At 47.2% G+C, this 52,601-nt stretch carries 51 protein-coding genes and 1 tRNA gene (1 of these 52 running past the window's edge); 34 read left to right on the top strand and 18 right to left on the bottom strand.

Going from position 1 to position 52,601, the window contains the following annotated elements; translation table 11 throughout:
* Window positions 1-161 precede the first annotated feature (161 nt).
* Together nadC and argS are read left to right on the top strand one after the other, a co-directional pair.
* Entirely contained in the window at window positions 162-1,091 is a 930-nt protein-coding gene (nadC, locus tag H6F52_RS15810; RefSeq protein ID WP_190536030.1) for a carboxylating nicotinate-nucleotide diphosphorylase, read from the top strand.
* Complete coding sequence (gene argS, locus H6F52_RS15805; RefSeq protein WP_190536015.1) at window positions 1,075-2,832, top strand: arginine--tRNA ligase; 1,758 nt, start codon at window positions 1,075-1,077, stop codon at window positions 2,830-2,832. The genes nadC and argS overlap by 17 nt, the downstream gene beginning before the upstream one ends.
* A 67-nt stretch (window positions 2,833-2,899) precedes the next feature.
* Here the strand turns inward: argS and def are convergent, their stop codons facing one another.
* Entirely contained in the window at window positions 2,900-3,436 is a 537-nt protein-coding gene (gene def / locus H6F52_RS15800) for a peptide deformylase (RefSeq protein WP_190536014.1), read from the bottom strand.
* Between the two features lie 80 nt (window positions 3,437-3,516).
* Here def and dnaA point away from each other — a divergent pair, with 80 nt between their 5' ends.
* Window positions 3,517-4,899, top strand: a complete 1,383-nt coding sequence (dnaA, locus tag H6F52_RS15795; protein ID WP_190536013.1) for a chromosomal replication initiator protein DnaA — start codon at window positions 3,517-3,519, stop codon at window positions 4,897-4,899.
* A gap of 417 nt (window positions 4,900-5,316) precedes the next feature.
* Window positions 5,317-6,489 carry a DNA polymerase III subunit beta gene (gene dnaN, locus H6F52_RS15790; protein WP_190536012.1) on the top strand — a complete coding sequence of 391 codons (1,173 nt, stop codon included), beginning with the start codon at window positions 5,317-5,319 and terminating at the stop codon, window positions 6,487-6,489.
* Here dnaN and H6F52_RS15785 read toward each other — a convergent pair.
* The 6 genes from H6F52_RS15785 to H6F52_RS15760 form a co-directional block, all read right to left on the bottom strand.
* Complete coding sequence (locus H6F52_RS15785) at window positions 6,486-7,925, bottom strand: trypsin-like peptidase domain-containing protein (RefSeq protein ID WP_190536011.1); 1,440 nt, start codon at window positions 7,923-7,925, stop codon at window positions 6,486-6,488. The genes dnaN and H6F52_RS15785 overlap by 4 nt on opposite strands.
* Window positions 7,926-8,053: 128 nt before the next feature.
* The gene (locus H6F52_RS15780) at window positions 8,054-8,539 is read right to left on the bottom strand and encodes a PD40 domain-containing protein (RefSeq protein WP_190536029.1); all 486 of its coding nucleotides are present in this window, start codon (window positions 8,537-8,539) and stop codon (window positions 8,054-8,056) included.
* A 215-nt stretch (window positions 8,540-8,754) separates the two neighbouring features.
* Entirely contained in the window at window positions 8,755-9,279 is a 525-nt protein-coding gene (locus H6F52_RS15775; protein WP_190410187.1) for a PD40 domain-containing protein, read from the bottom strand.
* A gap of 2 nt (window positions 9,280-9,281) precedes the next feature.
* Window positions 9,282-9,776, bottom strand: a complete 495-nt coding sequence (locus H6F52_RS15770; protein ID WP_199292210.1) for a PD40 domain-containing protein — start codon at window positions 9,774-9,776, stop codon at window positions 9,282-9,284.
* 163 nt (window positions 9,777-9,939) lie between these two features.
* A complete protein-coding gene (locus tag H6F52_RS15765; RefSeq protein WP_190536010.1) occupies window positions 9,940-10,770 on the bottom strand; it encodes a Ycf66 family protein in 831 nt (276 codons plus the stop codon).
* A gap of 241 nt (window positions 10,771-11,011) precedes the next feature.
* Window positions 11,012-11,131 carry a photosystem II reaction center X protein gene (locus H6F52_RS15760; protein WP_190410189.1) on the bottom strand — a complete coding sequence of 40 codons (120 nt, stop codon included), beginning with the start codon at window positions 11,129-11,131 and terminating at the stop codon, window positions 11,012-11,014.
* Between the two features lie 271 nt (window positions 11,132-11,402).
* Here H6F52_RS15760 and H6F52_RS15755 point away from each other — a divergent pair, with 271 nt between their 5' ends.
* The gene (locus H6F52_RS15755; protein ID WP_190410190.1) at window positions 11,403-11,696 is read left to right on the top strand and encodes a YggT family protein; all 294 of its coding nucleotides are present in this window, start codon (window positions 11,403-11,405) and stop codon (window positions 11,694-11,696) included.
* A 64-nt stretch (window positions 11,697-11,760) separates the two neighbouring features.
* On the opposite strand, the gene accC is transcribed toward H6F52_RS15755, so the two are convergent.
* Window positions 11,761-13,113: an acetyl-CoA carboxylase biotin carboxylase subunit gene (gene accC / locus H6F52_RS15750; protein ID WP_190410191.1), complete on the bottom strand. Its 1,353-nt coding sequence runs from the start codon at window positions 13,111-13,113 to the stop codon at window positions 11,761-11,763.
* A gap of 192 nt (window positions 13,114-13,305) precedes the next feature.
* Here accC and H6F52_RS15745 point away from each other — a divergent pair.
* Window positions 13,306-13,386 (top strand) — tRNA-Leu (locus H6F52_RS15745).
* A 167-nt stretch (window positions 13,387-13,553) separates the two neighbouring features.
* Window positions 13,554-14,177 (top strand): chorismate lyase, encoded by a 624-nt coding sequence (locus H6F52_RS15740; RefSeq protein WP_190536009.1) that lies wholly within the window; start codon window positions 13,554-13,556, stop codon window positions 14,175-14,177.
* Between the two features lie 260 nt (window positions 14,178-14,437).
* On the opposite strand, the gene purF is transcribed toward H6F52_RS15740, so the two are convergent.
* From purF to pdhA, 3 genes are all read right to left on the bottom strand, one after another.
* On the bottom strand, window positions 14,438-15,931 hold the full coding sequence (gene purF, locus H6F52_RS15735) for an amidophosphoribosyltransferase (protein ID WP_190536008.1): 1,494 nt from the start codon (window positions 15,929-15,931) through the stop codon (window positions 14,438-14,440).
* Between the two features lie 164 nt (window positions 15,932-16,095).
* Window positions 16,096-18,453: a phosphoribosylformylglycinamidine synthase subunit PurL gene (gene purL / locus H6F52_RS15730; RefSeq protein WP_190536007.1), complete on the bottom strand. Its 2,358-nt coding sequence runs from the start codon at window positions 18,451-18,453 to the stop codon at window positions 16,096-16,098.
* Window positions 18,454-18,638: 185 nt separating this feature from the next.
* Entirely contained in the window at window positions 18,639-19,673 is a 1,035-nt protein-coding gene (gene pdhA / locus H6F52_RS15725) for a pyruvate dehydrogenase (acetyl-transferring) E1 component subunit alpha (protein WP_190410195.1), read from the bottom strand.
* A gap of 169 nt (window positions 19,674-19,842) precedes the next feature.
* Between pdhA and H6F52_RS15720 the strand changes: the two genes are divergently transcribed.
* The 6 genes from H6F52_RS15720 to H6F52_RS15695 all read left to right on the top strand — a co-directional run bounded on the left by H6F52_RS15720 (window position 19,843) and on the right by H6F52_RS15695 (window position 27,656).
* Window positions 19,843-22,281 (top strand): IMS domain-containing protein, encoded by a 2,439-nt coding sequence (locus tag H6F52_RS15720; RefSeq protein WP_190536005.1) that lies wholly within the window; start codon window positions 19,843-19,845, stop codon window positions 22,279-22,281.
* Between the two features lie 89 nt (window positions 22,282-22,370).
* On the top strand, window positions 22,371-23,333 hold the full coding sequence (locus H6F52_RS15715; protein WP_190536003.1) for an AEC family transporter: 963 nt from the start codon (window positions 22,371-22,373) through the stop codon (window positions 23,331-23,333).
* Window positions 23,334-24,074: 741 nt separating this feature from the next.
* A complete protein-coding gene (locus tag H6F52_RS15710; protein WP_190536001.1) occupies window positions 24,075-25,343 on the top strand; it encodes a DUF4912 domain-containing protein in 1,269 nt (422 codons plus the stop codon).
* Window positions 25,344-25,440: 97 nt separating this feature from the next.
* Window positions 25,441-26,010, top strand: a complete 570-nt coding sequence (locus tag H6F52_RS15705) for a hypothetical protein (RefSeq protein ID WP_190535999.1) — start codon at window positions 25,441-25,443, stop codon at window positions 26,008-26,010.
* 23 nt (window positions 26,011-26,033) lie between these two features.
* Window positions 26,034-26,435 carry a DUF2358 domain-containing protein gene (locus H6F52_RS15700; RefSeq protein ID WP_190524184.1) on the top strand — a complete coding sequence of 134 codons (402 nt, stop codon included), beginning with the start codon at window positions 26,034-26,036 and terminating at the stop codon, window positions 26,433-26,435.
* A 33-nt stretch (window positions 26,436-26,468) separates the two neighbouring features.
* Window positions 26,469-27,656, top strand: a complete 1,188-nt coding sequence (locus H6F52_RS15695) for a TRC40/GET3/ArsA family transport-energizing ATPase (RefSeq protein ID WP_190535997.1) — start codon at window positions 26,469-26,471, stop codon at window positions 27,654-27,656.
* Between the two features lie 149 nt (window positions 27,657-27,805).
* Here H6F52_RS15695 and H6F52_RS15690 read toward each other — a convergent pair whose 3' ends face one another.
* Both H6F52_RS15690 and H6F52_RS15685 read right to left on the bottom strand, forming a co-directional pair.
* The gene (locus H6F52_RS15690) at window positions 27,806-28,006 is read right to left on the bottom strand and encodes a chlorophyll a/b-binding protein (protein WP_190426897.1); all 201 of its coding nucleotides are present in this window, start codon (window positions 28,004-28,006) and stop codon (window positions 27,806-27,808) included.
* Window positions 28,007-28,036: 30 nt separating this feature from the next.
* Window positions 28,037-29,056, bottom strand: a complete 1,020-nt coding sequence (locus H6F52_RS15685; RefSeq protein WP_190535995.1) for a succinate dehydrogenase/fumarate reductase iron-sulfur subunit — start codon at window positions 29,054-29,056, stop codon at window positions 28,037-28,039.
* 453 nt (window positions 29,057-29,509) lie between these two features.
* On the opposite strand from H6F52_RS15685, the gene H6F52_RS15680 reads away from it, so the two are divergent.
* Window positions 29,510-29,935: an AbrB family transcriptional regulator gene (locus tag H6F52_RS15680; protein ID WP_190535993.1), complete on the top strand. Its 426-nt coding sequence runs from the start codon at window positions 29,510-29,512 to the stop codon at window positions 29,933-29,935.
* 229 nt (window positions 29,936-30,164) lie between these two features.
* Window positions 30,165-31,046: a type II CAAX endopeptidase family protein gene (locus tag H6F52_RS15675; RefSeq protein ID WP_190535991.1), complete on the top strand. Its 882-nt coding sequence runs from the start codon at window positions 30,165-30,167 to the stop codon at window positions 31,044-31,046.
* A 17-nt stretch (window positions 31,047-31,063) separates the two neighbouring features.
* Here the strand turns inward: H6F52_RS15675 and cbiE are convergent, their stop codons facing one another.
* The 3 genes from cbiE to H6F52_RS15660 all read right to left on the bottom strand — a co-directional run bounded on the left by cbiE (window position 31,064) and on the right by H6F52_RS15660 (window position 33,891).
* Window positions 31,064-32,341, bottom strand: coding sequence for a precorrin-6y C5,15-methyltransferase (decarboxylating) subunit CbiE (gene cbiE, locus H6F52_RS15670; protein WP_190535989.1), 1,278 nt, complete (start codon window positions 32,339-32,341; stop codon window positions 31,064-31,066).
* A gap of 94 nt (window positions 32,342-32,435) precedes the next feature.
* On the bottom strand, window positions 32,436-33,053 hold the full coding sequence (locus H6F52_RS15665) for a cobalt-precorrin-8X methylmutase (RefSeq protein WP_190535987.1): 618 nt from the start codon (window positions 33,051-33,053) through the stop codon (window positions 32,436-32,438).
* Between the two features lie 52 nt (window positions 33,054-33,105).
* Window positions 33,106-33,891, bottom strand: coding sequence for a DUF1868 domain-containing protein (locus H6F52_RS15660; protein ID WP_190535985.1), 786 nt, complete (start codon window positions 33,889-33,891; stop codon window positions 33,106-33,108).
* 34 nt (window positions 33,892-33,925) lie between these two features.
* Here H6F52_RS15660 and holA point away from each other — a divergent pair, with 34 nt between their 5' ends.
* The 11 genes from holA (at window position 33,926) to H6F52_RS15605 (ending at window position 46,042) form a co-directional block, all read left to right on the top strand.
* The gene (gene holA / locus H6F52_RS15655) at window positions 33,926-34,945 is read left to right on the top strand and encodes a DNA polymerase III subunit delta (RefSeq protein ID WP_190535983.1); all 1,020 of its coding nucleotides are present in this window, start codon (window positions 33,926-33,928) and stop codon (window positions 34,943-34,945) included.
* A 339-nt stretch (window positions 34,946-35,284) separates the two neighbouring features.
* Window positions 35,285-35,764 (top strand): DUF4168 domain-containing protein, encoded by a 480-nt coding sequence (locus H6F52_RS15650; protein ID WP_190440255.1) that lies wholly within the window; start codon window positions 35,285-35,287, stop codon window positions 35,762-35,764.
* A 98-nt stretch (window positions 35,765-35,862) separates the two neighbouring features.
* Window positions 35,863-36,306, top strand: a complete 444-nt coding sequence (gene ureE / locus H6F52_RS15645; RefSeq protein WP_190410211.1) for an urease accessory protein UreE — start codon at window positions 35,863-35,865, stop codon at window positions 36,304-36,306.
* 139 nt (window positions 36,307-36,445) lie between these two features.
* Complete coding sequence (locus H6F52_RS15640) at window positions 36,446-37,147, top strand: urease accessory protein UreF (RefSeq protein ID WP_190535981.1); 702 nt, start codon at window positions 36,446-36,448, stop codon at window positions 37,145-37,147.
* A 199-nt stretch (window positions 37,148-37,346) separates the two neighbouring features.
* The gene (ureG, locus tag H6F52_RS15635; RefSeq protein WP_190535979.1) at window positions 37,347-37,964 is read left to right on the top strand and encodes an urease accessory protein UreG; all 618 of its coding nucleotides are present in this window, start codon (window positions 37,347-37,349) and stop codon (window positions 37,962-37,964) included.
* A 140-nt stretch (window positions 37,965-38,104) separates the two neighbouring features.
* Window positions 38,105-39,439 (top strand): urea ABC transporter substrate-binding protein, encoded by a 1,335-nt coding sequence (gene urtA, locus H6F52_RS15630; RefSeq protein ID WP_190410214.1) that lies wholly within the window; start codon window positions 38,105-38,107, stop codon window positions 39,437-39,439.
* 295 nt (window positions 39,440-39,734) lie between these two features.
* Window positions 39,735-40,895 carry an urea ABC transporter permease subunit UrtB gene (gene urtB, locus H6F52_RS15625; protein ID WP_190535977.1) on the top strand — a complete coding sequence of 387 codons (1,161 nt, stop codon included), beginning with the start codon at window positions 39,735-39,737 and terminating at the stop codon, window positions 40,893-40,895.
* A 63-nt stretch (window positions 40,896-40,958) separates the two neighbouring features.
* Window positions 40,959-42,089: an urea ABC transporter permease subunit UrtC gene (gene urtC / locus H6F52_RS15620; protein ID WP_190440316.1), complete on the top strand. Its 1,131-nt coding sequence runs from the start codon at window positions 40,959-40,961 to the stop codon at window positions 42,087-42,089.
* Window positions 42,064-42,819 carry an urea ABC transporter ATP-binding protein UrtD gene (gene urtD / locus H6F52_RS15615; RefSeq protein WP_190535975.1) on the top strand — a complete coding sequence of 252 codons (756 nt, stop codon included), beginning with the start codon at window positions 42,064-42,066 and terminating at the stop codon, window positions 42,817-42,819. The genes urtC and urtD overlap by 26 nt, the downstream gene beginning before the upstream one ends.
* A 225-nt stretch (window positions 42,820-43,044) precedes the next feature.
* A complete protein-coding gene (urtE, locus tag H6F52_RS15610) occupies window positions 43,045-43,746 on the top strand; it encodes an urea ABC transporter ATP-binding subunit UrtE (RefSeq protein ID WP_190535973.1) in 702 nt (233 codons plus the stop codon).
* A gap of 175 nt (window positions 43,747-43,921) precedes the next feature.
* Window positions 43,922-46,042, top strand: a complete 2,121-nt coding sequence (locus tag H6F52_RS15605) for an ATP-binding protein (protein ID WP_190535971.1) — start codon at window positions 43,922-43,924, stop codon at window positions 46,040-46,042.
* A 123-nt stretch (window positions 46,043-46,165) separates the two neighbouring features.
* Here H6F52_RS15605 and H6F52_RS15600 read toward each other — a convergent pair whose 3' ends face one another.
* Window positions 46,166-46,987: a hypothetical protein gene (locus H6F52_RS15600; RefSeq protein WP_190535968.1), complete on the bottom strand. Its 822-nt coding sequence runs from the start codon at window positions 46,985-46,987 to the stop codon at window positions 46,166-46,168.
* Window positions 46,988-47,099: 112 nt separating this feature from the next.
* Here H6F52_RS15600 and H6F52_RS15595 point away from each other — a divergent pair, with 112 nt between their 5' ends.
* From H6F52_RS15595 to ureC, 8 genes are all read left to right on the top strand, one after another.
* Window positions 47,100-47,987: an urease accessory protein UreD gene (locus H6F52_RS15595; RefSeq protein ID WP_190535966.1), complete on the top strand. Its 888-nt coding sequence runs from the start codon at window positions 47,100-47,102 to the stop codon at window positions 47,985-47,987.
* Window positions 47,988-48,036: 49 nt separating this feature from the next.
* The gene (gene ureA, locus H6F52_RS15590; RefSeq protein WP_190535964.1) at window positions 48,037-48,339 is read left to right on the top strand and encodes an urease subunit gamma; all 303 of its coding nucleotides are present in this window, start codon (window positions 48,037-48,039) and stop codon (window positions 48,337-48,339) included.
* 27 nt (window positions 48,340-48,366) lie between these two features.
* Window positions 48,367-48,606 (top strand): hypothetical protein, encoded by a 240-nt coding sequence (locus H6F52_RS25275; protein ID WP_199300572.1) that lies wholly within the window; start codon window positions 48,367-48,369, stop codon window positions 48,604-48,606.
* Complete coding sequence (locus H6F52_RS26465) at window positions 48,588-48,923, top strand: DJ-1/PfpI family protein (protein ID WP_347276220.1); 336 nt, start codon at window positions 48,588-48,590, stop codon at window positions 48,921-48,923. Before H6F52_RS25275 ends, H6F52_RS26465 begins: the two co-directional genes overlap by 19 nt.
* Before the next feature lie 137 nt (window positions 48,924-49,060).
* A complete protein-coding gene (locus H6F52_RS15580; protein ID WP_190535962.1) occupies window positions 49,061-49,366 on the top strand; it encodes an urease subunit beta in 306 nt (101 codons plus the stop codon).
* A 20-nt stretch (window positions 49,367-49,386) separates the two neighbouring features.
* Window positions 49,387-49,851, top strand: coding sequence for a cupin domain-containing protein (locus tag H6F52_RS15575; RefSeq protein WP_190535960.1), 465 nt, complete (start codon window positions 49,387-49,389; stop codon window positions 49,849-49,851).
* Between the two features lie 12 nt (window positions 49,852-49,863).
* On the top strand, window positions 49,864-50,400 hold the full coding sequence (locus H6F52_RS15570; RefSeq protein WP_190535958.1) for a DUF1349 domain-containing protein: 537 nt from the start codon (window positions 49,864-49,866) through the stop codon (window positions 50,398-50,400).
* A gap of 98 nt (window positions 50,401-50,498) precedes the next feature.
* Window positions 50,499-52,223: an urease subunit alpha gene (gene ureC, locus H6F52_RS15565; protein WP_190535956.1), complete on the top strand. Its 1,725-nt coding sequence runs from the start codon at window positions 50,499-50,501 to the stop codon at window positions 52,221-52,223.
* A gap of 59 nt (window positions 52,224-52,282) precedes the next feature.
* On the opposite strand, the gene H6F52_RS15560 is transcribed toward ureC, so the two are convergent.
* A protein-coding gene (locus H6F52_RS15560; RefSeq protein WP_190426776.1) for a hypothetical protein crosses the window boundary here: on the bottom strand, window positions 52,283-52,601 show its 3' portion. The gene runs 116 nt beyond the window's last position; only the last 319 of its 435 coding nucleotides appear in the window; its start codon lies beyond the right edge, outside the window; it ends in the stop codon at window positions 52,283-52,285.

Below are 52,601 nucleotides of genomic sequence, written 5' to 3'. Positions count from 1 at the left end.
GCTTGCTCTCCCGACCGCTTTATTAATGTAGCAACCACGAACCGCTTCTGTCAACTGTTTTGAAAAACTTTTTTGGAAAACTCTCAAAATCCCCAAGGGCGCAGCTTTTGGGCTAAGTTGGTTGGGCAAGCTTTTAGAAAAATTAGGGGAAAACTGAAGTGGTGAGTCCCAGGGCTGTTCTACCTCCCTCGATCCTATTAGACCCGATGTTACGCAGCTGGTTGTTGGAGGATGTCGGTCGCGGCGATCGCTCGAGTCAAGGTTTGTTAGGCAACAAGGTACGTGTGGGGCAAGCTGAGTGGACTGCTAAGGAGGCAGGAGTCATTACCGGATTGCCGATAGCTAGTCGGATATTCCAACTGTTGAACGATAGAGTCAGTTTTGTTGCTGTTGTCGCTGAGGGGGAACAGTGCCAGCGAGGACAGTTGGTTGCTCGCGTTGATGGCTCGCTAGAGGCGCTGCTGCTCGGAGAACGAGTTGCTTTAAACCTAGCTATGCGTTTGAGTGGGATTGCTACACTCACCCGTAAGTATGTTGAGCAAATTGCGGATTTGCCAGCTCAATTGGTGGATACTCGCAAAACGACTCCGGGGCTGAGAATTTTAGAAAAGTACGCGACACAGGTGGGGGGAGCGATGAACCACCGAATGGGGTTAGATGATGCTGTGATGATCAAGGATAATCACATTGCTGTGGCTGGAGGGATTGCCAAGGCGATCGCTCGTATCCGCTCCCAAATGCCCTATCCATTGACTATAGAAGTAGAAACCGAAACCCTGGCTCAAGTGAAAGAAGCCTTACAGCACGGTGCTGATATCATCATGCTGGACAATATGCCGCTGGAGATGATGCGGCAGGCAGTGCAGATAATTCGCCATAGCAATAACCGGATCAAAATTGAAGCATCGGGCAACGTTACTCTAGAAACTATTCGTGCTGTGGCTGAAACTGGCGTAGACTTCATCTCCAGTAGCGCCCCGATTACTCGCTCAACATGGCTCGATTTGAGTATGAACATAGACGTTAGTACGATGGAGGAGAGAAGTACGCTGCCTGAGGTTTCGGCAAAACCCAATGAACTCTACCCTTGAACAACTTAAAAATAGATTTGAGCAGGCTTTAGTTGCCGCTTTCGGCAGTGACTATGCTGGGGTAGACCCAATGCTAGTGCCTGCTAGCAATCCTAAATTTGGTGATTATCAATCCAATGGGGCAATGTCCTTAACTAAAAAGTTGGGTCAGCCGCCACGAGCGATCGCCCAAAAAATCGTTGAGTATATAGATGTCACCGATTTCTGTCGTCCGCCAGAAATTGCGGGTCCTGGTTTTATCAATTTCACCCTGAAACCAGAATATTTGGAAGCGCAGCTAAGTGCTATTCAGGCAGACTCCCGATTGGGTGTCAGCAAGGCAAAACATCCCCAGCGGGTAGTGGTGGATTTTTCTAGCCCTAATATTGCTAAAGAGATGCACGTTGGGCACTTGCGTTCAACGATCATTGGAGATTGCATTGCCCGAACTTTGGAATTTCAAAATCACGATGTTTTGCGTCTGAATCATGTAGGCGACTGGGGAACCCAGTTTGGAATGCTAATTGCCTACTTGAGAGAAGTTTGTCCAGAAGCTTTGACAACTGCTAATGCGATAGATTTGGGCGACTTAGTGGCTTTCTACCGCAAAGCAAAACAGCGGTTTGATGAGGATGAGAAGTTTCAAGAAACTGCCCGACAAAAAGTCGTCAAGTTACAAGCGGGTGACGAAGAATCCCGCCGGGCATGGCAGCTGCTGTGCGAACAGTCTCGGCAGGAGTTCCAGATTATCTACGATCGGCTTGATGTCCATCTGACAGAACGAGGGGAATCTTTCTATAACCCCTTGCTAGCCGGAGTAGTGGAAGACCTCGCTCAGTTGGGCTTGCTCGTGGAAGACAATGGGGCTAAATGCGTATTTCTGGAAGGGTTTACCAACAAAGAAGGTGAACCTTTGCCCATGATTGTCCAAAAGTCTGATGGAGGCTATAACTACGCCACTACTGATTTGGCAGCCTTACGCTACCGGATTGAACAAGATCGAGCCGATCGGATTATCTACGTTACGGATGCTGGACAAGCCAATCACTTTACTCAAGTGTTTCAGGTAGCGCAACGGGCTGGCTGGATTCCAGATAATTTAGAGTTGGTACATATCCCCTTTGGTTTGGTGCTGGGGGAAGATGGAAAGAAGCTGAAAACTCGCTCTGGAGAAACGGTGCGGTTAAGAGATTTGCTGGATGAAGCGATCGCGCGTGCCCGTGCTGATTTAGAAACCAGACTGAAAGAAGAAGGTCGAGAGGAAACAGAAGAGTTCATCACCCATGTTGCTAAAGTGATTGGCATGAGTGCGGTTAAGTACGCCGACCTCAGCCAAAACCGCACTAGCAACTACGTCTTTAGCTATGACAAGATGTTGTCTCTCCAAGGCAATACCGCACCTTACCTGCTTTATGCCTATGTACGAGTACAGGGAATTAGCCGTAAAGGCAATATTGACTTTGAACAGTTGGGAATGAATGCCAAAATTCTGTTGCAGGAAGAAACAGAATTAGTGTTAGCGAAGCATTTACTACAACTGAGCGAAGTTCTCAGTGACGTTGAGCAAGATTTACTGCCCAATCGCCTTTGTCAATATCTATTTGAACTGAGCCAAAAGTTTAATCAGTTCTATGACCAGTGTCAGGTGCTTAAAGCGGAGGAACCCGTGCGGACATCTCGGTTGGTTTTGTGCAATCTAACAGCGCGAACTTTGAAGTTAGGATTATCTCTACTTGGCATTTCTGTGCTAGAGCGTATGTAGGCAGGGTGGAAGCGATCGCTCACGCTTCTAATCAGTCAAACCAAACAATCGTCAACAATCTAGGATATCAGTGCTGCTGTTGAACAATTCGTTGCTGATATTCCTGTTCGGTCATCATCTCTTGCGTGCTTTGTAAACGATCTACAAACACGATGCCATCCAGGTGATCGGATTCGTGTTGAAAAATTCGGGCGACAAAATCTGTGAACTGTTGACGATGCAATTTACCATCCCGACTGGTGTATTCCACATCAATCGCCTGATATCTGGGAACCAACCCTCGAATTCCTGGAATGCTGAGGCACCCTTCCCAGCCTTTCACCACCTCATCAGAGTGAGCAATGATGCGAGGATTTATTATGGCGGTTGGTTCCATCTCAGGAGCGGCGGGATACCGAGGATTCGGACGAGATGCGACGATGAACAAGCGATAAGATTGAGCTACCTGGGGTGCTGCAATGCCAACACCGCTTGCTTGAACAACGGTTGTAATTAGGTCATCAATCAGCTTTTGGATCTGTCCAGAGTGGACATTTTCAATAATTTGAGCTTGTTGGCGCAGGATGGGATTTCCCAGTTGAGTAATTGGCAGGATTTCAGCCATAGTTGAGACTGGTTTAAAAGAGCGATCGCTCTTCACAAGAATGGATAATACTATTCTGCACAAAGCCGTAGAGGTGAGGCGTGGATATTTCTCTTGAACAGCTCTGGAGCCAAGTGCTAGAGCGTCTACAGCTACAACTGAGCCGTCCTACCTTTGAAACGTGGATCAAAACTGCCAGCGCTCAAGAGCTGGAAAATAACTGCTTGGTGATTTGCACACCTAATCCGTTTGCCCGGAATTGGTTGCAGAAATATTACATTAAAACAATTGCTGATGTCGTACAAGATATTCTGGGACAGCCGGTGGAAATTCACATCACGGTTGCCAAAGGAAATGAAATCTCTAGCGCTGATGATACCGAAATTTCTTGGTCGATGCCTAGAGAAACCAGTGTCCCCGAAATTTCCCCTAACCAGCGACCCAGACCGACCGAATTAAATCCTAAATACGTTTTTTCACGCTTTGTTGTTGGCTCTAATAATCGGATGGCTCATGCAGCTTCTTTAGCTGTGGCAGAATCTCCAGGGCGTGAGTTTAATCCATTATTTTTGTGTGGAGGTGTTGGACTAGGAAAAACTCACTTAATGCAAGCAATTGGGCATTACCGTTTGGAAATTCACCCAGATTCTAAAATATTTTATGTTTCTACTGAGCAGTTTACAAATGACTTGATTGCAGCAATTCGTAAAGACAGTATGCAACGGTTTCGAGAACATTATCGAGCTGCCGATGTACTGTTGGTGGATGATATTCAATTTTTAGAAGGAAAGGAATATACTCAAGAAGAATTTTTTCATACTTTTAATACTTTACATGAAGCTGGAAAGCAAGTAGTAATCGCTTCTGACCGCCCTCCTAATCAGATTCCTCGCCTGCAAGAACGCCTTTGTTCCCGCTTTTCTATGGGATTAATTGCCGATATCCAGCGCCCAGACTTAGAAACACGGATGGCAATTTTACAAAAAAAGGCAGAATATGAAAATATGCGATTACCGAGAGATGTTATTGAATATATAGCGACTAACTATACTTCAAATATTCGAGAATTGGAGGGCGCTTTAATTCGGGCTGTGGCTTATATTTCAATTTCCGGTTTGTCTATGACTGTCGAAAACATTGCCCCAGTTTTAAATCCGCCTGCTGAAAAGGTAGCGGTTTCTCCAGAGGCGGTAATCATAGCGATCGCAGAAACTTTTGATCTTCGCATTGAAGATTTAAAAAGTAATTCTCGCCGTCGAGAAATTAGCTGGGCGCGACAAATTGGTATGTATTTAATGCGTCAGCACACAGATTTGAGTTTACCCAGGATTGGTGAGGAATTTGGGGGTAAAGATCACACCACAGTAATGTATAGCTGCGAGAAAATTACTCAATTAAAGGATAGCGATCCTGATGTAGCTAGAACGCTACGCCAACTTAGCGATCGCATCAATTTTGCTAGCAGAAGCCAAAATAAATCCTGATACTCCTCTCACAGCTAGTCAGCAGCCGTTGATTTAAGTTTTTGGAAACTACTTATAAAGAATGATTCACCTCCAGAAGGGTTGTGGAAAACTCCTAGTTTTCTGTGGAAAAGCTTGTGGTAAAGCCGTGAAAAACTTTGTGTCATTAGTGAAAAACAATGACAAGTATAAATACCTTGTGGAAAAAAGAGTCGCTTTTCCACAAGGTTCCCACAATTCATTAGAGCTGCTAAAACATTCACGGGAAATTCATTTGACAACATTTTCCACATTTTCCACAGCTTCAGCAGTTTTGCCTAAAGCAGGTAAGCAGGGTAATCTGGATTGCTGAGGACAAGGGTGCTACGATCTCCTTCTGTGCCAAAAGTACCGCGCTATGAGCGTCGTTTGGCTGAACAACTCCAAGGTTGAACATCTATGAAACTGGTTTGCACCCAAAACGATCTCAGTACCAACCTTTCTCTCGTCAGCCGAGCAGTGCCATCGCGCCCGACACATCCTGTCCTCGCAAATGTCAAGCTGGAAGCTAACAAAAAAACTCAGCTCGTCAGTTTGACGGCATTCGATCTCAGCCTTGGCATTCAGACCAGCTTTCCCGCACAAGTGGAAGAGGAAGGTTATCTCACTTTACCCGCTAAGCTGTTAAACGATATTGTTTCCCGTCTAGCAGAGGGAGAAATTACTTTAGAGGATAAAGGGGAGGAAGGGACAAGTGAAGGGATTATTGCCACACTGACTTCTGCCTCTGGGCGTTATAAAGTCCGGGGTATGACCGCAGAAGAATTTCCAGAACTGCCAGTAATAGAAAATGGCGAAGCTGCTCAATTGCCTGCCGCTGCATTAATTGATGGCTTGCGGGGTTCCTTATTTGCCACCAGTCCAGACGAAACGAAGCAGGTTCTCACGGGCATCCATTTAACAGTCAAACCAGAGTATCTTGAATTTGCCGCGACAGATGGTCATCGTTTATCGGTTGTCGAAACGACTAACCAAGGTCAAACGGATGAAGAACCCTCTGAGGCGATTAGTCAGGCAGCTCCGTTAGAAGTCACGATTCCAGCACGGGCACTGCGAGAACTAGAACGAATCTTAGGAATGCGCCAGTCGGCGGAAGCGATCGCTCTCCATCTTGACCAAGGACAGGTTGTATTTGAGTTAGCCGATCAACGTTTGACTAGCCGCACCCTAGAAGGTCAATATCCCGCCTATCGTCAGTTGATTCCCCAACAATTTGAGCGGCAGGTGACAATCGATCGGCGTCAGTTGCTCAATGCATTAGAACGAATTGCTGTACTAGCTGACCAAAAAAATAATATTGTCAAATTCACGATAGACACCACCAACCAGCAGATTGCTTTATCAGTGGAAGCACAAGATGTTGGTAGCGGGCGCGAATCTCTGCCTGCACAGATATCCGGAAAGGATCTAGAGATTGCCTTCAATATTACCTATCTCAGAGATGGACTGAAGGCGCTGCAATCCTCCGAGATTCAAATGCAAATGAATACAGGGAATAGCCCGGTGATTTTGACACCGCTAGGAGGTCTCAAAATGACTTACTTAGTGATGCCGGTGCAGATTCGCGCTTAACGAATTGTTAAGAGATAGCGACCTCGACCGCGCGGATTTGAGGCGGTAGCGATCGCTCGATAAACGCCTGTTCGGGGTAAAGTCACACTCATCTGAGAATTGGGATTGCTGCGGCTGATGTTATCATTCTCAGCAATCTTCCGACCATTTTGATCGACCAAAATCAGATAGGTATCAAAATCAGGACTGGCGAGTGCGATCGTCAGAGGCTGACCGGCACGACCTTGAAAGGAATATTCCTGAAACAAACTGCCATCAGAAAGCACCTTGGCACCCCGACCCAAAACGCCCGCTTGCCGCATCAGCAAGCGATTTTGGGAAGTTTGATAGCGATCGCCTCCGGCAGCCGCCATTGCTCGAAGACGGTAAGCACCTACTTGTCTTCCCTCAGAGGAATTGGCAATGATTAGATAAGTGCCACTTGCAGGCAGTGTCGCCACAAGGCTAGCGTTTCCCCTACCGCCCCTATCATCGTCTTGTGCAACTTCATTGCCATTGGGGCCAAGCAGAATTAAGTAGGAATCAATCTGCTGACTCGCCATATCAATTCTGACTTGCTGACCAGCTCTCCCCTGAAAGGTGTAAAGGTCAAAATAGCTATTATCCGCTCGGAGAACATTATCACCACTGCCAAGAGTGGCGTTAATCACCGTACCATTCAAAGCAATGGGCTGAGGCGGTTGTCTTCCAGAAGCGGGTTGTTGCCGTTGAGCAGTGGTAGGGGCGCGTCCTTGGCGCACAGCGGTCAAGAACGGCTGTACCCGATCTACAGAAATCGCAAATCCAATGCCAATGTTTCCCGCAGTCTGACCGCTGGTAAAAATAGCAGTATTGACGCCAATCAATTCTCCTTGGCTATTGAGAAGAGGACCACCGGAATTGCCTGGGTTGATCGCTGCATCGGTTTGGATTAAACCGCGCTGTTGGTCAATCCGGCTAACAATACCAACGGTGAAGGTTCCTTGAAATCGACCAAAAGGATTCCCAATCGCAAATGCCCGCTGACCGACTTGTACAGAGTTTGGAGGAGCGATCGCTACGGTGGGCAAATTGTTCTGTCCGCGAATTTTCAGAACGGCTAAGTCTAGACTGCTGTTAGCAAAAGCAATGATATCGGCTGGAAGTTTTCTACCATCTGAGAGAATAACGGTGACAGTTTGGCGACCATTTGCCACAACGTGAGCATTGGTCAATACCAGGCCGTCTCGGCTAATGATGCTACCGCTGCCGCTACCGTCACCAGCCTGGATGGATACCACTCCTGGACTAGCGCGTCTATAAACCTGAATATTTGTTTGTTCTTCAGCGTCTTGGGCAACAGCGATATTTGACTGTTGCCAGTTAAAGGGAACGATTGCGTCGATTGCATTAGCACCAATGGCAGCGGCGGCTGCGATGATGCCCGAAGTGGCAATACGCAGAACTTTGGTACTCATTATGTTAATTTTTTAAGCTTTTTTGACTGTTCTAGCATATTTAGTAGCGATCGCTCTCAAGCAAAGCTCCTTCTATAGAAGAAGCATCTGATCCGCTCGTGCAGGATCTCGCCAATTTCATCGAGCTTCTACTGTTGTAAAGAGCCAGAATTTGTTGCTGAAGTTCCTCTTTCTACAGTTGCAATATGCCATTGCCCTAGCTGGCTAGTTTCAAACGCGACGTAGCGACCATCACCGGAAATAGTGGGATGGCGTACCGAGCCTCGGATGCGGCTAGTGAGCAATTCGGAGCGTTGAGTTTGACGGTCGTAGACAAAGATATCCGTCTTGCCTCGTTCGCTAGAAACATAAGCAATAAATCGACCATCAGCATTCAAAGCGGGTTGATCCTGTCTGGAGTCGCGACGATTGATATTGGGAAGATCAACGAGACGGCGTTGCTGCAAGTCGTAAAGGAAAATGTCTCGATTATTATTGCGGTCAGAAGCAAAGGCGAGATAGCGACCGTCACTGCTGTAGGCGGGATATTCGTCAGGGGTCTGGCTGTTGATACCGCCAGTCAGTATTTGCGGCGGGTTGAAGAGCTGGGTATCAAGACAACCAGTTAGCCCCATTGTGAATAAAATCGTTAGCCAGCGCCAGTTAATTAGCCATTTCATATCACTTGCGCCTAAATACCTGATGACTGTAGCTGTGAAGTGCGACTACACGAATCAAGCCTGCCTTTATAGGCTAAAAAAATCCCCTGATTCGCCAAAGCTGTGTATTCAGATAAGCGGGTATTGACTTTTTCCAACCATTCCTTCCCAAATACTCAGCACTTTTATCCTCAAGGAGGTGCTGGAAGATTCAGCGTTTGTCCAGAGCGATCGCTAACTACAATATCCCACTGACCATTTTCACTAGATTCAAAGGCAATAGTACTGCCATCAGCGCTAATCGTTGGATTTCGCACTTCTGCTTGCACGTTTTCCGCGAGATTCCTTAACTGGCGAGTTTCCCGGTCATAGAGGTAGATTCCCGACCGACCCTGACGACTTGCAGCAAAGACAATGTAACGACCATCAGCGGAAACAGCAGGGTTAGATGCGATCGCATCCAGGGAATTTAATCCAGGCAAATCAATCAAACGCCGATCCACCGTGTCGAAAAGGTAAACATCCTGACTGCTGCGCCGGTCAGAAATTAGCACAATGTACCGACTGGCGATTTGAGGATTAATGTCAGAAGCTGGGCTATTTAAACTTCGCCCTGCTGAATCAAAGGGAAAACTCATAAGACGACCTGAGCCAGTACAACTACTCAATAAACTGGCTAAGGTAACAAATACTGATAGAAAAAGGTTACGTTTCACGCTCAGGGAGAGGCAGATGGACTGCCATCGGGGATATCTAACTCAATATTAGGCCCCCGGTCTAGCACCTCTACATCCCACTGACCGCGACTGCTGCTTTCAAAGGCAATATAGCGACCATCTGGACTAATGCTAGGATTTCGCACCCAACCGCGATAGCCCATTGTAAGAATTTGTGAGGATTTGGTGCTGCGATCGTAAAGTTCAACTTCCGGGCGTCCTTGGTCGCTGGCAATGTAGACAATGTAACGACCGTTCTGACTGAGACTGGGATTTTCTGCGATCGCGTCTTGCCGGTTCAAGCGCGGTACATCTACAAACTGTCGCTGTTGCAAGTCATACAGCCAAATCTGTCGGCTGCCATTGCGGTTAGAAACAAAGGCAAGCAACCGACCATTGCCGCTCAAAGCCGGTTGCTCATCTGTATAACGACTGTTGAGGGCAACTGGTCCTGTTGAGCGATTGACTGGGGTACAGGCAACGACTAACCCAGCCATGCTAAACCAGATTCCCCATTTGACCCAGGTATGGATTCCCAGACCGCACGTCAATCTTTTCACGTCAAAGTTGCATTGTTGCTTGCAAAAGTAACCCGACCCAATGAACCAGATGCGTCTCATGAAACGCGGGGCAGACACGAAGACACCGCCCTTACTAGACTCATTCTTGGTCAAAATTGCTGGAGTTGCCGCCTTCGTCTTCCGGGTAGTCTATGGGTTTGTAGTCTACATAGTCGGTTGGGGTTGCTTCTACATCTTCCCTGCTCTCTCGATTAGGCGATCGCTCCGATGATTCTCCCCTAGGTGGACGACTTCTTCTTGGCTTGGCAGCAGTCTCTGGATCTCGGCTGGGTGGACGAGTCGAGCTAGGACGGCTACTGCGAGACGGTTTTTCCTCCCATGTGTCTGAGACTTCCCAATCGTCCGGTTGTTCGGTTGGGCGAGTTTCTGTTGGACGGGGACGACGCTTGCGAGGACGGTCTCCTTGTCCCAGCCTTTCAGGATTACTATTACTAGGATTACTGTTACTCCGACTGGATGGACGGCGACGCGGTTCATCGTCGTAAGCCTCTACCGTTCGGCTATTGCGAGATTCTTGCGTTCCCCGAATCCGGCGTCTCGGTGGTTCCTCATCCATCGGTTCGAGTTGATCCAACTCGGCTCGATACACGCGGCTTACGGGACGATCGTCATCGACAATTTGCGTATTTCGCTTTGCAACCTCCGTCGCCACTCCACGCATCCGAATACTTTCAAATGCAAAAAAGATAGCAGAGCCGGTCAACAGAAATTGACCGAATTGCAAAATCGGATCGAGTCGCCATCCTTGAAATAAAAGAATGAAGCCGCACAAGAGACCGACCGCTGCAAAAAAGATATCGTGATCTCGCGCTAGCTCTGGACGCACGGTACGCAGAAAGTACAGTGCTGCCCCTGCCACTGCCAGAAAAATACCCAGAAGACTGGCTGAGTTAAGCCCGAAGTTTACCATTGCTGTTTTCCCAAGACAAATCTATGTTAACGAGTTAACCGCAGAAATTGGTACGCAGGTTGGGAATTTTAATTCTAAGTATCCTGGGTCAGCAGGAGATACGAGCGGGCAGAAACTGGCTTGCTGCAATTCGCATCAGCTCTTCTCCCTTTAACATATAAAACCTCAGTTTTTTTAGAGCGAGCAACTAACTTAATAATTACTCTCTCGATAAACTGAGGTTTCCGGCTGTTCCGACAATCTAGGAACGTTGGATTTTATCCTTCTGACTAATAAAAATCAGTGCCACGGTGGCTGGGATGACAACAATTACAGCACCCCAGAGCAGACTATAGAGAAAATTCGCTAATGAAGGCGTCATTTTTTTTCGCTCGCTTTGACAACGATTTCTTTTGATCAATTTTAACGATATGTTATGAACTTGAGAAGCCTATTTGTCGCTTCATTTTGTTTTTACGTCTCTTATACCCCTGTAGCAGTCTGACTGAATAGGATTCAGCGCCACACTGCGTTAGAATAATGAGAGATTTGGTTACAAAACTTTAACTATAATGCCTTGCCGCGTCAGTTGCATGACAAATACGCGACACGGCTAAAGTTTTGACGCCTGGAAATTTCTTGATTAAGAACCAATGGACGCTGTTTCGCTTGCTAGCTGGATTCTTGGCCCGCTTGTGGGCTTGATGACTTTGTTGTTTATCTTTCGGATCGTCCTTACCTGGTATCCCCAGATAGACCTAAATCGACTTCCCTTTAACTTAATTGCTTGGCCTACAGAACCTTTTTTAGTGCCATTGCGGAAAATTGTGCCGCCTATCGGTGGTGTAGACATTACCCCAATCGTTTGGGTGGGGATCTTTAGCCTAGTGCGAGAGATTCTCTTGGGTCAGCAAGGGCTACTGACGATGTTTGCTCATACTCATTGAGGTGCTTCCGACGAGGTTAGTAAGAGTGGGTAACGGAAAAAATTACCGATTACCCACTCCTTACTTACTGCTGGGACTGCATTAACTGCTCAACAAAATTGGTATAAACCTCGCCTTGTAAAAACTCCGGTGTCTCCATAATTTTTTGATGGAAGCCAATGGTTGTGGGCAAACCCGTGATGGCACACTCCCGCAATGCCCGTTTCATCCGCTTAATTGCAGTAGGGCGATCGCTACCCCAAACAATTAACTTACCAATCAGGGAGTCATAGTAAGCAGGGATTTCGTAGTCCGTGTAGACATGAGAATCCATCCGAACACCAAAGCCGCCAGGAGGCAGATAGCCGCTGATCCGCCCCGGATGAGGACGGAAGTTGTGGTCGGGGTCTTCCGCATTGATTCGACATTCAATGGCATGGCCTCGGAGAACGATTCGATCTTGAGTCAGCGACAATTTCTCCCCTTGAGCAATGCGGATTTGCTCGGCAATCAAGTCTAACCCAGTGATCATTTCTGTCACCGGGTGTTCGACTTGAATCCGAGTATTCATTTCCATGAAATAAAATTCCCCAGAGGGTGCAAGCAGAAACTCAACAGTCCCGGCACCCGTGTAGTTGATAGACTTAGCAGCCATGACAGCGGCAGTGCCCATTTTTTGGCGCAGTTCTGAACTGAGAACTGGACTAGGGGCTTCTTCTAGTAACTTTTGATGACGCCGTTGGATAGAGCAATCGCGTTCACCCAGGTGAATTACGTTGCCGTAGCTATCGGCTAGGATTTGAAATTCGATGTGGCGGGGACGTTCAATAAATTTTTCCAGATAGACGCCTGGATTGCCAAATGCAGCTTCTGCTTCTCCCTGTGCAGCTTGGAAGAGCTTGACGAGTTCGCTTTCTTCCCGCACCAAACGCATTCCTCGCCCTCCACCTCCGGCGGTGGCTTTGATCATGACAGGATAGCCGATTTCATCCGCGATCGCTAATGCTTCCCGATCGGACATTAATATCCCATCACTTCCCGGCACTGTAGGCACACCCGCCCGTTGCATCGTTTCTTTCGCAGTGGATTTGTCGCCCATTGCCCGAATCGCTTCCGGCGTTGGGCCAATGAAAGAAATCTGGTGATCCGCGCAGATTTCCGCAAATCGGGCATTTTCTGCTAAAAAACCATAGCCCGGATGAATAGCGATCGCATTGCGCGTCAAAGCTGCCGCAATAATATTGGGAATATTCAGATAACTTTTGATACTCGGGGGTTCACCAATGCAAACGGCTTCGTCAGCCAGTTGCACATGAAGGGCGTGTCGATCGATCGTCGAGTGAACTGCAACAGTCGCAATCCCCATTTCTTCGCAGGTACGGAGAATGCGGAGAGCAATTTCCCCTCGGTTAGCAATTAAAATCTTTGAAAAACGCATCTTCTAGTTTTTAGAGAAATGGGGTAGCGCAAGGAACAATCATTATTATTTCAGGATGTTGCCTTCAGCATCAGTACAATATATAGATCGCATCACCTCGCATTAGAACAGTTATTGATACTGATTGAAAGTCTTGTTTCTTCCAAAGAGAACGAAATTGCCTCAAAGATGATACAATTGGTATATATGCAAGCGGATGTGGCGGAATTGGTATACGCGCACGTTTGAGGGGCGTGTGGCTTTGCCTTGCGAGTTCGAGTCTCGCCATCCGCATTACTTTTTCAGTTCTCAGTGCTGCAAGCGCATCAACGCATAGTATGCACTGAGAACTGAAATTGCAAAAGAACTAAACTCACCACTCAATTTTTTTTGCGGGAATAGGTTTCCGGCAAGAAATTGTTTATGATTTTATATAAGAAAATGAAGTTTTGTAAAGAGCTTTGACTTCAACTGTTATACCTACAAACAGCATTAGCCTACCAAGAAATTGGTATGCTCTCAGCCCGCTTTGGCAGGGAGGCGAAGAAGTGGTGCAGCAAGGACTGCCTCACACACAGCTAGCACCAGCATGGCAGATGCTTTTACTGGGAGATGGCTCCCCGACGCGCCACCTGCAACTTTTGACGGGTGAACCAACAGAAGTAGATGTCATTGATATGTCGCCTGTTGGCATGGATGCTGATGCAGCACCCAATCAAATCCAGGCTGTACCAGGACCTAGGTTGCGACGACAGGTATGGCTGCGTACTACCTCCGGTCAGCGGCTGGCTTACGCGACTTCCTGGTGGGAAGCCAGTCATGTAGATGAGTATTTACAAAACCGTTCCTTGCCAATTTGGGCAAGTTTGGCTCGCCTGCGTACCGAGTTATATCGGGATGTCCAGGGAATTTACTACGGTCAGTCCGATGCTTTAGAATCTGCCTTTGGACAAACAGGACCATTCTGGGGGCGTCACTACCTATTTTGGCATCATGGGCGTCCGCTGACGCTGATTTATGAAGTTTTTTCACCCTATTTGACAAACTACTTGGGGCCAATGCAGCCGGTGAAGCCAGGGGATTAATTAGAGAGACTTCATTAATTTGTAGGATGGGTAGAGCAGGAGCGAAACTATCGAACCTTTGTCAATGTTGGTTTGACAATGTTGGGTGGACAATCGCCCAAACTTCAAAATGACGGAGTTTTATTCAGTTCTCCCATCTTCTTGACACTCTCCGGCATAAATACGCGAAACAAACATAAAGTGAAAAACTTACACGGGAATGAAGTTTTGACCTCTTTCCTGTGTAAGTTTTTCAAACTTATTTAACCACTGACAAAAAGCTAACAGCTAGCTGCTTTTTCCAACATCAGCTTAGAACGCTTAACTTGCTCTGGAATTGAAATGGGATAGTCACCCGTAAAACAAGCAGAACAAAAATTGTTGGGATCTTCGCCGGTAGTTTTTAACATTCCCTCGCGGCTGAGATACGCTAGCGAGTCTACACCTATTTGTTCGGCAATTTCTTCGACTGACTTTGTTGCCGCAATCAACTGATCTTGGCTATCCGTGTCAATGCCATAAAAGCAGGGATGAGTTACGGGTGGAGAGGAAATTCGCATATGAACCTCGGTGGCACCAGCATCTCTGAGGGCTTTGACAAGTTTGCGGCTAGTCGTTCCTCGCACGATAGAGTCGTCAACAATAACGACTCGTTTCCCACTCAGCACATCTTTAAGAGGATTGAGTTTCATCTTGATGCCACACTCTCGCATTGCCTGAGTCGGCTGGATGAAAGTGCGACCAACATAGCGATTTTTAATCAATCCCTCGGCGTAAGGAATACCGGATGCTTGGGAAAACCCAATCGCGGCGGGAATGCCGGAATCGGGTACGCCAATAATGATATCGGTATCCGCTGGAGATTCCTGAGCGAGTTGCCGTCCTAAGCGCAGCCGGTAGCTATAGAGACTCTCGTCATGCATGACGCTATCCGGACGAGCAAAGTAAATCATTTCAAAGATGCATAGTTTCCGCTTGGGTTGTTCTGCCCAGAAGAAGGAAGCCATACCTTCTTCGGTAATCCAAACTAACTCGCCCGGTTCAACATCCCGCAGGTACTCAGCCCCAATAATATCTAAGCCACAAGTTTCTGATGCGAGGACATAGCGCTGAGGATTCGTGTTTAAAATGCCAATCACTAAGGGACGAATACCGTTAGAGTCGCGGGCACCTATTAAGCCGTCTGGCGTTCCGATTGCCAGACTAAAGGCTCCTTCGCATTGCTGAAAAGCTCGAATCGATCCTTCTAACCAGTCTTTGCCTGCGTTAACTTCTTCCGCGATCGCAAAGGCAATCATCTCAGAATCCGTCGTCGTGACTAAGTTACAGTCGCGTCGCAACAACTCTTCCCGCAGTTTCCCCGTATTGACTAAATTTCCATTGTGTGTAAGCGCAAGGGTTCCTAACCGAGTCTCTACAACTGCTGGCTGAGCATTAACAACGCGGCTGGAACCCGTCGTGGAGTAACGGGTATGACCAACTGCCAAGTTCCCTGGTAGCTGGTTCAAGATGGATTCGTTGAAGACTTGGGAAACCAAGCCCATCTCTTTGTGTAAATGAACCTGCTTGCCGTCAAAAGCGGCAATACCAGCAGATTCCTGACCCCGGTGCTGTAACGCATACAAACCAAAATAGGTCAGTTTGGCGACATCTTCACCTGGTGCATAAACCCCAAAAACGCCACAGGCTTCCTCTGGCTTATCAGGTCGCTGATCGTTCAAGTGGTTAGACTCAGCTGGAGACTCATCGCTTGCAAAGGGATGGTTGGGAATCATGTGAGAACTTGGCTCCTACTTGTTGAGGCAGAGAAAAACTAACCAGGCTTAGTAATTCTTAATAATCTCATAACAAAGCGTTAATGTCGCTAGCCGAAGACATAGACCAGGAATTTAGCTCTGTCTGGGTCAGCGATTTCTGGAAGTAAATTGGGGAAGGTTGGCTAAACGGTTAAACGGCGTTGGATAGCATTGTGATAAGCATCGCCCATTTTCTTAATGCTAACGTCTATCAAAGTTTGGCTTTGAGTCGTAAAAACCCGTAACTCGCTGTCCGGTTTTCCGACACGACCCATTTGTTCCCAGCAATCTTCCAGTTGCTCCTTTAAATAGGATTCCCAAATTTCTTGGTGTTCTTGCACGACAGAAACTAAAATTCGCGCTCCCCCTTCACCAAAAAGGATAGAATCCCAGCGTACAGAGGGTTCTGGAGGAAGTTTCCAGTGAATTTCGGCTCCCAAATGGCTAGCGATGCAAGCTTCCGAGAGAGCGATCGCAACTCCTCCCTCAGCACAATCGTGAGCTGAGCGAATCCAACCTTGACGAATTCCCTCCCGGCAAGCAGCTTGTACCCGACGTTCCAAATCAAAATCTACGGTGGGCGGTTTACCGGCGACAATGTCATGAATGGCTGACAAATACTCGGAAGCACCTAACGTGACTCCCTCTGGTGAATCCAACCGTCGTCCCAGTAAATAAATTAAATCTCCCTCGGCTTGCCAAGCTTGGCTGCAAACTCGTGTAATGTCAGGAATTAACCCCACCATCCCCACTACGGGCGTTGGATAAATTGGCTGGGGATTTCCGTTAGCGTCTAGGGTTTCATTGTAGAGAGACACGTTGCCGCCAGTCACCGGCGTTCCCAATTCCCGACAAGCTTCCGCGATTCCCCGACAAGCATTTGCCAGTTGCCAATAACCTATCGGCTTTTCTGGACTCCCAAAATTTAGGTTATCCGTGACCGCTAAAGGTTCGGCTCCCACACAACTAAGATTACGAGCCGCTTCTGCAACGACTGCCTTGGCTCCTTCATAAGGGTCAAGATAGACGTAACGAGCATTGCAATCGACAGTGGCAGCCACCCCTTTATTGTTCTCCTGATTAATAGAGTAATTTGGAGAGGGTTCCAGCGGACGCACCCGCACCACGGCTGCATCTGCCCCACCTGGAACAATCACAGTATTGTTTTGCACCTGATGGTCGTACTGACGATAAACCCAACGCTTAGAGGCAATTGTCGGAGTATCTAACAAAGTCAAGAGAATCTCATTCCAGGTGAGAGAACGACCTTGAATTTCAATGCCAGCGCTGGTACAAGTCGGAAGGCGATCGCTTGTCCACTCCCAAGCTAGACGAGCATACTCAGGAGGTTCTGCTAACAATTCTCGGTGATAGATTGGCGTATTATCTGCTAGAGCCGTTGCTGGAATTTCTGCCGCTACGCCGCCTTGAAACAGAATCCGCACAATCGGCTGTTCAATCACCGTGCCTGCTACAACTGCTTGCAGACCCCAGCGATGGAAAATATCAATCAACTCCTGTTCGCGCCCCTTGTAGGCAACAAACAACATCCGTTCCTGAGATTCGGATAGTAAATATTCATAAGGCACCATCCCCGTTTCCCGCACTGGAATTTTGTCTAAATCCAGTTCAATTCCGACACCACCTTTAGCCGCCATTTCTGACGTGGAACAGGTAATACCCGCTGCACCCATATCCTGCGCGGAAGCAACAGCACCCGTTTTAAATGCTTCTAGGCAAGCTTCAATGAGGGATTTTTCTAGAAAAGGGTCCCCCACTTGTACCGCTGGACGGTCATCCATCGACTCATCACTAAGTTCCGCACTGGCAAAACTTGCCCCGCCCATACCATCTCGCCCAGTTGTAGAACCTACATACAGGACTGGATTTCCAATCCCTACGGCTCCAGATGTGACAATTTCCGGAGTTTCCATCAATCCCAGTGCCATGACATTTACCAGGGGATTGCCCGAATAAGCTGGATCAAAATAAACTTCACCGCCCACAGTCGGGACTCCCACACAATTGCCATAATGGGAGATTCCCGATACCACACCATTGAACAGTCGCCGCGTCTTGGCATCTTCCAGAGAACCAAAGCGAAGAGAGTTTAACAAGGCGATGGGACGCGCACCCATTGTAAAAATATCCCGGAGAATCCCGCCGACTCCCGTCGCCGCCCCTTGAAACGGTTCAACTGCTGAGGGGTGATTGTGAGATTCGATTTTAAATGCGAGTTGCAGTCCGTCGCCCAAGTCTACAACACCAGCATTTTCTCCTGGCCCGACGAGAATGCGATCGCCTTCTGTCGGAAACTGCTTGAGTAATGGTCGTGAGTTCTTGTAGCAGCAATGCTCCGACCACATGACGCCGAACATCCCTAACTCAGCTTTATTCGGATGACGCCCTAGCCGTTGGACAATGTCTTCGTATTCTTCTGGTTTTATACCTTCTGCGGCAATTTCTTCGGGGGTAAACGGAGCGGATGAGATTGTAGACATGGAACCCTTGCACGAACGGCACAGGGTTATTGTATCGATATTTCCCCGCTACTTATGCGGTAAATGTGCTTGTAACTTTAACGGATATAAAATTGTGTCAATTTTAAGGAGTTTTAAAGCGCATCTAAAAAAATAGAGTAGGCATTGCCTACCCTATATTTGACTACCGTTATTAACGCTAACTGTTAATCATCACCGGCAAAAATATAACGGTACAGTTCGCTAGGATCGGGTTCTGGGCTTTCCTCGGCAAACTTCACCGCATCGTCGATGACGGCTTGGATTTTCCGGTCAATTTCCTTGAGTTCTTCTTGGTCTACCAGATTGTGTTCTACAAGATGAGCAGCCAACTTTTTGATTGGATCGCGGGCGAACCAATATTCCTTCTCATTTTTAGAACGAAGTTCGTCAGGGTCAGCGAGAGAGTGACCTCGGAAGCGATAGGTTAGGGCTTCAATCAAGGTTGGCCCTTCACCCGCACGGGCACGCGCGATCGCTTCCTGGGCGACTGCACGAACTGCTAACACGTCCATCCCATCGACCTCAACACCTGCCATACCAAAGGCATGGGCTTTCTTGAAAATTTCTGGTACAGAAGTTGCCCGTTCGTGCGCCATACCAATTGCCCACTTGTTGTTTTCCACAACATACAAAATTGGCAGTTTCCACAGCGCCGCCATGTTCAAACATTCAAAAAATTGACCGTTATTCGCTGCACCGTCGCCAAAAAAGCAGGCGGTTACTTGATCGGAACCGGCATCTCCCAAGGCTTCGCGGCGGTACTTACTGGCAAAAGCCGCACCCGTAGCAACAGGAATCCCTTCAGCCACAAAAGCATAACCTCCCAGCAGTTTATGCTCCGAGGAAAACATATGCATCGAGCCGCCGCGCCCTTTACTACAGCCGGTTGCCTTACCAAACAACTCAGCCATTACCTCTTTTGCAGGCACCCCAGCACTCAGAGCATGAACGTGGTCGCGGTAGGTGCTGGAAACATAATCCTCATCTTGGCGCATTGCCTTGATGACGCCAGTTGACACAGCCTCTTGACCGTTATATAGGTGGACAAAACCAAACATTTTGCCCCGGTAGTACATCTCGGCGCACTTATCTTCAAAAAACCGCCCCAAGACCATGTCCTCGTAAAGGATCAATCCTTCTTCTTTGGTGATTTGGGTTTGATCGGCGTGAAAGACGGGTAAAATGCGTTCCTGAACCATTGATTTAAGGGATAAACTTGACGTGATTGGTTGAACGGCGGTTTTTATCTACCAAGATAAGCTTCTACTATAGAAGCTAGGGGGTATAATTATCGCACCTATTCTATCGTTTATGTTCGCTCGTACAGATACAGATTAATTTAGTTGCCTGGGGCTGAGGAAGTAGACTGTGAGAATTCCGCTCGATTACTACCGGATTCTGGGCCTGCCGATTCAGGCTACGGCTGAGCAGTTGCAGCAAGCGTATCGCGATCGCGCTCTGCAACTTCCTCGACGAGAGTATTCAGAAATCACGATCGCCGCCCGAAAACAACTGCTAGACGAAGCTTACGCGATTCTGTGCGATCCAGAACAGCGTTCCGCTTACGACGCTACATTTCTGACAAAAACATACGACCTGGATTCAGAATCAGGAACAGCAACTCGTCAGGAAGGAAATGGTACAGCAGACACCGACCTTGACCCTTATACGCCCAGCATCGAAATTCAAGATGAGCAATTCGTTGGGGCATTGCTGATCTTACAGGAGCTAGGAGAATACGAACTGGTGCTGAAGCTGGGACGTCCCTTCCTCAGCCGTGCTAGCACCAGTATCGAAAAGGGTCGTTTGGGCAACCCTCAGCTAGTGCAACCAGATATTGTGTTGACGCTGGCATTGGCATGTCTGGAACTAGGCCGAGAGCAATGGCAGCAAGGTCAATATGAAAACGCCGCCACCTCCCTAGAGACGGGTCAAGAATTACTATTGAGAGAAGGTATCTTTGCCAGCCTGCGGGGTGAAATTCAGGCGGATCTTTACAAGCTTCGCCCGTACCGAATTTTGGAATTACTCGCGAGTAGTGAAGACAAAGTAACCGAACGCCGTAAAGGATTGCAGCATTTGCAAGAAATGTTGCAAGAACGCGGCGGCATTGATGGCACCGGAGACGATCAATCGGGACTGAACATTGATGACTTTCTCCGCTTCATTCAGCAGCTGCGGAGCTACTTGACCTCCGCCGAACAGCAGAATCTATTTGAAGCAGAAGCGCGTCGTCCCTCGGCAGTGGCTACCTATTTAGCGGTTTATGCTTTACTAGGTCGCGGGTTTGCCCAACGACAGCCGGGTCTAATTAGACAAGCTAAGCAGATGCTGATGCGCTTAGGCAAGCGTCAGGATGTGCATTTGGAACAGGCGGTGTGCGCTCTCCTTCTCGGTCAGACGGAAGAAGCCAGTCGCGCCTTGGAACTCAGCCAAGAGTACGAACCCCTCGCCTTCATTCGAGAACATTCTCAGGGTGCCCCAGACTTGTTACCTGGGTTGTGTTTGTACGGGGAGCGTTGGTTGCAAGCAGAAGTGTTTCCCCACTTCCGAGATTTGGCATCGGTGCGAGCTTCTTTAAAAGATTACTTTGCCGATGACCAGGTTCAGGCTTACTTAGAAGAATTGCCAGTAGAGGAAGATACAACCAATGAGTGGGCGGTATTGCCGACTCAGCAAGTATCTTATGCTGCGACTCCCGTCTCGCGAGGGACAAGTGACTCCCCGGGATTTCGCAGGCCGGAGAGTGTGGTATCTCGCTCCAGTGGGCGGAACGGCAGTGGAGAGAATGGGGGCAGGATGAGCGATGCGGCATCAAGCAACGCGCCCTTGCGTCCCAATGCTGAAGAAAGTTCCTCGCGCGATCGCCTTCAACAATTGGTGGAACAGCAATCTGGTGCGGCTCATCGAACGGCGACAATGACCGCTACAATCGATCGCCCGCAAACAGGGGGAGGATCGAATTTACCGGCGGCAGAACGAGTTTCTCGGTCTCCAGAACCAGAAGGCAACGATCCGGGCTTGGCTGGGGATTCTGCCTCGAAGCGTCAGCGCCGCCGAGGGAATTCACCGGAACAAAATGAACAACCACGGGCAACAATCGCGAGTCGGTTGCGGAGACCAGATTCTGTGTCCAAGGCATCCCCCACAGGAGGAGATGTATCAGCTCGTCGTTCAGGCGGTCGTCTTCAACGTTCTACAGCTTCCTTGCGCTCGGCAAAAACCGGACGGCTTCTTTTACTGGGACTTGCCGGGCTTCTCAGTTTGGGAGTCTTGCTAATGCTAGCGATCGCTGCTTTCGGTTGGCTCCAGAGAAGTTTGTCTGGCCCGCTCTTAGAAGGAGAGCAACCAATGGTACAGCTAGCTGCGCCTCCAGTACCTATTCCCGAACCAGGCAGTAAACTACTGAGTCCATCTGGCCCTCTAACCCAGGAGACGGCTCGACAATTGGTTCAGATTTGGCTTGCTAGTAAAGCCGATGCCTTGGGTGAAGAGCATAGCGTCGAAAAATTACAGCAAATCCTTGCCGATCCCGCTTTATCTCGTTGGCAAAAACGTTCTCAAAGCACAAAGAACAGTAACTCGTACTGGAAGTACAGGCACAAGGTCGAGGTGAAATCTGTTGAAATGAGCGATCGCAATCCCGATCGCGCCAAAGTGGATGCACAGGTGAATGAAGCCGCAGACTTCTATAAAGCAGGTAAGCTCAATCAAGCTTCTTCCTATGATGAAAGCCTGCGCGTGCGCTATGACCTGGTACGCAAGGATAGTCAGTGGCTGATCCAGGACATGAAGGTTCTGAGGTAGTCATTGGGGATTAGTCATTAATCGGCTCGTCATCAGGCGACCGATTGTTAACGCTTGACCCGTGGCTGATGACCAGTGGCTAATAACGAATGACTGAAACCTTATTTCATGCCTATACGCCCATCATCCTGTGGACGGCACTCGGTTTCATACTTTTTAGATTTATCCCCAATTCCTTACCCAGGTTGCTGGGTCGCGGTCTTTATTGGGTTGGGGTGCCGCTACAAATTCTGACGCTAGCTCGTCAGGCAAACTTATCGGAAAATGCTGGAGTGGTTCCGCTGCTTGCCATAGGAGCTTTGGTGGTCGGTTTTATCTTTGCATGGCTAAGTTTACAAGTCTGGAAACGGTTCAGCCGTGAAAATGGCGAAAGCAACAAGTCTTCTCCCCTACCTTTATTAGACCGCTCTCACTACGGGAGTTTTATTCTGTCCGCCATGCTGGGCAATACAGGTTTTGTGGGGTTAGCGATCGCTCCTTCTTTAATTAGCGCTCAAGCTGTCGGTCTAGCCGTCTTCTACAGCGTCACGAATAACATCATTGGTACCTATGGAATTGGTGTTTTTATCGCCAGCTACTTTGGGCGACCCGCAAAGCGAAATCATTGGTGGATTCAACTTCGAGATATCTTGACCGTTCCTGCCCTGTGGACATTTAGTTTCGGATACCTCACTCGCTCGGTTCAACTGCCGACTCTCCTGGAATCAGGACTGCAAGCTTCTGTAGGGTTTGTCATTGCTAGCTCCTTTGTGCTAATGGGGATACGGCTCGCTCAGCTGCAAGGATGGAAGAGTTTTCGGCTTGCCTTGCTTCCTGCCCTGGTGAAAGTTGTGGTGATGCCAGGACTGGTGGGCATTGCAGCCACCCTAATCGGTTTATCGGGCGACGCCCGCTTGGCAATGGTTCTCATGGCAGGTGTGCCCACTGCTTTTGCGAGTTTAATCCTGGCAGAAGAGTACGATCTCGACCCAGATTTAGCCGCCAGCAGTATTGTCGTGAGTATCGGACTACTGCTGTTGATGATTCCGGTTTGGCTACTTGTATATGGTTAATCCGAAAACGCCAATCCAGGATTTCTCATTTCTGTCTTATTCATCTAGCTTTCTTGCCGATTAGGAAAGATTGAGCCTCCGAAGAAAGCCTTCCTAGGGCAAGAGAGCTTAAGAATAAGACCAATCTCTCTTTGCCTCTAACGATCGGGGCACGGAGAGATTTCAACGACTACCTTAAAAACAGATTGCCCCAAAAAAGTGAATGGGGTTCGCTTCTTTTGTCATGATTCTCTGACATTTTAAATTTGCATGGGAATGCTTCCAACAAATTGACAAATTACGGCGATCCCAATCCGTTGGTAAATGTCAAAATTTCATGACAATTCGATCCCCAAGTCCCTTATAACTTCGTAGATATACCTATAATCGGCTGAAACACCCCTTGACCTAACCCGGTATTTTTCTGCAACATGAAAATAACAAAGCGATCCCGCGATCCCAAAGAAATGCTGTAATCAGCACATTTCTAAAATCGTGGGCGCTCAGTTAGATTCTCAATCCAGCCAGGAAAGCCAGTCAGTCTTCTCGGCGGCGCAAAAGCAGCCCCTATTAGAGAGTGATACAGGCTCGTTCAAGACCAGAGCTAACTATTGAGACTTTCTTTACGGATTTCAGGAAGGGAATCACATGGCACAGCTTTCCGAAGTTAAAAAGATGCGAAATCGCATTTTGTGCTGCTTTGCTAGTCAGTCTCTAGAGAAGTAACCTAACTGCCGCCCAAACTATCGGAGACTATTTGTTATGGCAAAAGAACGCCCACCCTTAGAAGAGATGACATTAAGGCAACTCCGTAAAGTTGCTAGCGAATGCAGCATCTCTCGATACAGCAGAATGCGTAAAGAGCAACTGCTAACAGCAATTAAAGAAGTCCAACGCACCAAGATTTCTCTCGGTTCAACTCGCATAGTGGAGGCGCAAGAAGAAGTGGAAGCAGCAAAATTTGAACTGGGTCAGGAAGATCGCACAGGTGGAACCCTTGCCTCCGTAGACGAAGGTCTAGGGGATCTTCCGGGTGGCTACGGTGAAAGCCGGGTTGTCCTAATGCCTCGCGATCCGCAATGGGCATATACCTACTGGGATATCCCCAACGATCATAAAGAAGATTTGCGCCGTCAGGGAGGACAACAACTAGCGCTGCGACTCTATGATGTCACCGATGTGAATCTAGAATATCAAAGCCCTCACAGCATTCAGGAATATCCTTGCGATGAGCTAGCGCGGGAATGGTATTTGCCGATGCCCGTGAGCGATCGCGACTATGCTGTAGACATCGGCTACCGCTGTGCTGATGGTCGCTGGCTCGTCTTAGCTCGCTCCGCTCCTGTCCGCGTTCCTCCCGTCTATCCTTCAGATTGGATTGAAGACCAATTCATCACCGTTGCTTGGGAAGAAGACTTGCGCGGCAAGACTTTCCTCGAACTGGTCCCCCCTGCCAAGAAAATGGCAATGGCTGGCTACGGTAGTGTAGCAACAGGCGGCAACCCCATTTACGATGAAATCTTCGGTATGGCTCAGACCGTTGAAGCTCAACGGGTAGCCGGTTCGTTGTTTGGCTCCATGCAGCACGTACCCGGTTCTATGCAGTCAGTATCCCTTGCCGATCAAGCTCTGAGTTCCTACGTCTTCCCCTCTGGCGTTGGAATGTGGGCAGTTCCTACCGTATCTGGTCTTACCATGTCTGGTGTAGGAATGTCCGGCGCTGGCTTCTCAGGGTCCGGTATCCCGACGCGTCCTCGCCAGTTCTGGTTGGTTGCCGATGCTGAACTCATTGTTTACGGTGCTACCGAGCCAGATGCTACAGTCACAATTGGCGGTCGTCCCATCAAGCTGAATCCAGATGGCACCTTCCGCTTCCAGATGTCCTTCCAGGATGGTTTGATTGACTACCCAATTATGGCAGTGGCGTCTGATGGCGAGCAAACTCGCTCGATTCACATGAAGTTTAATCGCGAAACGCCATCGCGCAATACTAACACCAAAGAAGATGCCGTTGAGGAATGGCTCTCTTGATAAAGATGAAGGTTGAGGAATGAATTCCTCTTGTCCTCAATATTCTGTCTTTTGAAGTTTCCCCCAGCCTTAGCTGGGGGTTTATTATTTGGAAATTATGAAACCTGAAGACATTACCAAAACCCTTACAGAACTATTTGATGCCGCAGCGATTGAAGCAACTGCCCCCGGCTTGTGGCAAGTAGAAACGACTCAGATGCGTCTGTTGGTGCTGCTTTCCGATGACGGTTCTTGGCTGCGAGTTCTCTTACCGATTGCACCCGCTCAAGAAGCACAACCGTTTGTAGAACAGCTGCTAGAAGCCAATTTTGATGACACTCAGGAGACTCGTTACGCCCTGAATCAGGGAGTGCTATGGGGTGTATTTCAGCACAATCTTGAGACTCTAAATGTAGAGGATTTTTCAGGAGCGATCGCGCGACTCATTTCTCTGCATCAGACAGGTTTATCTGACTGCTTTAATCAGCTCGTTGAAAGTCGAATTAGTCAAATTATCCTGGCTGCCAAGCAGCAAGGACAATCCCTCGAAGCCACACTCCAAACCCTCGATCGATTCTACGAAGAAGGTCTCATGGGCGATTTGGATCTGCCTCCAGAGGCTCGTGAAGAAGTGCTGGCAGCATGGCGGCGTCAGCTAGAACGCCTCTGGACTGAAATCGAACCGTAGCTTCTTGTCACCCTCTAAGTCTTATGGACATCATTCAAATCCTCAAAGACGACTACCAAAGATTTCCAGAAAACCAAACCTACAGCATCTATGCAGAAGACGTTTTTTTCAAAGATCCGCTGAACAAATTTAATGGTCTTGAGCGTTACAAACTCATGATTGGTTTTATCAAAACCTGGTTTATGAACGTCAAGATGGATTTACATGACATTCGCAAATCCGGAGATACAATCCAACTTGAGTGGACTTTGAGCTGGAATACCCCTCTGCCGTGGAAACCTCGTATCGCCATCCCAGGCTGGAGCGAGTTAAAACTCAACACTGATGGAATGATTGCTTCCCATATCGACTACTGGAAATGTTCGCGTTTTGATGTGTTGAAACAACATTTGTTACCCTTAAAACAGGGAAAAAATAATAAGTAACGTAAACAATTCTCAGATAGGAAAAAAGCATTCATGCGCGTAATTTTGATGACCGGCAAGGGTGGCGTTGGCAAAACTTCTGTAGCCGCCGCTACTGGCTTGCGTTGTGCCGAACTCGGTTACAAAACCCTTGTTTTAAGTACCGATCCCGCTCACTCTCTCGCCGACAGTTTTGATTTGGAACTAGGGCACGATCCGCGACAGGTTCGCCCGAACTTGTGGGGTGCTGAATTAGACGCTCTGATGGAATTAGAAGGCAACTGGGGCGCAGTTAAGCGTTATATTACCCAAGTTTTGCAGGCAAGAGGCTTGGAAGGCGTACAAGCGGAAGAATTAGCAATTCTACCCGGCATGGATGAAATTTTCGGTTTGGTACGCATGAAGCGCCACTACGATGAAGGCGAGTTTGACGTTTTAATTATTGACTCAGCTCCTACGGGGACGGCTCTAAGATTGCTCAGCTTGCCGGAAGTCGGCGGTTGGTATATGAGACGTTTTTACAAGCCGTTACAGGGCTTATCAGTAGCGCTCAGACCTCTAGTTGAACCGATCTTCAGACCAATTGCCGGTTTTTCCTTGCCCGATAAAGAGGTAATGGACGCTCCCTTTGAATTCTACGAGCAGATTGAAGCTTTAGAAAAAGTATTGAGTGACAATACTCAAACTTCGGTGCGCCTCGTCACCAATCCCGAAAAAATGGTGATTAAAGAGTCTCTCCGCGCCCATGCTTATTTGAGTTTATACAATGTTGCTACGGATTTAGTGGTGGCAAATCGGATTATCCCCGATCAAGTGACCGACCCTTTCTTTCAACGTTGGAAAGAAAGCCAGCAGCAATATCGGCAGGAAATTCACGAAAACTTCCATCCCTTACCAGTCAAGGAAGTTCCGCTTTACTCAGAAGAAATGTGTGGGTTAGAGGCTTTAGAACGGTTAAAGGAAACGCTCTATAAAGATGAAGATCCCACTCAGGTGTATTACAAGGAAACCACTCTGAGGGTTGTGCAAGACCAAAATAACTACAGCTTAGAACTTTACTTGCCCGGTATTGCCAAAGATAATATCCAACTAAGTAAAACCGGCGATGAATTAAACATTACGATAGGCAATCACCGCCGCAATTTGGTGTTACCGCAAGCCTTGGCAGCCCTGCAACCGGCTGGAGCAAAGATGGAGGATGATTATCTTAAAATCCGGTTTAGCACTCCGGTTCAGGTGTAGCCAGTTAATTTGGGTAGATATTAAGGCAGAATCTAGATGCGTAGGGGCGTGTTTATACCATGCCCCTACGGATGGAATTAGCAACTCACAAATCCACGCCCCTACGAATGGAATTGGCGGTTAACCAATCCATGTCTTTAAAGTGCGGATTAGCGCAAACCCAGCCAGGTAAAAAAATCCTGATGGGTGAAAAATTCTAGCACCAATAAAGCAACAAACCCTACCATTGCGAATCGTCCGTTGATTTGCTCGGAGTAGAGCGTCCAGCCGAAAGCAGGCTCTGGTTGGTTGTAATTTTCTGCGGGTGTTTCTATGGGTGATTGTTCTGGGGAAGTTGTTTCAGGATTCATTGTTTTTACTTCAATCGTGATTCAATATGATTAAGACTCAAGGCTTTGGACAGATTCAATGAGCGATCGCACTACCTCAGCCCCAGCAGACGGCTCAAACCCCAAAGGAAACTTACCGCGAGCCAGCATTCTTAATCCGAGTGGTCCCAGGCTAATCATCCCCTTGATGTCTCTAAAAGAATTTCCCACGACTTGTAAACCAAACCGACGTTCATCAATCCAACCACCTTCCTTCACTAGATCAATTAATACTTTCCGGTGACGGATTGAACGACTGGCTTGATCGTCCTTGCGGTCGAGAATTTGCTGTTTAATTTTGCCGATTTGATCCATTGGTGCCACATCCATCGGACAAACCGTATTACACATAAAACAGCGGGTACAACCCCAGACGCCTTTGGTGCCTTCGTTATAATTTTCCAAACGGGATTCTATTTCGGCGTCACGAGAATCCCCTACCATTCGATAAGCCTTTGCAAGGGCGTGAGGTCCTACAAAATCCGAATTGACCTCACGGGCGTTGCATTCAGAATAGCAGGCACCACACAATATACAATTGCCTGTTTGATTAAGGCGATCGCGTTCTTCGGGTGTCTGTAAAAACTCTCGTTCCGGTATAGGATTTGCCCCCGTACTCACATAGGGTTCAACTACTTCAAGATGATCCCAAAAACTACGCATATCCACCACCAAATCTTTAATGACCGGCATATTGCCCATTGGTGCAATAGTAATTTCTGGGATGGCATCTAAAGGTTTTTGCGGGGCATCTGAAAGGGTAGCACTCGCTGCTATCTGTTGCAGCCTTTGCACTTCACTGCCAATATTTTCCTTACACGCCAAAGCGGAACGACCGTTGATTCGCATTCCACAACTGCCGCAAATTGTGTTGCGACAATTCTTGCGAAAAGCTAAACTTCCATCCTGCTCCCACTTAATAAGATTTAGGCAGTCCAGAATTGTGTTACCAGGATCGACATCCAACGTATAAGTCTGTACTACAGGAGAGGAATTTTGCTCCTGCCGGATGACCTTAAAAAGGACTTGCATGCTTCAAAGCTCTTCATTGCTCTTAACTTCTAGTCTAAAGCTGAATTTACGATCTGTAGACAAATAGGAGCTTTGTTTGGCATGACTAGACTAAGGGGTGTAGCTGATTTTTAGATGCTGAAGGCTTGAAGGATAAAACAGACAGCTCTCCTGTCTTCCCTTCCAAAGGATAGATTTTCAGAAGTAAATACTTTACACTTTATACTTTAAACTTTACAAAATCTCTAGTCTCTAGTCTCTAGTCTGTCCTTTAACCATCTGCTATCTGGTAGTAAGAACCTCAACTTTTACCCAATTACGCAATTTTGCTGCAATCTAAGAATTTGGAGGATGCTCTTGTAAATATCCTTGTGAAAGTTGAGTGATTTAACGATATATTTTTTTAGTCAGCCAAATATTGGCATTAGACACTCTTTACTATACTGTAGATTGAAGTGTATTTTGCATATAGCGATGAGTGAAACCGCAACAGCTCCATTGACAGGGAAAGCACTGCTTCAAAAAGTAAAAGAGCTTTCACACTTACCACGGCGAGAAACAGCAAAACGCTGTGGCTATTACACCGTAACAAAGAACAACCAGACTCGCGTCAACTTAACAGACTTTTATGACGCAGTTTTAGGCGCGAAAGGTGTTCCCCTCGATCCAGAAGGAACAAAAGATGGTCGGGGTCGCGAACCAACCTATCGTGTAAGCGTACACAAAAATGGTCAAATTGTTATTGGTGCAACTTACACTGAGGCAATGGGATTAAAGCCTGGTGATGAGTTTGAAATTAAGCTGGGTTACAAGCATATTCACCTAATTCAGGTGGATGGCGGCAGTAAGACTGGAGACGATGCCAGTGATGAAAGCGAAAGTGAGGAGGCGACTGCATGATAAGCGGTAATGCTTTCTGATATGGCGTTGCTTCTAACAAATTTATCGGGAAATTTGAAAGAACCAACTGCCTCTCCTTTCAAGGGAGCATCCTAGGGAAAGCAAATACATCTTTTGTGGACTAGACATAAAAGCTGCGGGGGTTCATGCTTACCCCCAGCGGTAAATAAGGCAGTTTTTTCCCAAACTTGAGGTGTTACGCTTGAGCCAATGAAAGCTGTCTTTAACAATGCCTATTTTTGAACGAGCCGATTGGTGGCTGGTATCACTTCCACAAACTCCTGCTGTGTTGAAGGCGATCGCTTTCTTCATTGTCTGGCTAGTTCTTTGGTTGCCAGTTGCGATTCCTTTGGCAGCAGTGCTGAAATGGCGACCCTTTCACCCCTTGGCTGTAGAGCAAAAGCTTCCTTTATTAGCTTCGCTCTATTTAATTGCCCCTGCGATCATCTGGGGTGCCGCTTGGGTGGAGGGGACTTTTTTTTCAGATTATGGGTTGGGCTGGAAAGCTTCAATATTCATTTCACTAGGACAAGGCTTCGCTTTAGGGGTGCTAAGTCTGCTAGTGGTATTTGGCATCCAAAAAGCGTTGGGCTGGATCGAGTGGCGATCTCAAGAGAATCCCCTCCCTGAAGATACACAGAACCCACCGCAAAATCTGTGGTCGGTAGTCGGATCTGTCTTACTCCCAACATTGTTATTGGGATTATTGATTAGTGGAATTGAAGAGTTAATTTTTCGGGGATTTCTGCTTACGGAACTCCAGCAAGATTATTCAACTTGGGTAGCGGCGGCAGTTTCTAGCTTAATTTTTGCGCTGCTTCATTTGGTTTGGGAACAGCAGGAAACATTGCCTCAGCTACCGGGATTATGGCTGATGGGGATGGTATTAGTGCTGGCTCGTGTCTGTGATGATGGGAATCTAGGCTTGGCATGGGGACTTCATGCAGGATGGATTTGGGCGATCGCAAGTTTGGATACGACGAGAGTGATTCAATACACTGGCATGGTTCCGGCTTGGGTAACTGGTTTGGGAGAAAAGCCTCTGGCGGGTGCGGCGGGAATTTTTTGTCTGCTGGGAACTGGGATTTTAATCTGGCAAATTTATCTTTAAAATGAGCATCTTTAAAATCAGCGATTTGCTGCCAGAATCGTGACGGGATTCAGCGGGGAAAACCGAGTCAGCGATCCCACCGGCACAGAACGCGATAACTGCACTTGCAACAACTGATAATCCCATTGCTGACGCGATAACCAGCCCAAAGTCTCATTCAGGTGTTCCAGCGTGGCGAGTGCCAGTACCAAGCGCCCTGAAGCCGTTAAATGCGAATTGCAGGTATCGAGAATTTCAGTCAAATTGCCGCCGCTACCGCCAATAAAGATGCGGTTAGGTGCCGGGAGGCTGTACAAAGCTTCTGGGGCGCTGCCATGAATAGAAATCACATTTTCTACTTGGAAGCGATCGCAGTTCTGCTGAATTAACATCGTGCCAGCAGCCGTTTTCTCAATCGCATAGACGCGAGAAGTGGGGAATAAACGGGCAATCTCAATCGAAACTGAGCCAGTACCTGCCCCAATATCCCAAATAATTTGTCCCGGCTGTAGCGCCAGTTCTCCCAGTACAAGAACCCGCACTTCCCGCTTCGTCATCAAGCCAGGGCGATCGCTAAAACTCAAGAAACTCCCATCCGGGACTCCCAGCATCGGCAGGGCATCCAGATTCGGTAGGAATGCGTCCCCACTCCTGCTCGCTGAATCAGACGGACGTAGCAAGACAACGACATTCAAAGAAGCAAAATCTTGCTCTTGTAGAGCCGTAATTAATTGTCTCCCGGCACAGGGAAAAGACCGAACTCGCTCATCAGCACCACCTAAATTTTCACAAACCCAGAACTGATAAGTGTTGGGTAAATCTAAAGCGAGTAACAGACGAGCGATCGCTTCCGGCGTATTTTGAGTATCGGTTAATACAGCAATCTTCTCAATGCCCTGTTGCAGCGCTTGGGTTAACTCATCCAGCGATCGCCCGTGGGCGCTGATGACACGCGCATCCTGCCAGGGAACCTTAATCCGGTTAAACGCCAGTTGAACCGAACTCAGATGCGGATGAAACGTTAATTCTGCTGAGGGTAGTTGTGCCACCAACAGCCGTCCTAGTCCAAAAAAGAGGGGATCGCCACTCACCAATACGACAATGCCGCCAGAACCCGCAGACAGGCGATCGCGAATTTCCTCAACTACCTTTGTCAAGTCACCCAGAATCAGACGTTGGGCTGAGGAATTGGGAAAGTAAGAGAGATGGCGATCGCTCCCAATTAACAGCGTCGCTTGCTCTACAATCTCCCGCACACTATGACTCAGCCCATCTGCACCATCCAAGCCAATTCCAACAACGTGTACAAGTGTCATGAATAGCGGCTGAATGCACCCGATGGCGGGAAGTCGCTGCGATACCGACTCAACGCAAATCGATTTTTCGTGACCCTAAATAGGCAGCGAATCCCTAACATTTCTCTGCCTCCCAAGCCAATAGGAGTAAAGCATTCACAATCGCAGCGGTAATCGGTGAACCGCCCTTGCGCCCCTCAATCCGAATTTGGGGTACGGGCGTCTTTTCTAGTACCGCTTTAGACTCTACGACGGAGATAAATCCAACGGGTGCGCCAATCACTAAAGCCGGTTGAATGGGTGCCGAGGGTAACTCTGCACACAAAGCCAGCAGAGCAGTGGGAGCATTACCAATCGCATAAATTGCCTCTGGAAATTCTTGCCAACATTTTAGTAAGCCGGTTTCCGTGCGCGTCTTGCCAGGAAGAGCAACGCTTGCTTGTTCCACAGCGGCAACCAGGGGATTGTTAAAGGTTTGCGCCACCATTCCCGCCACTCCCTGTTTGACCATGCCAACGTCTGTAACAATCGGCACGCGACGCCGCAAGGCAGCGATCGCGCTTTCAATCGCCCCCTCACTAAATCGAATTAATTGGGCAAATTCAAAATCAGCGGTGCTGTGGATGGCTCGACGTACAATTGCGTACTCGGAGGGGCTAAAGCGGTGTTCGCCAATTTCTCGATCGATGAGAGCAAAACTTTGCTGGAGGATGGGATGAATGGGTAAGCTCATAAATCAGGAGTCAGCTAATAGCGACTTACAAATCGCTATTAGCCAATTGTTTTTAAAAAGTTAAAACGGGCCAATCAGGTTCCCGATAATACCGGGTCATATCGTCAAATTTTCGCAATTGCGCTTGGTGTGTCCAAATTTCTGGAGAATTTTCCAACCATTGGTCGTTGATTTGAGAAAGTTTTTCACACAAGCGAGCGCGATTCAAATCCGGTGAAATATCGCCAAAATAGCCCAGCGTCACATGGGCAGTAAAACGATATTGCTGTTCAATCCCCAACTCTATCAAACTCCGACTTTGATAGATAAACCGGCGAAACTTCAACATTCGCTCGTAAGTGCCTTCGTCCTTGGGGACTAAACAAACCGCGACTGCACGGGGCATTACCATCAACCCCAGCAACTGCCAAAGCATCGGATTGCCGCCACTGAGGGATGGCTGGGACTGCTCGAAAATTTGAGCAATGCGATCGCGCAGTTGTTCTTCAAACTCCGGATTCTCACTCGTGGTGTGCCGATAAGCACTGTCCCAAATCAAATCTGCTAAGGTCACATGAAAACTCTCAGCAGGGACTGGCACAATAAAACCAGGATCTAGCTGCTGTAGGAGTTGCTCTTGGCACGCTTTCAAGCTTTCGTAAAACGTCGCATTCTCGGATTCTTCTCCCGCAGGTGGCGTGATCGCCGAATAGCCAGGGAAAGGCACGGCTTGTCTTGTCCCTGACGGGGAGGGCTTAAACTTCGGAGACTCCTGTATATGCTGTACTTGGGACTCGTAGGTTGCAGGTAGTGTTAGCCGTGCTACCCGATTTAAATAAGTGTGATAAGTCTCGTCCAATCTTAATAGCCTCGTACTTTTCAGAGATGCTTTAATGCCAATTTACCTCTACTGGGGTGAGGATGATTTTGCCCTGGAAAAAGCTGTTGACTCCCTGCGCGATCGCATTCTCGACCCCCAATGGGCTAACTTTAACTATGACAAAATTTCTCAAGCGCTACCCGATGCGGTCATCACTGCTTTAAATCAAGCAATGACACCACCCTTTGGCAGCGCCTACCGTTTGGTATGGTTGGTTGATACTACTATATGCCTGCACTGTTCGGAAGATCTGCTGGCTGAACTGGAGCGTACGATACCGGCGATTCCTGAGTCTTCAGTATTTTTGCTAACGACTCGCTCTAAACCCGATGGGCGTCTCCGGTCTACAAAGCTGCTGCAAAACCATGCTGATATTCGAGAATTTTCGCTCATCCCGCCCTGGAAAACTGAAGAACTGCTAAAAAAGGTGCGTCAGGTTGCCCAGCAAGTCGGTGTAAAACTAACCCCCGCAGCTGCCGAACTGTTAGCCCAATCTGTGGGAAATGATACCAGACAACTTTGGAACGAACTGGAAAAGTTGCAGGTTTACGCCGGTATCCCGAAGCCTCTTCCCACCGCTTCTGACCAAGCAGGCGTATCCCAAGACGCGATCACCCTTGAAGTCGTTGCTGCCCTAGTAACCTCTAACACCCAAAACAGCTTGCAGCTCGCATCGGCAATCGCCAAGGGGAATACCGCCCACGCCTGTTCGCTGGTTGCCGACTTAATCGGTCATAACGAACCCGCTTTGCGGATTGTCGCCACCCTCATCGGTCAATTTCGTACCTGGTTGTGGGTGAAACTGATGGTAGAGAGCGGTGAGCGAGATGAACGGGCGATCGCCACTGCGGCAGAAATCGGCAACCCCAAACGAATTTACTTTCTGCGCCAAGAAGTCAAAGACTTCTCTGTGCGTCAACTCACCTTAACCTTACCCTTACTCCTGGAATTGGAAGTCGCCCTCAAGCGAGGAGCTGACCCCATTTCAACGTTACAAATGAAAGTTATCGAACTGTGTCAATTGTATCAATGAAGGCATAAACACGTAGGAAGACTTCTTTCCTCCCTGCCTTTACACCTAGAGGTAGGGAGGAAAGCGCTACCTATACCACCCAATCGTTACAGCTTTGGTAACACCCCGCTTTTTATGCGAAAGTGTGGTAAAATCCTCACACTCATAATATCCGTAGTTACTTGTAGATTACTACTCGATCCTTACTCCGTAGGGAGAAGGCTTCTGTTTTCTGAGGTACCAACACGAGATGTAAATCTACGAATGCCCATCTCTAGCTGGAACTTCTCACCCTTAAAACAGTTCAGAAAAAGTAATCCGTGTGTGTTTTGATTTTCTATTTGTTGGTCGCACTAGATCATGATGACTTTATACAGTTCACGTCGCTCTCTGAATCGAGTCTTATCTCAATGCCTGAGTGTTGGTACTCTCACTGCTCTAAGTCTGTTGTTAGGTTTTGCACCCGGTCTATCCGAGCGCTCTCATAGCATTGACTTTAGTTCTCAGGCATACGCTCAATCACCCTTCAGCTCTAAGGACTTAAGCAACTTCGCCAGGGCTGTTTTGGCAATGGAACCGGGTCGCCAAGCTGCCTATAACGAGATCAAAAGAATCGTGGGCAGTCCTCCAAATATTGCTTGCAGCCAGCCGAATAGCCTGCGATCGCTTCCAGGAAATGCACAGGCCATTGCCATCAATTACTGCAAACAGTCTCAAAAGATTGTTGAGAGCAACGGTTTGTCCATTGGATTATTTAATCAAATTACGGTGGAGGCGCAAAAAAATTCGGAGGTAGCAGCACAGATAAAAAATGAAATGATCCGTCTGCAAGCTCAGTAAAAAATAAACTTTTGCTGACCCTGCTTGACTCGGATTTTGATGTCATCTGTGCTGATGTTAGTAGCATCACCATAACTTGCTGACTAAAGATTCCAGTGATGCTAACGATAACGCAACGCTTTCCCGCCAATTTGGATGCATCGGTCAACTTTACTCTTTTTCTGACTGCCGAGGAGCGCACGCGCAGCCGCTATCGCTTTGAAACTGCTGAGGGACAAGCTTTGTATCTGCGCTTACCTAGAGGAACCGTGTTGCGCGATCGCGATCTCCTTCAATCTGAAATCGGTGATATCGTCGTGAGAATCGTGGCTAAACCGGAACCCGTTCTCACTGCGACTGCCCAGAAACCCCTCGATTTGCTGCGGGCGGCTTATCATCTAGGCAATCGCCATGTACCGATAGAAATCGCTGCCACTCATTTGCGGTTGTCTCCCGACCCCGTTTTAAAGTCAATGCTAGAACATCTGGGGATGGAGGTACGAGAGGAAATCTCGCCTTTTTATCCAGAAATGGGTGCCTATGGACACCATCATCACGCTTAGTTAATTGGGTAATCGGTAATGGGGGAGTTTTGAGTTTTGATTTGTAGAAACGCGATAATCGCGTCTGAGTTTTAACGAGAACCGATACAAAACTCTAGGCTTCATCCTAAAACTCTTCCCCACTCCCTACGTACCAACAATGACCAACGAGCAATTACCGATTCCCCATTCTCCAGTTAACCTGCTGTGTCTTATGCAACTGGTGAGTCCCGCGTTGCCGGTAGGTGCTTATAGCTATTCCGAAGGGCTGGAAACCCTCGTCGATGCTGGTGTAATTGAGAACCTGCAACATCTGGGACACTGGCTCAAGCAGGAACTGGGTTATGGAGCAATTCGGTTGGAAGCGGCGGTGATGATTCGGGGATATCGGGGGGCAATTGCTGGGGATTTGGAGGCTTTAAGTTATTGGAATGTCTGGTTATCTGCTGCTAAGGAAACACAGGAGTTGCAAGCACAAAGTTGGCAGATGGGGCGATCGCTAATCCGATTGCTTTTGGAATTACAGCCGCAGGTTCGGTCAATGGTGGATGCAATTGGGAGTCCTTGTAATTATGCGATCGCTTTCGGCATTGCCACCGCCCATTGGCAAATCGACGCTGCATCTGCCCTCTTGGGCTACTTACACAGCTGGGCAACCAATTTGATCGCAGCCGGGGTCAAATTGATTCCCCTCGGACAAACGGCTGGGCAACAGCTACTTCTAGAACTACAACCTACCCTGATTCAGGCTGCCAAGGAAATTTTAGGGTTAGAAGATGACGCCCTGAGTAGTTGCGGCTGGGGATTAGCATTGGCGAGTATCGCTCACGAAACACAGTACACGCGCTTATTTCGGAGTTAAAAGAAATCGGCACAAAAACATATCGCTGGTAAAACCTGGGAATAGCTTATCGTTAATTGCCTTGCTACGATGAGCAATTAGCCATTCGCGATTCGCAAATTTTAGGCACAAAAACACATCGCTAGTAAAAGCTGGGAATAGCTTATCGTTAATTGCCTTGCTACGATGAGCAATTAGCCATTCGCAATTCGCAAATTTTATGAATGCTTTTCGGGTTGGAGTTGCTGGCCCAGTGGGTTCGGGAAAAACTGCCTTAGTCGAAGCCTTGTGTAAGACGATGCGGCAAAAATATCAAATTGCTGTAGTCACGAATGATATTTATACCCAGGAAGATGCCCAGTTTCTCGTGCGGAGTCACGCCTTGGAAAGCGATCGCATCCTGGGTGTCGAAACTGGCGGCTGTCCCCATACCGCCATCCGCGAAGACGCTTCCATGAACATCGCCGCCATTGAACAAATGGAACAGCGATTTCCCGATTTAGACTTAGTGTTTTTAGAAAGTGGCGGCGATAACTTAGCGGCTACCTTCAGCCCAGAACTGGTAGACTTAACAATTTACGTCATTGATGTTGCAGCCGGTGACAAAATTCCGCGCAAAGGTGGTCCCGGAATTACTAAATCCGATCTTTTAGCAATCAACAAAATTGATCTTGCTCCTCAAGTGGGAGCAGATTTAGGGGTCATGGAACGTGATGCGCGGAGGATGCGGGGAGAAAAACCCTTTATCTTTACGAATTTGAAGACTCAGCAAGGATTAACGGCTGTGGTGGACTTTATCCGCCTAAATCTGGGCGAAATTTCAGAAACCGCAAGCTGACCTTTCCGAAAGCTGTTCCAAAAATTCGATTCTTTGTATCATTGATAACAATTTCTTGCCAGAACATCGCTCTAATATCACTGCTTAACTGTGTATGTTCTCTACCATTAGGCTGATTCAGCCAGGAGTACGGTGACGGTATGGCAAGGCGATTAGGGCGACGTAAATTTCTTCTATACGGTTCTGCTACTCTGGGAACCAGTATTCTTCTCAAAGCTTGTAGCAGCACTCCCACTTCTACCTCTGAGACTGCCAGCCCAACGGCTGCGTCTCCCTCTCCCAGCGCGACATCCGTTGCGGCTGCCGGTGCAGGAAACACCATCAAAGTTGGGATTCTGCACTCTCGCAGCGGCACGATGGCGATTAGCGAAAACAGCGTTGTAGATGCCGAACTGTTGGCAATTGAGGAGATTAATAAAGCCGGTGGCGTCCTCGGCAAGCAAATTCAAGCAATTGAAGAAGATGGTCAATCCGACTGGCCTACTTTTGCAGAGAAGGCGAGAAAGCTAATCGATCAGGATAAAGTTGTCACCGTTTTCGGCTGTTGGACTTCCGCCAGCCGCAAAGCAGTGCTGCCAGTATTTGAAGAAAAAGGTCATATGCTCTGGTATCCCGTGCAATACGAGGGTCAAGAGTGTTCCAAAAATATTTTCTATACGGGTGCTGCTCCCAACCAACAAATCGAGCCAGCAGTCGATTGGCTCTTGCAGAATAAGGGCAAAAAATTCTTCCTAGTTGGCTCTGATTACGTTTTTCCGCGTACCGCGAATACGATTATTAAAGAGCAGTTAAAGGCAAAAGGCGGCGAAACCGTCGGTGAAGATTATTTACCCCTAGGCAATACAGAAGTTACGCCCATCATCACTAAAATTAAAGCAGCTCTGCCTGATGGCGGCGTCATTTTTAATACCCTAAATGGGGATAGTAATGTGGCTTTCTTCAAGCAGATGCAAGGTGCAGGGTTGGGACCAGATAAATATCCCGTAATGTCTGTCAGTATTGCCGAAGAAGAAGTCAAAGCAATTGGCACAGAATATCTCAAAGGCCAATATGCCGCATGGAATTACTTCCAAACGGTAGATACCCCGGCGAATAAAAAATTTGTCGAAGCTTTTAAGGCAAAATACGGTCCAGATCGGGTAACAAATGACCCGATGGAAGCAGCTTACATTGCTGTTTATCTGTGGAAACAAGCTGTCGAGAAAGCAAAAACCGCTGACGATTTAGAGGCAGTGCGAAAGGCTGCGGTTGGTCAGAAGTTTGAGGCTCCAGAAGGCACTGTAACGATGGAAAGTAACCATCACATTTCTAAGTTTGTACGGCTAGGTGAAGTCGCAGATGATGGTCTCTTTAAGATTGTCTATGAGACGAAATCAGCAGTGAAGCCAGTTCCTTGGAACCAATTCGTTGCTGCAACTAAGGGTTTGGGATGCGACTGGTCAGATTCCAAAAAAGGTGGTCAGTACAAAATTTAAGCGGTTAAAAATTAGTCCTTAGTTATTAGTCGTCAATCTTGAGAAGATTGGTTGGGTTTTGTTACCTGATGGTGTTGGCTAATTAAGAACCTAACCCCCCATCCCCCTTCCCTATGAGGGAAGGGGGAGTCTGGAAGCCTCTTCCCTACAAGGGTAGAGTTTGGGGTGGGGAGAGGTCAAAAATTAATGCCAACAGCATCCGTTACCTCAACCCAACCTAGGGGATTTGAAAGCTAATAACTAATGACTCACGATCCATGACTAATGACCCATGATTAATGGCTGAGGAAGCGGTGTGATAGCAGGATTGCTGGATGGGATTTTTAATGGAATTAGCATCGGCGCGGTTTTGTTAATTTCAGCGCTGGGACTAGCCATTGTCTTTGGACTCATGGGCGTCATTAACTTAGCTCACGGTGAGTTGATGATGCTAGGAGCCTACACAACGTTTGTTGTACAAAATGGCTTCAAAATATTGGGTAAGCCTTGGTCTGAAACCTATATTGTTTTTGCGCTAATTTTGGCTTTCCTGGTGACAGCAGGTGTGGGATTAGTTTTAGAGCGAGGGGTAATTCGTTATCTTTACGGACGCCCGCTAGAAACCCTGTTAGCAACTTGGGGCGTTAGTCTGATTTTGCAGCAATTCGCTCGCAGTGTTAGCTGGGTGTTAGTCATTGGCATTGGGATATTTTGCGTTTTGTTTTTTGGCGCTTTTTGGATTCTGTCCCGCCGCTCAGATTTTGAGCGTATTCGTAACTGGGTAATTGCAATAATGTTGCCGATATCTCTAGGCGTTGCGAGTGCCACAAGTGCAGTTTTGGGACAAACTTATAAACTGGCTGTCACCAAGCCTTGGTTTGGCGCTCAAAATGTGGACGTAACGGCACCGAGCTGGTTACGAGGAGGGCTGCGGCTGGGCACATTGCAGATGCCTTATACGCGGCTATTTATTATTGCGCTAACCATTGTTTGTGTAGCCGGAATTTATGTATTTTTGCAACGGTCTCCGTGGGGATTAAGAATTCGCTCAGTCATGCAGAATCGCAGTATGAGTGCTTGTTTAGGAATTCCGACTGCTAAAGTTGATGCCATTACATTTGCTTTGGGTTCTGGATTGGCTGGAATTGCCGGTTGTGCGATTAGTTTGCTGGGTTCTGTGGGACCCAATACAGGCCAGAACTACATCGTCGATACATTTATGGTGGTTGTTGTCGGTGGCGTCGGTAAGCTGGTGGGCAGTATTGTGGCAGCGATGGGAATTGGCACGATTAACTACTTAATCAGTTCTAAAGTCTTAGTGCCGATGGTGGCACCGATAAAGCCTTTAGTGGATTTCTTTGAGTTTTTCGGCACAACCAGTATGGCGAAGGTGATGGTATTCGCCTTAATTATTGCGTTCCTTCAGGTGCGTCCAGGGGGGATTTTTCCACAGAAGGGACGTAGCGTTGATGCTTAAACAAAGACAATCGAGTAGAGGCTCAAGGCGATGATTTTGGATGCGGTTCTTGAAGTTAAGGGCATGAAGCAGCAACGCAGACGAGCGGTGCTGATGGAAGTGGGGATAACGATTGCGATCGCTTTGCTGCTCATTTTCGTAATGCCAGCAGTTCTCACAGGCTTTCGTCTCAACTTGCTAGCGCGATTCTTGGCATTAGCGATCGCTGCCCTCGGCATTGATTTAATTTGGGGCTACACGGGTATGCTCAGTTTGGGGCATGGTGTATTTTTTGCACTTGGTGGCTATGCCTTGGCAATGCACTTGCAATTAGCTCCTCTCAAGAACGGTTTACCAGAATTTATGAGCCTCTTCGGCATAACAGAATTGCCTTGGTTCTGGCAGCCGTTTTATTCGTTTGGTTTTGCCGCCGCAGCCGTTGTGATAATTCCGGCTGTATTAGCCGCAATATTGGGTTATTTAGTATTTCGCAACCGGATTCGGGGCGTTTACTTCTCAATTTTGACTCAAGCAGCGACGATTGTATTTTTTAATTTCTTTAACGGGCAACAGGGATTTTTTAACGGCACCAATGGTTTAACCAATTTCAAAACATTATTAGGCGCAACAGTCAGTAATAGTCAGACGCAATTTGTTTTCTACGCGCTAACAGTCTTATTTTTAGCAGGTGCTTATGCTTTGTGCCGATGGCTGACAAGCGATCGCTTTGGACGAGTTCTGGTTGCGATTCGGGATGATGAGAGCCGGATGCGCTTTTCTGGCTATAATCCCACTGGATTTAAAGTTGTGGTGTTTGCGATTTCCGCCGCTTTGGCTGGAATTGGGGGTGCTTTATTCACCCTTCAATCGGGTTTGATTTCACCAAAAGCAATGGATATTGCTTTTTCTATTGAAATGGTAATTTGGGTAGCAGTGGGAGGTCGTGCTAGCTTAATCGGAGCTATATTCGGAGCGCTATTAGTCAACTTTGCCAAAAGTCTTTTGAGCGAGCAATTTCCGGGTATTTGGGTATTTTTCCAGGGAGCATTATTCCTAATTGTGGTAACAGTTCTTCCCGATGGTGTAGTCGGCTGGCTGCGCTATCAAGGTTTCCAGCACCTGCTGACTCTTCTAGGGCGAAAGCAGGTAGCAACCTATCCCAGCCTTGAAGAAGACCCAGAGGTACAGCATGAACGCGAAAATATTAGAAACTGAGAATTTAACAGTTAATTTCGATGGTTTTAAAGCACTGAACCATCTGAATTTCAGCATGGATGTCGGAGAATTACGGGTCGTAATTGGTCCAAACGGTGCCGGGAAAACAACCTTTTTGGATGTCATTACCGGCAAAGTACAACCGACTGAGGGACGGGTATTATTTAAGGGGAGAAACGTGAAAGCACTCTCCGAACATCAAATTGCCCGTCTGGGAATTGGTCGTAAATTTCAAACCCCTCGCATTTACCTGAACTTGACGCCCCGCGAAAACCTAGAACTTAGCTGCAATCGCAATAAAAATGTCTTGTCAACCCTGTTTGGGCGTCCCGCTACTGGCGAACGCAGCAAAGTAATGAGTTTGCTCGAAACGATTGGTTTAAGCGCGAAAGCAGATATCCGTGCTGGTTTACTTTCTCACGGAGAAAAGCAACGCTTAGAAATTGGGATGTTAGTTGCCCAGTCGCCCGATTTATTGTTAGTTGATGAACCTGTTGCGGGGCTAACTGATGAAGAAACTGACAATATTGGGGAACTTCTTATCGCATTAGCGCACAGTCATTCTATTTTAGTGATTGAGCATGACATGGAGTTTGTGCGTCAAATTGCTCGTAAAGTAACGGTGTTACATGAGGGTTCAGTTCTGTGTGAAGGAACGATTGAGGAAGTGCAGAACGATCCTCGTGTCATTGAAGTTTATCTAGGAGAGCAGTTAGAAACTCAACAATAAGTGCTTAAAGAAATTGAGGAGTAAAGAGAAGCGGTGCAAGATATCAATGACTTTATAGGTAACAAATAATAAAGCATCTTTGCAATAAAATTTGTTTTCATGCCTTAGTTTGTAGAAGTTAAAATTCTTGCTGACTAAAGCTTAAGCAATAAAGATTCAAGTAACCAACTTTAGAAGCGATCGAGTCTTATTCAACTAAGTACATATTCAACCAAGCACAATAAAATGCTAAAAATTTCTAATTTAAATGTCTATTACGGTGAAAGCCATATCCTCCGCAATGTAGATTTGAGCGTCCCCTTAGGGCAAATGGTGTGTCTAATTGGACGTAATGGTGTTGGCAAAACTACTCTACTTAAAACAATTATGGGGCTACTTAAACCCCGTAGCGGCACGATTACTTTTGCCGATGAGATGATAATAGACAAATCTCCAGATCGACGGGCGCGGCTAGGAATTGGTTATGTTCCTCAAGGACGGGAAATTATTCCGCGCTTGACGGTGAAAGAAAATTTGTTGCTGGGTTTGGAGGCGCGACGTGAGGGCAGAAGTGGTAAGGAAGAAATCCCTGAAGAAATATTTTCCCTCTTTCCCGTTTTAAAAACGATGCTGTCTCGGATGGGTGGCGATTTAAGTGGAGGACAACAACAACAACTCGCGATCGCTCGCGCTTTGATGGGGAAACCCCAGTTACTTGTACTGGATGAACCCACAGAAGGCATTCAACCCTCGATTATTTTAGAAATAGAAGCAGCAGTGCGCCGCATTATTGAATCTACGGGCATTTCGGTTTTATTGGTCGAGCAACACCTGCATTTTGTACGGCAAGCAGATCGGTACTACGCGATGCAAAAAGGCGGTATTGTCGCGTCTGGCTCGACTAGCGAACTCAGTCAGGATGTAATTCAACGGTTTCTGGCTGTCTGACGTAGATCGCTAAAAATCTTTGCGAGTAACCCGCAGAACTTGCACCCAAGGTAGGCACTTTTACGCCTCCGAAAATAGAGCGACCACATTACCGTCACAGCCGCTAAACTGTGGAGAGCCTTGTGACAGATTATCTGTCTGGAGGACGAAACACCGCATCTATATTAACTCAGAGATGTTCAAGCGGCTGCAACAGCTTCAACCCAAGCTGCTAATTTTTACCTTTGGGGCATCTTTGCTACCCGTGATGTTCCTGAGTGCTGTAGCGTGGCGGTTTGTGCAGCAGCCGCTCATCGACTTAGAAAAGACTCGTCTCGACGATCAAGTTTTAGCCTTTCGAGGATACACTGCGGCTACTGAGAAAGGATTGCAAAATTTATCCTCTAGCTATGCAATCTGGACAGATTTATATAACGCAATTGGGAAGCGAGATGAGGCTTGGATCAAAAAGGAAGTCTCCGAGCAACTTGTTCTTTCTACCGATGTCGATCATGTGAAAGTGGTGGATCGTAGGGGAGAGATTTTGGGAGAGCGGGGTGACGCTTTGCGAAATCCGAATGTAGCTAAGCGGTTAACGGCTGCGATCGCTACCAACAAGCCAACGACGATGTTGATTGATAGCGGCTTGCCTCAGATATTGCTCTTTTCAACAGCGCCTGTTTACAACAGCGATGGTACGGGGAAGTCACCCGGAACTTTGATTTTAGGGCAAAATTTAGATGAAACTTGGTTGCGTAACTTTCTTAATTTCTCTCAACCTACCACTAAACTGCAAGTTATTTCTCTAGATGGCAAATCAATCATTTCTAGCAATGCCAAATCCAGCATTGAGCCTTGGGAACAAGTAAATTTAAAGTCGCAGGTGTTACGCAAGATTCAAAAAGGTAAAACAGTTTATCGGATCGAACCAAAATCTGGTTTGAATACGATATATGCTCCGATTACTTCCCGCAATCAGCCTATTGCCATTGCCAAAATTCAAATTGTCTCAAAGTATTTTAATCAAGCTTCCATCAACCTAAACCGTGTGATTTGGCTAGGACTGGGATTGGCTACCTTGTTATCGATTGCGATCGCACATTTGCTAGCCAAACAAATCGGCAACCCGATTATCCAGCTCTCCGAACGCAGTAAAACCTTAGCCGCAGGCGATTTGACTACCCCCATTCCCGGTATCGGCGCGGGTGGTGAAATCGGTCAACTTGCTCATGCTTATCAAGAAATGGCTCAGGCGCTAAAAGCCCTCATCGGAAACCTAGAGCAACGAGTTGCAAAGCGTACTGAGGAACTAGAACAGGCGCGTCAGACTCTTGAAGAACGGGTGCAACAGCGTACTGAAGAGCTTTCGCAAAAAAACCAGCAATTACAGCAAGCCCACGACCAACTACAGCAACTGAATACTGAATTAACTACCAACGCTCAACAGCTCAGTCAAGCATTACGCAATTTGGGAAGGGCGCAGGCGCAACTCATTCAAACTGAAAAAATGTCTAGTTTGGGTCAACTTGTTGCTGGCATTGCCCACGAAATTAACAATCCGATTAATTTTATTTATGGTAATCTTCCCCATATCAGTGACTACACAAAAAATCTACTGAACCTCGTACAACGCTATCAAAAAAGTTATCCTGATGCTGAAATACAGCAATATATTGAGGACATCGATCTCGATTTTTTGACGGGCGATCTACCTAAAATTATTACTTCAATGAGGGCTGGCAGCGATCGCATTCGTCAAATTATTCTATTACTGCGAAACTTTTCCCGACTCGATGAAGCTGAAAGGAAGCGCGTCAACATTCATGAAGGAATTGATAGCAGTTTGCTAATTGTGCAGCATCGCTTGCAATCAGGCGGAGACTGGAAGGCGGAGGGAAATCCAGAGATTCAGGTAGTTAAGCAGTACGGCGTTCTGCCACCCGTTGAATGCTATCCGGCGCAGCTTAACCAGGCATTTATGAATATTTTCAGCAATGCAATTGATGCTCTGGAAACTTTCAAAGAGCAACCCGAAAAACGGATTTACATTAAAACTGAATTTAGTGCAGCTAAGCAAATAATTATCAAAATTAAAGATAATGGTTCCGGGATTCCAACAGCGATTAAATCAAAAATATTTGACCCTTTCTTTACAACCAAACCTGTCGGAAAAGGCATAGGTTTAGGACTAACTGTATGTTATCAAATACTAGAACATCATCAAGGACGTATTGCTATTATCTCCGAACCGGGGCAGGGAACAGAAGTTATCATTAAATTACCCATTAAGTTAAACAATCCAATTGGTAATCCCTAAAAGGTGCTGGTTGCCTTTTTCTTAGCAATCAACAAGCTAGTAAGTTTTAATTTATCTGATTTTTTGCACTTGATAAGCAATACTTACCAATTAGAAAATTACTATTTTATTTGCTATTTAAAATTAATTTTGATTTCTAGGATCTCCAAAGAGATAGTAACCAGTAACTTTTTTAAAAGCCTCGGAAGTTTTATCACCAAGGCAACCATCTACACTTAAATAAATTCCTGAAAATTGATTTAAAAACTGTTGCAGTTCTTTGCCGTTATCAATCTTAGAATCTGGTGAATAATATACCAAAGGTTGCTTTTCGCTAGGTTGGATATCTACATCTTTTTCTCCAACTTCACTGGTTTCTGGATTATCCCAAGTAATTGTTCCTCGATCGATCATTCGGCGCAGAAGTACGGCGGCACCGTATTGCTGCGATACGGCTGTATTTGACCAGGTGCCATCGTCAACGTATTTTCCTTTAGTATAGTGGTTTGAAGCACTCCACAAATAAGGTGAAAGAACATCAGAATGGTAGAGGCGATAACCCCAACCGTTGTAGCCTTCTAACTTAAAAAGAATGCTCGGAAGACTCCACTCTTTCCATTGGTCAAATTTATCAAAAGTTAAAGCATCAATAGCACTTTCTTCCCATGTAAAGGGAGGATTGCCATTAGAGGGGCGATCTTTTGGTTCGCGTATAGTTTTTCTTGCCAGCGGATCTCCATTATGCAGGTGAGTATTGAAATTTAAGGAAGATTCCATGTTGTGAATAATGGCTATCACATACCAGGGAATCGCCAGTCTTTTCCCTACCGCATCATACCTAGCCCGATTTGTATCAATGGTATCTAAAATATTATCTACTTGCTCAATTTTATTTTTAGTGATTTTGCAGCTATCAAAGAGTTGCTGGTATTCGTTTTTTAAGCTTTCAAAGCTGATAGCCGCCATAAGAATCTCCAGTATAAAGACTTAAGAATATTCGGTTGAATCGAGTTTAATGGTATTTTTGTTTAAGATGATTTTCCGGAGTAAAAAATTAACAATTTATACACCAAATTTAATGAAATACCTCGATCCGGCAGTAGCAAATCCCTCATCCTCTGGATGGCACGGCATTCTTAACTTGGAGTTTTCTAAAACCCAAGGCACAACCCAGGTGATTAGCGATCGCGTAAAAGCACCGCTGAAGGTACAGCGCCCATTTTATCCAGAAGGGTCGGAGATTTGTCATAGTGTAATTTTGCATACAGCGGGGGGTGTTGTGGGGGGCGATCGCTTATCGCTTAATTTCCACCTCCAACCCAACGCCCAAGCCTTAATCACTACCGCTGCCGCCGGTAAGGTTTATCGCAGCAATGGATTGCCAGCGAGTCAAACGATTGAAATCGAGGTGAACGCGGGTGCTACTTTGGAGTGGCTACCGCAGGAAACAATTATTTTTGACGGTGCGATGTATCGACAAGACTTGCGGGTAGAATTAGCTCCAGAAGCAAGTTGGCTGGGTTGGGAAATTACACGCTTTGGACGCAGTGCCAGAGGGGAGAGATTCTTACACGGAGAGTGGCGATCGCATACTGAAATCTGGCAGCAAGGACGCCCTCTGTGGATTGACAGGCAATGGTTACCCGGCGGGACAGAAATCCTCGACAGTCCTCACGGTTTAGCTGGGCAATCCGTTGTAGCGAGTTTAGTCTGGATTGGGCAAGCGGTGTCACCAGAGATTGTAGAAAAAGCACGAAATCTAGGGAATCATTCACCCTTTTTTAAGAAAGGGACAGGGGAAAATCTTCACCAAGCAGGCATTACTCGTCTTCCTGCTGGGCTATTGTGTCGCTATCGCGGTTCTTCTACTTCCCAGGTGCGAAACTGGTTTATAGATATTTGGAATTTGCTGCGATTGCACTTTTTAGAACGCCCTGCTTGTCCACCGAGAGTTTGGCAAATTTGAGCGAATCGTAGTAGACATAGAGAACACGAAAGAATGTAAGAGGTTATCAATGCAACTGACGCCACAGGAAAAAGATAAGCTGTTGATTTTTACGGCGGCACTATTAGCGGAACGCCGCAAGGGAAGAGGTTTAAAACTGAATTACCCAGAAGCGATCGCTTATATTTCTGCTGGCATTCTGGAAGGCGCTAGAGATGGACGCACCGTTGCCGATTTAATGAGTTATGGGACAACCCTACTGTCCCGGGAAGAAGTAATGGAAGGTGTGCCAGAGATGGTGCATGAAGTGCAGATAGAAGCTACTTTTCCCGATGGTACAAAATTGGTTACAGTTCACAACCCAATTCGTTAAATAATCCCGTAGCTGGAAGGATTGTGTATGAAAGTTGCATTTATCATTTACACGGGAATGACCGCCTTAGATTTTATTGGAGTTTACGACCCAGTCACTCGTCTCAAGACAATGGATTTTATGTCCGATTTGGAATGGGATATTTGTGCCCATTCTCAAGAAGTCAGCGATAACGCTGGACTTCGTTTTACTCCGAACAAAGTAGGGGAATCTCTCCAACCCTATGACATGATTATCGTGCCGGGGGAATTGGTACCCGAAACTTAGTTGACGATCCTGAATTAATTGCATGGCTTAAAACCTCAGCGTCTTGCCAGTTCAAAGTTTCTGTATGTACAGGTTCTTTACTACTCGGAGCAGCGGGATTTTTAGAAGAAAAAACAGCAACAACCCATCCCAATGCTTTCCACGACCTTCAGAAATATTGTAAGTCGGTTCTAGACAAAAGAGTGGTTGATGAAGGTGACGTAATTACCGCCAGAGGCGTTACTTCGGCAATCGATTTAGGTTTATATCTTTGTGAAAAGTTCGCTGGATACGAGATTAAAGAAAAAATCCGTAAACAAATGGATTATCAGACATAGTTTAACCACAATAAGGTAGATATGAGAAATTTACGGAGCGAATTATATTCAGCTTTTTACAATACCAATCCGGTTCCTATGGTTGAATTTATACAGTAGTTAGCCATTTTTATAAAAAACTAAAAGAGGAAGTTGAAATGATTCCTGGAGAAATGATTGTACAAGCAGGGGAAATAGAACTCAATGTGGGTCGCCCTAGTATAAAAGTGCAAGTAGCAAATACAGGCGATCGCCCGATTCAAGTGGGTTCTCATTTCCACTTCTATGAAGTGAACGAAGCTTTAGATTTTGATAGAGAACAAGCAAAGGGAATGCGCCTGAATATTCCAGCAGGCACGGCGGTACGCTTTGAACCTGGAGATGAAAAAGAAGTAGAATTAGTGCCATTTGTTGGTAGCCGTCAAGTATATGGCTTCAATGGCAAGATAAAGGGTTCGCTATAGCGATCAATGAGGATAATTAAATGACTTTACCGATACAAGAAATTGTACTAGCGCCTGGAGAAGGCAGGCACCTTACTATTGGTAACAGCGAAGCTACATTTAAAGCAGTTGGTGCCGATACTCACGGAAACTTAGGGCTGTTTGAGTTTAGCCTAGAACCAGATGGAACGGGGGCGCAACCACATATCCATCGTCAGATGGAGGAGATGTTTTATGTCCTAGAAGGAGAAGTGGAAATCCTCGTCGGGGATAGAACAGTACAAGGACAACCGGGGGCATTTGTACTTGTCCCTCGCGGTACACCTCACGGGTTCGCTAACCGCAGCACAAAGCCAGCAAAGCTGTTAATAATGTTTTGTCCGGGAGGGGAACGCGAAAAGTATTTTGAGGGACTGGCTGAACTGATGAAAGACGGGCAAAAACTAGATCGGGAAGCTTTGCTTGAGTTAATGCGGAGATTCGACCAAGAACCAGTGGAAATTTAGAAAAAAATGGCGATGGAATGGTATAACGAACCGCCGATTTGGAACGTCCAAGGCAATACAATTACTATCACATCCGCTGGAAAAACTGATTTTTGGCGAGAGACTCACTACGGCTTCATTCGAGATAACGGTCACTTTTTTTATCAACCAGCGAACAGAGACTTCATGGTTGAGGTGAAAGTTAGCGGTGAGTATCGAGATTTGTACGATCAAGCTGGATTGATGCTGCGTTTAGATGAGGCGAATTGGTTAAAGTGTGGCATTGAATTTGTCGAAGGTGTACAACAAGTCAGCGCTGTGGTAACAAGAGATTACTCAGATTGGTCTGTTGTCCCGCTGCCAGATAACCCGGCTTCACTATGGATGCGCGTACATCGACGCGGCACCGCTGTAGAGGTGCAATACTCTCTGGATGGCACTCAGTACACAATGCTTCGCCTTGGCTATCTCACTCCGGCTGAGACGGTGAATGTGGGGGTGATGTGCGCTTCTCCAGAGGGAAATGGCTTCTCAATGAAATTTGAGGGATTCAAAATTAATCGCTTGTAGCCCAAAAAACGCCAAGAATAACCCAAAACTCTGCGTACCTTTGCGCTAACCTTTGCGTACCTTTGCGTTAAAAATATACCACTCTAGAGGAGTCAAGGATGAGTTACAGAATGGATCGCCGCGCTTACGCCGAAACCTATGGCCCGACAGTCGGCGATCGCGTTCGTCTTGCTGACACCGAATTATTCATCGAAGTCGAACAAGACTTCACTACCTACGGCGATGAAGTGAAATTCGGTGGTGGCAAAGTCATCCGGGATGGTATGGGACAATCCCCCATTTCTAATGCCGACGGTGCCGTCGATCTGGTGATTACCAACGCCTTAATCCTCGACTGGTGGGGGATTGTCAAAGCCGATATTGGCATTAAAGATGGCAAAATTTTCAAAATTGGTAAAGCGGGAAATCCCTACATTCAAGACAAGGTAGAGATTATTATTGGCCCTGGAACCGAGGTCGTTGCCGGGGAAGGGATGATTCTCACCGCTGGCGGGATTGACAGCCACATTCACTTTATTTGTCCGCAACAGATTGAAGTCGCGATCGCATCCGGCATCACCACCATGATCGGCGGTGGTACTGGCCCTGCTACGGGTACAAATGCGACCACTTGCACTCCTGGCCCGTGGAATATGTACCGGATGCTGCAAGCCGCTGACGCCTTCCCGGTAAATCTAGGCTTCTTGGGGAAAGGGAATAGCAGCCAACCCCAAGGACTAATCGAACAAGTCTTAGCCGGGGCGATAGGTTTAAAACTGCACGAAGACTGGGGCACCACACCCGCGACGATTGATACTTGCTTGAACGTTGCGGATAATTATGATGTGCAGGTAGCCATTCATACCGATACCTTGAACGAAGCCGGTTTTGTAGAAACTACCATCGCCGCCTTTAAGAATCGCGTTATTCACACTTACCACACCGAGGGAGCCGGTGGAGGTCACGCGCCGGACATTATCAAAGTATGCGGCGAAGCGAACGTCCTGCCCTCTTCCACCAACCCGACGCGCCCTTATACCGTCAATACCCTAGACGAACACCTGGATATGCTAATGGTGTGTCATCACCTTGACCCCAGCATTCCCGAAGATGTCGCCTTTGCCGAGTCCCGGATTCGCCGGGAAACCATTGCCGCTGAAGATATCCTGCACGATTTGGGCGCATTCAGCATGATTTCCTCTGATTCTCAGGCGATGGGGCGGGTAGGCGAGGTAATCATTCGCACCTGGCAAACGGCACACAAAATGAAAGTGCAGCGGGGAAACCTTTCCCCATTGCTACCAGGAGAGGGGCAAGAGAGGGCAGATAATTTCCGGGCAAAGCGCTACGTTGCAAAATATACAATCAATCCAGCCATTACCCACGGGATTTCGCAGTATGTTGGTTCCGTAGAAGCGGGGAAATTGGCGGATTTGTGCCTCTGGCGTCCGGCATTTTTTGGCGTCAAGCCAGAGATAGTCATCAAAGGGGGTGCGATCGCTTACGCTCAAATGGGCGATGCCAACGCTAGTATCCCCACACCGCAACCCGTGCATATGCGCCCGATGTTCGGCTGTTTTGGAGGAGCGATCGCTGCCACTTCTCTAACTTTTATTTCCCAAGCGGCACTCGAACAAGAGATTCCCAGCCAGCTTAAGCTACAAAAGCCAGCCGTTGCCGTCAGCGGTACGCGGCAGCTCAGTAAGCGAGACATGAAATTAAACGATGCCCTGCCTCACATGGAAGTAAATCCGGAAACCTACGAAGTGCGAGCCGATGGGGAATTGCTGACTTGCGAACCGGCAACCGTTCTCCCATTAGCACAACGCTACTTTTTATTCTGATTAAATTGGTAGTAGAGAAGCGATTAACTTGCTAGAGATGCAACTAATCGCTTCTCTACTTATCTATTTTTCAAAACTAATACCCCTTCCGGATTCACCTCGTATTGTGCCCCCACATAACCAGTGCGGTCATACAGAATTTGGTGAATGTGTTGGTCTAGTTTTGCTTCATCAGAAATTTGAGGTCGATAATATTCTTTGATTTGCTCCTCGATGCCCATCACCTCAAGACGGTCGTGAAGTGCTGCGGGTTCTCCTGCTAAATAAGCATTTCGTGCCGCATCATCGCTCAAGAAGCTCATCAAGATTGGCAACGGAACTCCGCCAATCGTCATCCTGCCACTGCTCAGTAGTAGCACCCCTAGAAAGATAGATAAA

It is taken from the genome of Coleofasciculus sp. FACHB-542 (assembly GCF_014695825.1).
GTDB lineage: Bacteria > Cyanobacteriota > Cyanobacteriia > Cyanobacteriales > FACHB-T130 > FACHB-T130.
The sequence above is the reverse complement of the archived record's forward strand: the minus strand, read 5'-3'. Positions and strand labels throughout refer to the sequence as shown.

Coding starts and splice junctions, on each gene's coding strand:
- argS (WP_190536015.1), top strand. CDS start 1,075: ATGAACTCTACCCTTGAACAACTTAAAAATAGATTTGAGCAGGCTTTA.
- def (WP_190536014.1), bottom strand. CDS start 3,436: ATGGCTGAAATCCTGCCAATTACTCAACTGGGAAATCCCATCCTGCGC.
- dnaN (WP_190536012.1), top strand. CDS start 5,317: ATGAAACTGGTTTGCACCCAAAACGATCTCAGTACCAACCTTTCTCTC.
- H6F52_RS15785 (WP_190536011.1), bottom strand. CDS start 7,925: ATGAGTACCAAAGTTCTGCGTATTGCCACTTCGGGCATCATCGCAGCC.
- H6F52_RS15780 (WP_190536029.1), bottom strand. CDS start 8,539: ATGGGGCTAACTGGTTGTCTTGATACCCAGCTCTTCAACCCGCCGCAA.
- H6F52_RS15770 (WP_199292210.1), bottom strand. CDS start 9,776: ATGGCTGGGTTAGTCGTTGCCTGTACCCCAGTCAATCGCTCAACAGGA.
- H6F52_RS15765 (WP_190536010.1), bottom strand. CDS start 10,770: ATGGTAAACTTCGGGCTTAACTCAGCCAGTCTTCTGGGTATTTTTCTG.
- H6F52_RS15760 (WP_190410189.1), bottom strand. CDS start 11,131: ATGACGCCTTCATTAGCGAATTTTCTCTATAGTCTGCTCTGGGGTGCT.
- H6F52_RS15755 (WP_190410190.1), top strand. CDS start 11,403: ATGGACGCTGTTTCGCTTGCTAGCTGGATTCTTGGCCCGCTTGTGGGC.
- accC (WP_190410191.1), bottom strand. CDS start 13,113: ATGCGTTTTTCAAAGATTTTAATTGCTAACCGAGGGGAAATTGCTCTC.
- purF (WP_190536008.1), bottom strand. CDS start 15,931: ATGATTCCCAACCATCCCTTTGCAAGCGATGAGTCTCCAGCTGAGTCT.
- purL (WP_190536007.1), bottom strand. CDS start 18,453: ATGTCTACAATCTCATCCGCTCCGTTTACCCCCGAAGAAATTGCCGCA.
- pdhA (WP_190410195.1), bottom strand. CDS start 19,673: ATGGTTCAGGAACGCATTTTACCCGTCTTTCACGCCGATCAAACCCAA.
- H6F52_RS15715 (WP_190536003.1), top strand. CDS start 22,371: ATGACTGAAACCTTATTTCATGCCTATACGCCCATCATCCTGTGGACG.
- H6F52_RS15710 (WP_190536001.1), top strand. CDS start 24,075: ATGGCAAAAGAACGCCCACCCTTAGAAGAGATGACATTAAGGCAACTC.
- H6F52_RS15705 (WP_190535999.1), top strand. CDS start 25,441: ATGAAACCTGAAGACATTACCAAAACCCTTACAGAACTATTTGATGCC.
- H6F52_RS15700 (WP_190524184.1), top strand. CDS start 26,034: ATGGACATCATTCAAATCCTCAAAGACGACTACCAAAGATTTCCAGAA.
- H6F52_RS15695 (WP_190535997.1), top strand. CDS start 26,469: ATGCGCGTAATTTTGATGACCGGCAAGGGTGGCGTTGGCAAAACTTCT.
- H6F52_RS15690 (WP_190426897.1), bottom strand. CDS start 28,006: ATGAATCCTGAAACAACTTCCCCAGAACAATCACCCATAGAAACACCC.
- H6F52_RS15685 (WP_190535995.1), bottom strand. CDS start 29,056: ATGCAAGTCCTTTTTAAGGTCATCCGGCAGGAGCAAAATTCCTCTCCT.
- H6F52_RS15680 (WP_190535993.1), top strand. CDS start 29,510: ATGAGTGAAACCGCAACAGCTCCATTGACAGGGAAAGCACTGCTTCAA.
- H6F52_RS15675 (WP_190535991.1), top strand. CDS start 30,165: ATGCCTATTTTTGAACGAGCCGATTGGTGGCTGGTATCACTTCCACAA.
- cbiE (WP_190535989.1), bottom strand. CDS start 32,341: ATGACACTTGTACACGTTGTTGGAATTGGCTTGGATGGTGCAGATGGG.
- H6F52_RS15665 (WP_190535987.1), bottom strand. CDS start 33,053: ATGAGCTTACCCATTCATCCCATCCTCCAGCAAAGTTTTGCTCTCATC.
- holA (WP_190535983.1), top strand. CDS start 33,926: ATGCCAATTTACCTCTACTGGGGTGAGGATGATTTTGCCCTGGAAAAA.
- H6F52_RS15650 (WP_190440255.1), top strand. CDS start 35,285: ATGATGACTTTATACAGTTCACGTCGCTCTCTGAATCGAGTCTTATCT.
- ureE (WP_190410211.1), top strand. CDS start 35,863: ATGCTAACGATAACGCAACGCTTTCCCGCCAATTTGGATGCATCGGTC.
- H6F52_RS15640 (WP_190535981.1), top strand. CDS start 36,446: ATGACCAACGAGCAATTACCGATTCCCCATTCTCCAGTTAACCTGCTG.
- ureG (WP_190535979.1), top strand. CDS start 37,347: ATGAATGCTTTTCGGGTTGGAGTTGCTGGCCCAGTGGGTTCGGGAAAA.
- urtA (WP_190410214.1), top strand. CDS start 38,105: ATGGCAAGGCGATTAGGGCGACGTAAATTTCTTCTATACGGTTCTGCT.
- urtC (WP_190440316.1), top strand. CDS start 40,959: ATGAAGCAGCAACGCAGACGAGCGGTGCTGATGGAAGTGGGGATAACG.
- urtD (WP_190535975.1), top strand. CDS start 42,064: ATGAACGCGAAAATATTAGAAACTGAGAATTTAACAGTTAATTTCGAT.
- urtE (WP_190535973.1), top strand. CDS start 43,045: ATGCTAAAAATTTCTAATTTAAATGTCTATTACGGTGAAAGCCATATC.
- H6F52_RS15605 (WP_190535971.1), top strand. CDS start 43,922: ATGTTCAAGCGGCTGCAACAGCTTCAACCCAAGCTGCTAATTTTTACC.
- H6F52_RS15600 (WP_190535968.1), bottom strand. CDS start 46,987: ATGGCGGCTATCAGCTTTGAAAGCTTAAAAAACGAATACCAGCAACTC.
- H6F52_RS15595 (WP_190535966.1), top strand. CDS start 47,100: ATGAAATACCTCGATCCGGCAGTAGCAAATCCCTCATCCTCTGGATGG.
- ureA (WP_190535964.1), top strand. CDS start 48,037: ATGCAACTGACGCCACAGGAAAAAGATAAGCTGTTGATTTTTACGGCG.
- H6F52_RS25275 (WP_199300572.1), top strand. CDS start 48,367: ATGAAAGTTGCATTTATCATTTACACGGGAATGACCGCCTTAGATTTT.
- H6F52_RS15580 (WP_190535962.1), top strand. CDS start 49,061: ATGATTCCTGGAGAAATGATTGTACAAGCAGGGGAAATAGAACTCAAT.
- H6F52_RS15575 (WP_190535960.1), top strand. CDS start 49,387: ATGACTTTACCGATACAAGAAATTGTACTAGCGCCTGGAGAAGGCAGG.
- H6F52_RS15570 (WP_190535958.1), top strand. CDS start 49,864: ATGGAATGGTATAACGAACCGCCGATTTGGAACGTCCAAGGCAATACA.
- ureC (WP_190535956.1), top strand. CDS start 50,499: ATGAGTTACAGAATGGATCGCCGCGCTTACGCCGAAACCTATGGCCCG.